Source organism: Pedobacter sp. GW822-FHT03F06 (genome assembly GCF_058801365.1).
The window spans coordinates 451,027-508,697 of the sequence record NZ_JBXANE010000002.1; the positions used below are offsets into that span (position 1 = coordinate 451,027).

Consider the following 57,671-nt stretch of genomic DNA (forward strand, 5'->3'; position numbering starts at 1 on the left):
TTATGGGGATGTAAGACCAGGCGAGTTTACAAGCCCGAAAAGACAGGATTTAAAAGCGGTTATCAGCAACAATTTAAATGCATCTTATCCTGTGGTAGAGTCACTTTCTGATTGGACCAGGTTTTATGCCATTGTTAATGGTGCTAATGTTTTTCTGGAAAATATTGCACACGTTAAAGCAACCGATAAACGCTACTCAGATAATAACATGACGGTAGATATTGCGCAGGCCAGGTTTTTAAGGGCTTTTGCTTATTTCTACATGGTGCGCATCTGGGGTGATGTTCCTTTTATTATCTCGTCAAATGAAGGTGCTTTCGAAAATAAAGCCAGAGAAAAACAAGCTAAGGTTTTAGCCTGGGTAGAATCGGAAATATTAAGGGCCGCGGCCGATCTGCCATATATTTATAGTGGAAACGATATTCAGCAGCCGGGCGATTATTATAACGAAGGCGGAGGAAGATGGGGAGGTGCTTTAGCGACTAAAGTTACGGCTTACGCAGTGCTTTCGCACGTTGCGGCCTGGAATGCAGATTATGCCAGTGTTGCCAAATACAGCAAATTTGTTGAAGATAATTATGGCAGAAGCGGAGGTGGTTATACCTCAACAACTGATTTAAGCAATTCAAACGGGTTTTTCTACAATAAAAATAACCGACAAATGTTTGGCTTTAATTCAGATTATGGTCACATTGACGGTTCATCAACCGGGCATATTGAAGAATTAACCCTTGCAGAGCCCATTATTACCAAGTCTGTTCCTGATATCTATCTGCCAAAAGATTCGATCTTAAAATATTTCAATTTAGCGAAAGATGAAAGATTCTCAATCGATACGTTGGGGCAATCGAAATTCGACAGGTATTTCACCAATTTAAATGGTAAATATCCAATATTCAGTAAAATAAAGGTTATTCAGGGCGGCGGTACTGATCCAAACTTCCGGTATTTTACCAGTGCATTAATCTTTACCCGCTTAGAAGATATTGTCCTGTTAAGGGCCGAAGCACTATCTGTTTTAGGCGATCAACAGGGGGCTATAAACGAATTGTCTCAGGTAATGAGCAGGAGGGTTACGCAAGGTACAACCCTTGCTTTTAATCTGGCTACCGATGATATCATCAAAATCATTTTCGAAGAAAGACACCGCGAATTATTGGGAGAAGGGCATAGGTGGTACGATTTAATCAGATACAATAAAATTAAGCAGAACGATGCCAAATTTATGACCCTCATCAATTCGGGTGGGATCTACTGGCCGATATCGCGCAGGTTGATCGCTCAAAATAGTTTATTAACTCAGAATCCTTACTGGCGCTAAATAATATTGATATGAAAAATTTTATAAAATATATGGGTGTGCTAACAATGCTCTTGTTATTCACCGTCATTTATTCGGCTTGTAAAAAAAATGGGGGCTACTACGATGTAGAAGATAGTGCAGTACCATATAACGGAAACATATACGAATATTTAAAAAGTAAGCCAGGGGTATACGACTCGTTAATTGTAGCGGTTGATAGAATGGGCTTGAAGAAAACCCTTACCGATAGTAATGTAACGCTTTTTGCGGTTACCAACCCAAGTTTTCAGCTGGCATTAAGAAATTTAAATACCTTAAGAAAACAGTCAGATAAAGACCCGCTGTTTTTATCAAACATTGATGGAATACAGTTAGATACGATGGTTTCTTACTATATCATCAGGGGTGTAAAACCATCTGATTCTTTAAAGTTGCAGGATGGACTTAATTTAACCAGTGTTAAAGTAGGTTATCCCATGCATGCCAAATCGGTGCGGGGTTCTGCCTCGGGAGAGGTGGGTGCCGGTCCGGAAGTGATTCAGTTTAGCAATACCAAAAAGAGCAAATTCATCAGAAACTGGTCTACAAGTACAACTGCTTCAAACAACATCAAAACCAAAAATGGCATTGTGCATGTAATCAGTCCCGATCATATTTTCGGTTTCGATGGCTTTGTTACCCGCTTAACTTTTATTCCCCCTCCGCCAAACTTAATGGTTACCGTGGGTGGAACCTTCTCTGCTAACCGCGAAAACGGCGGTGGGCCAACCAGTGGAGAAAACTCTAAAAAAGTGATCGATGGGGATGATCATACCAAGTTTTTATGCGATCTGCAAGGGTTTTTAACCATGCAGTTTAAACTTAAAACGCCAGAGGTATCTTCTGTTTATACTTTAATATCGGCAAATGATGCGGTAGAAAGAGATCCGAAAGCCTGGACTTACGAAGGCTCGCAGGATGGTGTTAACTGGACCGAGTTGCACCGGGTAACTAATTTCTTTTTTGAAGAAAGGTATCAGCAAAAAGTTTTTAGATGTACCAATACTACGGCATACCTCTATTACCGCATAAATATTACCGAGCTCAGAAGCGGGGGTACTTTCCAGCTTGCAGAATGGACTATAAACAAATCGAAATAGCGTGATGGGACATAGAAAAAATAAACTAACGAAACTTATGAAGTCAATCGTAAAAATAGAAATGGTTGTGGTTTTGTTTGCATTAATCGCTTTTAGCGGATGCAAAAAACTGTACGACCTGCCTGAAGAAAAAGATTACCTGAGTAACAATGTAAACTTTAGCAATAAAGTATTAGAGCCGATTATTGGCAGAACTAACCTAATGGGCGGTTTTAACGGTGATAATTCTACGCAACCCATCACCTTCGAAATTGTGAATGCGCGTTTTGGGGATGGTAAACCGGTTACCGATATTTTCCAGAAAGTGCCTACTTACGTATTTACTGCTCCTTATACAGGCTTAGAAAAAAGCCTGGCAGAAATAGAGGCTAAAAGAAAGATAGAAGTACACGCTTTGTTTGAGGTACGTTCGTCGGGAGAGTTTATCCTTTGGGGCTCATCTACCAATCAGTTAATCAAACCAAGACCAGTTGATAGTACAAACTTCTCTCAGGATACCCGCTTTTTTGATGTAAAGATTAAAAACACCGGTGGAGAACGTTTAATCAGAGATTTACAGATCAGACCTTTCAGAGAAAGACCTTACGAGCCTTCTAATGATTTTAATGCCTACACAGGTTTGCCTGCTCCCGATCCTAAATTTCCTCTGGATAAAAAGTTGAGAGATTATATCCGCCCATATTTAAATAATGTGGTTGGTGCCACAACCAACAAAAATCTGGTCAGTAATAACGATCAGAAAGATGTAGTGGTATACATCCGTCGGTTTACAGGCGGGAATGGTCACTCGCTCCGCATTAAAGCCTTAAATAAGGATTCGGTTGAAATTAATCCGGCTGCCTTTAACGAAACCGTTTGGGACAAAATGATCCATGGTTTTAACATGCAGAAAACGGATAAATACGTTCAGTACGATGTAGCTTATCCAATTCCATTGGTAGAAATCCCAACATTTTACGCACCGGGAGGTTCGAGAGCGAAAGCACAGTTGAGTTACTCCAGGGGGGCTTTTGGTGGTGGCCGTATCATTGCCAATTTCGGGGTCGATTTTGCCATTTACCAGGCTGGAGATTGGGAAATTGTATTTCACTTCAAAACAGATAATCCAAAGTTTATCAGCGAATAAGCAATATTTAAAGCTAATATGATGAAAAGAAATATACTTTTTTATACATTACTTGTGGTGTGTATAATGCTTGGCACCAGTGCTTTTTCGCAGGAGAAATTTAACCTTGTGAATGGTACCGTTGTTGATAAAGAAACAAAACAAGGCGTTCCGGGTGTATCTATTATTTTAGAAAGCACCAATAAAGGACTAACGCAAACCAACGGCAGCGGAAAATTTTCGGTTAACGTGCCCGAGGGTTCTACTTTAATATTCAAGTTTATTGGTTACAACACACAGCGTGTAAAAATTACCAATCAGAATAATATTACCGTAACTATTTCTGAAGACCGAAAAGAGCTGGATCAGATTGTTATTGTAGCCTACCAGAAAAGGTCTAAACAAACCACTACAGGATCTTCGGTTTTAATTCAGGCCAAAGAGGTTCAGGATATACCGGTTTCTAACGTAGAGCAACTTTTGCAAGGTAAAGTACCGGGATTAAACATCCAGAACAATACCGGTGCACCGGGTTTCAGGGGTTCGGTACAGGTTCGTGGATTATCCAGTTTAAGTATCTCAGGTAGTGGTAACGAATCATTTTTGCAGCCAACTTCACCGCTGTATATTATTGATGGTGTTCCGTTAGATGCAGATAAAGCTGCAGAGTTTGGTTTCCAGAGCCAGGGACCAGGTGTGAGTCCGCTTTCATTAATCCCTCAGGAGGATATCGAAGACATCCAGATTTTAAAGGATGCGCAGGCAACTTCTATGTATGGCTCGAGGGGGGCATACGGAGTAATTATCATCACCACCAAAAGGGGTAACTCTAAAGTGCCAAGGATTAGATATGTATCCAATTTCTTTGTTAAAACCCCGCCAAAACTTCGCGAAACTTTGGGTGGTAATTCGGAAAGATCTTTAAAAATCCAGCAGATTATTTTAAATGCTTCAAATGTTGATGATATCAGGAGAATTTCGAATACTTCGTTCCTGGCTGATAGTTTAAATGCCTACTGGAACAATTCTACCGATTGGCAGGATGTATTTTTTCAAAATACCTACAACCAGAGTCATAACCTGGCTTTAGATGGCGGTGATCCTCGATTTAACTATAAGGCCAACTTAGGTTATTATACGGAAAAAGGGGTAATCAAAAACACAGGTTATAACCGTTACAACCTCAATATGAATATGGAGTTTAAACCAAACGATAAATTTAGATTTTTTGGTTTTATTAACGGCTCGGTAGGAAAGCAGAATAAAGGAAACGGTGTAGGTTTATTACAATCGGGGGTAGCTTCAAACGGTCAGGTATCTACCTTATTGCCGCCACCATCTTTCTATCAGGCATCGGGAGGGGTTTTATCGGCATTGCAAACATTAAACGATAACAATTCCAGAAACTTAAGAACTAACGTAGAAGCACGTTATGAGTTTATTCCTGGTTTAGCTGTATCTTCTACTTTAAGTTACGATTATACTTCCGATACCGAATCTACCTTTACGCCAGCAGCGGCAAACGGGCAGTTTGCAAAAGTATACGATTATGTAGGCAGAAATTTCCAGTTGTACAATAGAAATGGGATTACCTACGCCAAAACCTTTGGCGAAAAACACAGCCTTTTTGTAAACACCTTTAACGAGATTTACAAACAGGGTGCCCAGGCTGGTATTACCCGACAGGAAAGAACACCTAACGATCAGTTACAGGGGCCATTAGGCTACGATGCCTACTACTCGCGTGGTGGAGGGGTATTGTCTAACTATAAAAATGCAACCATTGCATCATTTGCAGGTTCGGTATCATACGATTATGATAAAAAATATGTAGCCGAATTTTCTTACCGTTTGGATGGTACCTCATCCAGCGGATTGGAAAATCCATATTCTAAAAACCCTTCCATTGGTTTAAGATGGAACTTTAACAAAGAGAACTGGCTGGCCGATATGAAATGGCTATCGTACGGTAGTTTGAGGTTAACCTGGGGACAGAATATTGTGCCAACGGGTAATCTCCAAAGTATTTATGGTATATATAACCTGAACAATAACTTTAACAACAACCCAACCATCGGAATCGATTATGATATTATTCCAAACCCTAACTTAAAACCAACCACTACAAGCCAGTATAATTTGGGCTTCGATCTGGGCTTATTTAACGATAAAATCTCAGTAAACTTCGATACTTATTTTAAAAAGGTAGATAACTTGCTGTTTGATAGGTTTTTATCTAATACCACCGGATTTAATAAGCTGGCGAGTAACGATTTAGGTATTGCCAATTATGGATCGGAGATCATGATTACCGTAAGACCGGTAGCGAGCAAAGATTTTGATGTTTCGGTTTCGGTAAATGGTGCACTTAACCGTGATGTGCTGTTAAAACTTCCAGCAGAGTATAATGGCCAGTTTATCAAATTTGATGGTTCTGGTTACCTGCAGCACAACGTTTACCGCGTAGGTAGAAACACACTGTCTAATTACCTCAGGATCAATCAGGGCGTTTATCAAACCGATGCCGATGTGCCAACTGACCCTGTAACGGGTAAAAGATATCAATCTAACGGGCAGTTTTTCTTAGGTGGCGATCCGATTATGAAAGATGTAAACGGAGATTATATTTTAGATGGTCGTGATTATGAAGTTACCGGTAATTCGCAGCCTTTAATGACGGGGGGGCTTTCTACCAACATCAGGTATAAAAAATGGGGCTTAAATGTTTATGCTACTTACACCGCCGACAGAACCATTTTAAATAATGCCCTGGCCGATAGGATAGCCATTATGCGCGATCCCTATTCACTAAAATCGGTAGTGCCTTTAAACGATCTTAATATCTGGACCAAACCTGGTGACATTGCAAAATACCCTTATCCGTATGATTATAAAAGGTTTGATCAGATTCAGCCGCTAAGGGCAGATCAAACACTTTGGCAGGAAAGCGGAACCTATTTAAAAATAAGTAATGTTACCCTTTCTTACATGTTCGATAAAAAGTTTATCGCACGTTTCGGAATGAGCAGTTTAAGAGTATATGCCTCTACAGATAACCTGATTACTTTTTCTAAGTACACCGGGCCAAATCCTGAAAACGTAACCACACTGGGTCGCGATATTTCTACAGGATATCCGGTTCCGCGTACTTATAATATTGGTGTACAGTTAGAACTTAATACAGGCAATTAATAGATATTATTATGAAAAAGTTTATCATTTATTCTTTGATTTTAGCAGCGTCGTTTTCATTGCCTGCTTGTAAAAAGTTTCTGGATATCCAACCTTTAGACAAGTTATCAGGAAATAACTTCTTTCAATCTAAAGAAGATGTTGAAGCCAATATTTACGATTTATCGCGTATTGTTTTCGGTAAGTTTAACGAAACCCATTTTATAGGCGCTACAGGCGAGTACCGCTCTGGCGAAGTATTATACGAAAGCCAGTCTGATTTAGCGCCGGCCCGCGAGTTTGTTGAGATTTTAGGTAAAAACAACCTGTTGGGTTTATTATCAGGTGGCCGTCCTTGGGACTTTTACAACTTCAACAGAATTACCGATTGGACCGATTATTACCGTGCTATTCAAGGTGCCAACATTTTAATGGCGAAGCTGGACGAAGGTGTACCCGGACTTACCGATGTGCAGAAAAACCAGTATAAAGCCGAAGCTGCATTTATCCGTGCGTTAAGCTATTTTATCATGGTCAGGTTATATGGCGATGTAGTGTATTATACCGATGCTTTCCACTCTACAGCTTTGCCACGCGAAAACTTTGTTTCCGTATTAAACAAATGTATAGCTGATCTTAAGACCTATAAAAATCAGATCCCGTGGACTTATACCGATCCATCTTTAAAAGGAGTTAGGGCCAGCCGTGGAAGCATTATTGCCTTAATTATGGAAATGAACATGTGGAATGCCGGTTTTGATGCAAACAATTCGAAGAAATACTATCAGGAAACTGCCGATTTAGGGCGCGAAATGATTGCCAGCGGTGCATACAGGTTATTACCGATTACAGAATGGGCTACCGTAATTAAAGGAAGATCAGACGAGAGTTTATTCGAGTTTTACCGCAGTATAAATTACGGCGATCAAAATACCAATACCGCACCTGTGGCCGATATGTTTTTGCATTATCCATACAAAAGGCCAGAATATACCCACCGTGTAAGTTTTGCTTATTTCAGGGGTGAGTACATGCAGAAACTTTTTCAGGATGGTAGCGATAAGCGAATTACCAGCTGGTTTAACGAAGATATTTTTGCCGATAACGGAAAATTTATGATGATAAAATTTGCGCAGAATTCTTTCTCTACCGGCGAAGAGGATGCCAACCCTGATAATACGTTTATGATTTTTAGGTATGGCGGAGAAATTTTACTCGCTGCAGAAGCACTTGCCGATTTAGGAGAAGATACCGAGGCCATTAAGCTGGTCAATATGGTAAGAGATAGGGCACAGGCGTCAAAATATGCCGGTGGCGGAGGCTCTACCCTGAAGGATTTTATTTTTTACGAAAGATCTAGGGAATTAATAGGCGAAGGACACCACTATTTCGATTTGGTGCGTACCAAGCGGATTTTAAGCAGCCAGTGGTCGTACAATGTACTTACCTCAGATAAATTTAGCCGTGGCGCATGGACCTGGCCAATAAGCGGGAATGCCTTAAATAACAATCCGTTTATGCGGTTAAACGATTATTGGGTTAATGGTGGTAATTAATTTTAAATAGAAATTATACAAGATATGAAAAAGCTAATTATTGCATGTGTGGCACTTTTACTTGTTTTAAATGCCTGTAAGCGTGATGAGTATTATATAGACGGAGGTAAGGCGAAGGCAGAGTTTGATGGGAATATGATGCAATACCTACAGGCCAAAAAAGTTCCATTTGATACCGTTGCCCAAATTGTAAAACTGGCCGGTATGGAGCAACAGTTCAGTTCTGAGAATTTCACCTTTTTTGCTTTTGATGATGATGTGGTGCGGAAAACGATCGGCAATATTCACACCAACGAAAGAGATAGAAACCCAAAGTTCGAATCCTTAAATCAATTACTTTATGAATCAGGGAGAGATACCGTAAAAACCCTCGATCAGATCAGTCCGGCCATTTGGCGGAAATACCTGCAACGTTATATGTTTAAAGGTGTAAACATGTTAAAAGATTATCCCCAGATCGATCTTAACCTCAGAAGCATTTATCCTGGTGCTCTACATTACGATTACAACAATGATGTAGCCAATATTGGGGTAGTTTTTTATGATGCCAACGGAATTAAATACATCGGTTACAGGCAGCTTGTGCTCTCTTATATTCCCGATGTATCAAAACCGAACGATAACTGGTACCCAAGTTATGTCGCATCATCCGATATTAAACCAACCAACGGAATGGTGCACTCGTTACGATACCAGGGCGCATACCTGGGGTTCAATTTATATGAGTTTTTTAATGATGTATATAACACTGGTTTAACACCAAGTAATAAATAATTAGCCTGTTATAATTTTAAAAGAATAGAATCATGAAAAAAATAAAATACATGCTAATCGTATTTTTTCTATGCTCCTTAGTGATACAGGGATGTAAGAAAGAAGAAGAATTAGGCGAAGACCCATATGCAGATGGTAAGGCACCACTGGGCATAATCATTAGCCAAACTTTATTGCCTGTTCCATCAGAAGGGATTGTAGGTACTACCGTTACCATACAGGTCAAAGGCTTAATGCCCTTTAAAGATAAGTTAACCTTTATGTTTAACGGCGAAAAAGCAGAAGTGCTTAGTGTTACCGAATCTACTATTGTAGTTAAGGTGCCCGAAGCCGGAAGTACAGGAATCACCTCGATTGCTATTGGCGATCAGCTGATTTTAGGCCCGCAGTTTAGTGTAACAGGCCTGATCAAAAACGATATCACTTTTAAGGCAACGGCAGGAACAAACGGCTATGTAAACCAGTTTTACGAAATGCTTGATGGAAGGGCGCTTGTACTTGGCAGCTTTAATAATTACAATAATAATGGATTCATCACACCGAATAATAGAATTGTAAGAACTTCTTTAGATGGCGATTACGACCGTACTTTTAGAACAGGTAGGGGCGCTAATGGCACACTATCGAGGGTAATTGAAATTGGCGGGCGTTTTATCATCGCCGGTGGATTTAGCGGCTATAACCAGCGTACAGAAAACATTAGTAACATTACCAGTTTATATCCTAATGGTGCTATCGATACCATTAAAATCCAAACCAAGCGCAAACCAACCTTAACCGATACGGTTACCCAAAAATGGTTTCCTAAATTTAATGGCGGTACCAACGAATACATTAACCGCATTTACCCACATCAGGGCAAAATTTTAGCAACAGGTAATTTTAGGTATTACGTAAAAAGAACTTACGATAAAGACAATTATGATTTTTCAAGAGATACCGTAATTCTGGATAGTACCGAAATCCGCCAGATTTTAAGGTTCAATTTAGATGGTTCTTTAGATAAAACCTATCGTTTTAATACTGCAACCAATAAAGGTAATGTAAGTGCAAATGGCCCTATTGATACCTATATGCATACCGATGCAGCCAATCTCGAAAAATTAATGGTATTTGGAAACTTCAACACTTTCGATGATCAGCCTGCTGTACGCATTTTAAGGTTAAATGCCAATGGCACTAAAGATCCGAGCTTTAACCCGGGCAGCGGTGTAGATAACGGAATAACATCACTTACCTATAATACCACTACCAGGAAATACCTGATTACAGGAGCATTTACAAAATACAATGGGAAACCTGTAAACGGCATGGCACTAATTAACGAAGATGGCAGCCTGGATGAGTCTTTCACTGCTAAATTCTTTGAAGGCGGTTACCCTTATTTTGCCCGCCAGATTTCGAATGGATTGATTGTAGTAAGCGGTGGTTTTAAAAAGTACAACAACGTTACCAGAAATGGTTTTATGGTGCTTACCCCGGCAGGACTGCTAGCGCCTGGCTATAATGCAACCGGACCATTTTCGGGCGGCCTTTCTGATGTGATTGAAACAAAATCTGCAGACGGCAAAAAAGCACTTTTATTAATCGGAGGTTTCAACCGCTTTGATAACCAGCCTTTCTACAACATCGTTAGGGTAACTATTGAATAATAACCAGAAGCCAATTAAATATAAATTAAGATGAGCATGACGAAAAAATATAAATTACTGCTTGGTTTAATGGCCATCGTAGTTACAACAGCCATATTTTCCTGCAATAAAGATTTCGATAGAAAACTTACAGATAAAGACGGTACCGATACCACAAAAGTAAGATACGGAAGCCGTAAAATTTTATACCTGGTAGTTGATGGTGCAAGAGGGCAATCGGTAGCAGCAGCCAATATTCCAAATATTACGGCGCTTTTACCACATTCAGTTTACAGTTGGGTGGGCTTAAATGAACCAGAAGCTACACAGAATGCCAGTAATTGGGCAAGCATGTTAACCGGTGTGAAAAAAGCGAAACACCTGGTAAATGATGATAACCTAACCAATAACAATCTGCAGAATTACCCTGTAATTTTTAAAAGGATTAAAGAGAGCAGGCCACAGACCAAAATTGTGGCACATACCTCTTCTACAGTTTTTAAATCGCTAACAACAGGTGCAGATATCAGCACTTTGGCCACCAGCGATGACCAGGTTAAAGCTTCGGTAATTAACGATTTAAATACCGATACCGCCTCAGTAATTTTAGGCCACTTTACTGATGTAGATAAAGCCGGTGCACAATATGGTTACGATAATTCATTCCCGAACTATAAATCGGCAATAGAAAAATTCGATACCGGAGTGGGAGAGATGATGGCTGCATTAAAGAAACGCCCTAATTATATTAACGAGGATTGGCTGGTTATTATCGCTTCGAGCGATGGTGGTGCATTTACCCTCCCGCCTAATACCGACGATCAAACCATTTTTAGTAAACCGGCAAACAATGCTTTTGTTATTTACTATAGTGCTGCTTATAACAAACGGATCCTGGTAAAGCCATTTACAGGTAACAGGTACCTGGGCAAAACTGTTAAAATGACCGGTACCCAAATTAGGGCTGAAGTGGCTGGCGAAGATGCAGGTGTTTACAATATAGACGATACCACCAAGATGACCATCGAGCTTAAAGTTAAAAAGAACAGAGAGCAGATCTCATACCCTAGTATTTTAGGTAAAAGAAACGAATGGTCTGGTGGTCACCCTAGCGTGGGTTGGGTTATTTATTTAGAAGACCGTTACTGGTATTTCGAATGGAGAGGTACAAAAGATGGCGATTACCGTCAATGCAGGGGCGCCGATATTGTTCAGGGCAGATGGGAAAACCTGTCGGTTAAATTAGAACAGCGCGGTAACCAAAGGTTTATCAGAACTTATACCAACGGGACATTTAACAACGAGTTAGAAATTACCGGATCTGGTTCCTTAGCCAATTCGAATGCATTGAAACTGGGTTATTTAAATGGTCAGGGGCACGGAGAGCCAGATTATTATGTAACCGATATCCGTTTCTTTAAACTAGCTGTTCCAGATGGGGTAATTGGACAATACTCTTGCGAAACATCCATCGATCAGAGCCACCCTTCTTACAACTTCTTGGTAGGGTACTGGCCAGCAACCGACGGCAATGGCGATAAGATGATTGATCTTTCCTCACAGGCCCGCGATTTTAAATTGCAGGGACCATATGTTTGGGAAAATTTCAACGATTTAATCTGTCCGCCTTCAACCAGTTCCTTAGCGCTCCTGGTTCCGCAAACAACTGATATACCGGCGCAAATGGTGAACTGGTTAAAAATTGCCAATAACCAGCAATGGGCGCTTGATGGCAGGGTTTGGTTAGACCAATAAACAGGAATATTGATAATTTAAATATCGAAAATGAAAAAAATTATATATACAGTATTAATGGGCTTAACGATCATGATTGTTGCCTATTCTTGTAAAGAATCTCAAATAGACGATTTGGATCTACCACCTGCGGCAAGCAGAAGTATTACTGGCGAAGGCATTGTTGTGGGCAATGTATCAATAGATAATCAGTTTGTTAAAGTTCCGTTCAAAATTTCACTCTCGGGAGCAGCCGAAGAAGCTTTTCAGGTAGGATTAACCCTAAATAACGATACCGTAACGCAATTGATTAATAATGGGGGTTTAACCAATGCTGTACTCATGCCCTCAGCTGCTGTAGAGTATCCTAACGTAATTAATGTTGCTTATGGAACAGACAATGCAGAAGGAATAGCCATCGTTCGCCGGTCGGTATTGGAACGTTATTTTGGTAAAAAGGTGGTTTTTGCCTTAAAACTTTCAGCGCCTGGTAAAGGCAATAAAATTGCCAATGGCAAATCAAATATCCTGGTGATCATCAATACCGAAGAATTGTTAAAATCTACCGACATCCATTTTTTAAGTTTTCAGGGCGGAGGGATTTATAACGTAACTCAGGGACCTAACTATCAGGTAGGACCTGGAGGTGTTATTATTCCCCTCATTATCAGTCTGGATAATGCACCTTCAACAGCTTTTAATGTAAAAATTAGAGACAAAGTAGATACTATTGCCACGCTGGTATCAAGCGGGGTATTGCCGGCAAATGCGATTCACCTGGCGGCTAAAGATTTTACCATCGATACCTTGGTGAGATTTAATACAGGCGCAACAAGTGCTGTAGTGAGGTTATCTATTCCATGGCCTGTGTTCGATGCTAATATTGTGGCCAATAAGAAATTCGCCTTTGCCTTAAGCCTGAGCGATAATACCAATCATGTTATCCATCCTACAAAAGGAAAAGTAATTGTGGTGGTTGATCCAAGTGTAAACCTGGATAACAATTCGCCGATTATTGGAAATGGTACAGGTTTGATTGCCAAATATTATACCAATACACAATTGGCGCCAGACGACGGCCGTGAGCCTTTTGCCACGCGGGTAGATGGCACAATCGAATTCTCGGGCGATGGCTGGCCGGATAATGTAAAAAATACTGCTGGTACTTCTTTGAGCAGGGATAATTTCGCTACCAAATGGGTGGGCGAGTTCCTGGCACCAGTAAGAGGCGACTATATTTTTTATCAAACGCGTTGGGATGATGGATCTAGACTTTTTATCAACGGAAAAGCCATTATCGACGATTATACCACACAATGGGACAAACCAGAACGAAAAGCAACCATCCGTTTAGAACGTGGTATCAGATATAAAATTGAAGCACATCACCGCGAAAATGTTGGCGGACAACAGGCATATCTCGAATATGAAGTTCCATCGGCAGGTATAACAGGTAAACGTGCAGTACCAAGAACACAATTATTTCCAACTCCTTAAACTTGAATAGATATGAAAAGTAATATGAAAAGATTATTGGGTATATGCTCATTTTTACTGCTAATTGTGGTGTTAATGGTGAAATGTAAAAAAGACAAAGTCGTAGAGGTTGTTCCGGAAGTGGAAGAGCCAAAGCCTACAGCGGGTTTTACCTTTGTAAAACCCGATACATTAAAATTTTTAGAGTACCAGTTTACCGGAAACTCTACAAATTACAAAAGTTTATTGTGGCAGTTTGGCGATGATAGCACCTCGGTTGAGGTAAACCCGAAACATACTTACCGTTTCCCAGGCAAATACAAAGTAACCTTAACGACAAGAAATGGCCAGGGTTATACTGCAGCAAAAGAAGTAATGCTTAGTGTGGTCGATCCGACCATAAATTACTCCATTTGTGGCGAAAATTACATAAAAACCATTGGCGGTAAATATTCAGTTAACCTTGAAGCTGGTGCGGGTGCCGATTCCGGTGAAGGCTCCAAAAAATTGGTCGATCAGGATATTAATACGAAATTTCTACAAGCTGGTTTCGATGGTACGCAAAAATGTACCTTTGAGCTAAATACTCCAAAGGTAGTGGGCGCGTATACCTTAACATCGGGTAATGATGCGCCAGATCGCGATCCAAGATTTTGGATTTTGCAGGGCTCGTTAGATGGGATCCAATATACCGATTTGCATACGGTAACCGTTTGTCCTTGGGAGAACAATGATAGCAGCAGAAAACAGACTAAACTTTTTCACTTCGATAACTACATTGCCTACAAATTTTACCGCCTTTACATTAAATCGAACAGAGGAAGCCGTGTGTTTCAACTGGCCGAGTGGACAATCAACAAAAAACAGCCTTAGTTTAATATTAGTTTATGCACAATTTGAAAAATACATGGAGCTTAAAAACTTCATGTATTTTTTTGAGGATTGATTTTAAATGTCACTTAGACAATTAAAAAACCAGGTTCCTTTGCAAAAAGTAAATTATATTTTATACATTAGTAAAACGTTTAACTAGCGTTAAATCTAACCATAATATAAATTCAGATTTCAATACACACACAAATTATGAACAAAACGAACACTTTAAAGTTTTTAGGCATACTGGGCTGCATGTTTGTAGGCGGTTTGCTGAAAGCACAAGAGCGAAAGGCGCCAGCTTATCCTTTAATTACGCACAATACCTATTTTAGCATTTGGTCTAACACGGATAAGCTAAACGAATCTGCTACCCAACATTGGACGGGTGCCGATCATTCTCTTTTAGGAATGATTAATGTTGACGGAGGGATCTATCGGTTTTTAGGTAAAGAAACCACTACCTACAAAACGCTTGTGCCTGCTTCAGATGAAAAAGATTACGACGTAAAATATACAGAAACCGAACCTCAGGGCGATTGGAAAGCCGCAAATTACACCGCCAGTAATTGGCAAACAGGTAATGCACCAATAGGGGATGATGCCAAAAATGTGAAAACATTGTGGAAATCGCACGATATATGGGTAAGAAGAACCTTTAACATAGCTAATCCGGCGTCAATAAACGAACTGTTTTTAAAGATAAACCACGATGATAATATTGAGGTTTGCCTAAATGGGAAGAAAATTTATACCAAAGAAGGCTGGACCAATAATTTCCAATACATTGCGTTAAGCAACAGCGATAAAAGCGCATTAAAAGCCGGATCGAATGTAATTGCCATCCACCTGATTAATACTGCTGGTGGCCGTTTTCTAGATTTTGGCCTGGTAGACCGCTTAAAAGATAATGCCGAAAAAGTACAGCTAGCCAGGCAAAAAAGTGTTGATATTAATGCCACACAAACCATTTATAACTTTACCTGCGGCAAGATTGATTTAAAATTAACTTTTACCTCTCCCTTGTTAATGAACGATTTAGGTTTATTTGCACGTCCGGTTTCTTACGTTTCTTATCAGGTAAAAGCAAATGACGGTAAAACCCACCAGGTAAAAGTATACCTAAGTGTATCGTCAAACATTGCAGTTTATCGCCCTACGCAAGAAGTTACGGCAAGTAAATACAGCACGGCTAAATTATCGGTATTAAAAACGGGTACGGTAGAACAACCTGTTCTTCAAAAAGCGAGTGATGATATGCGGATCGATTGGGGTTACTTTTATGTGGCTGCACCAAAAACCAGCAATGCCATCCAGTTTGTAACGGCCGAAAAAGATGCTGCCGATGCTTTTAGAAAAGGCAATTCTGCTTCAACCGCCAAACAGGGTAAAATGCTCGCATTGAATACCATTATCCCTTTTGGACCGGTAGGTAAAGCTGCGGTAGAAAAATATGTTGAACTGGGTTATGATGAAATTTATGCTGTTCAATACTTCAATAAAAATTTAAGGCCATGGTGGAACACCTCAGGTAAAGAAACCATCGAGGCACAACTAACCGCTGCGGCTGATGAGTATAAAAACGTGATTCAGAAGTGCGAAGCTTTTAACAAAACTTTGTATGCCGATGCCTTAAAATCGGGTGGTAAAGAATATGCCGATTTATGTGTTTTAGGTTATCGACAGAGCATTGCTGCACATACTTTGGTAAAGAGCCCGCAAGGCGAAATTTTATGGTTATCTAAAGAAAACAACAGTGGTGGTTTTATCAATACGGTTGATGTAACTTACCCTTCAGCACCATTGTACCTGATTTATAATCCTGAACTGTTACAGGGCATGTTGAACGGTATTTTCTATTTCAGCGAAAGCGGAAAATATCCCCACCCTTGGGCAGCTCACGATCTGGGAACTTATCCATTAGCAAACGGACAGACTTATGGTGAGCCAATGCCGGTAGAAGAATCGGGTAACATGATTATTTTAACTGCAGCAATTGCCAAAGCACAGGGAAATGCCAATTATGCCAAAGCACATTGGAAAACCTTAACCACCTGGGTCGATTATTTAACTAAAGAAGGGTTAGATCCAAAAACGCAGTTATGTACCGATGATTTTGCCGGTCACCTGGCCCGTAATGCCAACTTATCGGTAAAAGCGATTGTAGGTATAGCCTGTTATGCCCAGATGGCACAAACATTGGGTTATGATGATATAGCCAAAAAATATCGTGCAATTGCTGAAAGCATGGTGCCAAAATGGATTGAAATGGCCGATGCCGGCGATCACTATGCTTTAACTTTTGATAATAAAAATACCTGGAGCCAGAAGTATAACCTGGTTTGGGATAAGGTGCTTAAGTTAAACCTGTTTCCGCAAAAGATATACGACACCGAAACTAAGTATTACCTGACTAAACAAAATAAATATGGTATTCCGTTGGATAGCAGAAAGGCCTACACTAAAAACGACTGGATTTTGTGGACCGCTACTTTTGCGCCAACACAAAGCGAATTTGAGGCTTTGGTGCACCCGGTTTACAAACATGCCATCGAAACAGAATCGAGAGTGCCTTTGAACGATTTTTACGATTCGAACACCGGTATCCGCGATAACTTTAAAGCCCGTAGTGTAGTGGGCGGTTTTTATATGAAAATGCTTGCCGATAAATTAGCCGGTAAATAAAATCTTAGCCCTCAAAATTAACAATTAAAGGCGCTGCAGTTATTGCAGCGCCTTTTTTATTCCCCTTGGTCTGTGTCCTCACAGACCAAATAGACAAGGTTAATATACTCAAACGGGGCAATATTAGTATTATTTATCCTATCGGTTGGTGTCTCACCGACCGATCTATGAGCAAAGAAAGATATTTAGCGTTTAATAGAATTAGGAAATGATTGGCCTGTGGTTCTAGGCAGGCTTCGGTCCCGCTCACGCTTTATCCCGATGAAACCTGTGAAACAAGCAAGCACACCATAAAAAGCAAAAAGACAGTGCTTAAAATCGGGATGTTCGCTCCATCAGATAGCTATCGGATCTGGTTTAGGCACAATGGTTTCTGCACCCAGCAACCCCGAAAATGAAATGCTGCTTTGGCCCAATAGCCCCGGTTGCAGCGTTACCCTGCAGCAACGAGGAACGAGGAAGCGAAGCGTATAAGCGTAAAACGGGGAGAAACTTATTGTTCTGTACAGGCCTTGCGCTTCAAAAGGAAATTGGTGTTTTAAAATTAGAAAGTGAATGGCTTGTGTTTCTTGGCGGTTTGTAGCCTCACCATTATCCTATCGGTTGGTGTCTCACCGACCGAAATAAATCATAGCGTTTGTTGTAAGATTGCTTCATCGGTTGAAAAGGCTTTCCCGAAATAATGATTTATTTTATCAAAACTCAAATTCCAGCTGGTTGCTTTCTGGCTTTTCGATTTCAACATCATCATAAAACCGCGATAAGGTAATACCCAACAACCTTACCTGGGTTAGGCCGATAGCGGCCTCCTCCAAAAGTTTAATCGCTTCAGCATAAATTACCTCGGCTTTGTTTATCGGTATAGCAAAAGAACGGCTGCGCGTAATGAGTTTAAAATCGGCAAACTTGATTTTTAGGGTTACCGTTTTTCCGCTGAGTTGATATTTTTCCAAACGTTTGGCCACGGTTTCACTGATCTGTTTTAGCAGATCGTGCATCACCGAATCTTCATTGGTATCTTCCGAAAGGGTATCTTCTGCACCAACTGATTTGGTTTCGCGATTCGACTGAACGGGACGTTCATCAATACCGCGAACAATTTTATAATAAAACCTTCCCGATTTCCCGAATTGGGCAACAAGCTGTGCTTCAGTTAATTTTTTTAAATCTGCACCTGTATTAATCTGCATGGCTTTCATTTTGGCACCGGTAACTTTGCCTACCCCAAAGAATTTTTCAACCGGGAGTTTTTCCATAAAAGCTTCAATCTTCGATGGGCCAATAAAAGTTAAACCATCCGGTTTGTTCATATCTGATGCTACTTTGGCTACAAATTTATTGATCGATACGCCTGCCGAAGCCGTTAAATTTAACTCGTTTTTAATGGCATTTTTAATGGATTGTGCAATGTCAATAGCCGATCCAATTCCGAGCTTGTCTTCCGTTACATCAAGGTAGGCTTCATCCAGCGAAAGGGGTTCTATAATATCGGTGTACCGGCTAAAAATTTCCCTAAGCGCTTTCGAAACAGCGGTATAGGCATCAAAACGAGGATATACGAAAATTGCTGTCGGGCAAAGCTGGTAAGCTTTACTGCTCGACATCGCCGAGCGGATTCCATATTGCCGTGCTTCGTAACTGGCTGTAGAAACCACACCGCGACTGTCGGGCTTACCGCCAACAACTAAGGGCTTCCCCCGGTATTCAGGAAAATCGCGCTGCTCTACAGATGCATAAAAAGCATCCATATCGATATGAATTATTTTTCTTAAAGCCAGTGGAGTTGAATCAGACATGCAATGATCTAAATTTCGTGATTTTTATCAGGATTATTGATCAAGTTTTTTTTTCTTTACAAAATATGGAGAGAGCAATTCGTTTTTATAAAAATGCAAAGCACGAATGGTATGCCGATATACCCGAATGGGGCGGTGATATAGCCGATTTGCAAATGGTAGAAGGTGCTGATGAACTATTAAACTGGATTGCTGCCGAAAATGAATGCAAATTATTGATGGCCGATGCACCTATTGAAAATGCCGAAATTTTAGATCTTGTTTATGTTCGGGAAGAGAATTTAGGGGGTGGTGGCGACTATCTGTTAGAAAAATTTAGAGGAGAATTTAAGAACCATAAACTTTGGCTTTGCCATGTAACGGAGTTTGTTTTTAAGCAATTGCCTGAACGGATTTATTTTAAGGAGATTAGTTAACCGAAAGTTGACCATTAAGATTCTATTATATAGACCTCCCTTACGTTCGTCATCCTGAACTTGTTTCAGGATCTATTTAACTGAAATTATTTTAATATTGATTTATCATTATTAATTAGCCAAGCGGGATCATCGTGCAAAAGACCCTGAAATAAATTCAGGGTGACGGTTCTGGGTAGTATCAATCTAATCCAACAATACCTCTACTTTATTCAGTAACGAATCCATCTCAAACGGTTTTTCCATAAAATCATTGGCCCCGGCATCGAGCGCAGATTGTCTGATGTCTCTACTGGCTGAGATCATTAAAATAGGAATTTCCTTAAATTGAGGATCGTTTTTAAGCTGTTTGCAGATATCCCTGCCATCGTGTCCACTCATCCAGATATCAAGCATAATCAGATCTGGCTTATTTTTTACCGCGTCTATTACTGCCCCACCATCGTATGTAAATTCAACATCATAACCCATCACCTCCAAAATCATCGTCACAGCATCAACAATTCCTTCATCATCATCGGCAATGAGTATTTTCTTATTTCCCATTTTGTAATTTTATTTCATATGGTTTTGTTTTGCAATTGGTATAATGAGATGATTAATCGCGTACAATTATTAAAGCGGTAAAGATGCTTTTTGTTTTAAAAAAAATGAATATTTATTTAAACAATTTTACCATTGGCCAATCAAAGGTTTTTGAGGCTGAATTTCATAAGCGGTTATCTGATGATATGAATTGAACACGAAATGTATAATTTTAAAGCTTATAAAATATTTCGGATATTTAAAGTTTATATTTACAGCGTTAATTCAAATTAATTGGGTTCAATGGCCAAAAATGGATAGTATTAATATTAAGAAGTTAGCAGAAGCTTTAAATTTATCTACTTCTACAATTTCGAGGGCTTTTAGGGATAATAGCGACATTAATGGGGCTACCAAAGCGCGTATATTAGCCAAAGCAAAAGAATTAAACTATCAGCCCAACCATTACGCCAGTAATTTAAGGGAGCAAAAAAGTAAAACCATTGCCGTTATTGTACCCGAACTGGCCAATAATTATTTCTCACAGGCCATTCACGGTATTGAACGCGTAGCAAGAGAAAATGGCTACCATATTTTGATTTACGTAACGGATGATGATTATAAAAAAGAAGTAACTTTTATCCGCCATTTGCACAATGGCAGGGCCGACGGCATTGTAATGTCGGTTTCTGGAGAAGCCAACGATCATAATTACCTCAATAAATTTGGCAGTAAGCGGCTGCCATTGGTGTTTTTCGATCGGATTTACGAAGATATTGATACCCCTAGGGTAATTACAAACGATTATAACAGCAGCTTTCTGGCAACTGAGCATTTGATAGAGCAGGGCTGCAGTAGAATTGCCTACCTGGTGGTAAATAAAAGTTTATCGATAGGTAAAACACGTATGCAGGGCTATCTTGATGCATTAGCCAAACACCAGATTCCTTTCGAAGAAAACCTGATTGTGGATTGCAGCAACAGTTACGAAGAAAACAGCATTATCATTAAACAGGCTTTAATACAGTTAAAACCCGATGGTGTGTTTACCTCGGTTGAACGTTTGGCTTTTGCCACCTACTATGCCTGTTACGATCTCAATATCAATATTCCTAAAGATTTAAAAGTGATCAGTTTCTCCAGCCTGGAAATTGCTCCTTTATTAAATCCCTCACTTACTACCATCACTCAACCTGCTACCGAAATAGGAGAGGAAGCGGCTAAATTATTGTTTACTATTTTAGATGGTCATGCCGATAAAAACCTGCCAAATGAGGTGGTCTTAGAGTCTAAAATTATCAAGCGGAATTCGACTGTAAACGGGTAAAAAATGGTCCAAAAAATGGCTTCGTTTTTAGCCTGAAATTTTCAAAAAAAATCTTCACTTAGTGTAAAATACGCAGAATTCTGGCCGATTTTCGGGAACGTTCCCGAAAGATGACTAAATTTTGATCTAATTTTTTCGGGAACGTTCCCGAAAAAAGCTTAAAAAATGACTTAGTGTAATAATTACACTTTAAATTGAAATTTAACATTTATAATTTATTGATTATCAAATAATTGAAAATTTAATAATTCTTTAATGAAGATTTTTAATGGTGGCGAAAAGCTAATTTTTACATTGATTTTCTTGTTGATATTTTGGCCCGAAATATATTTTTTAAATAAATTTTGAAATATCATTAACAGCTGTAAATTAGGCCTATGTGTAAATCACTATAATATTTAACCAAATTTTTATACTTAAACGAGCTTCAAATATGAGAGTATTTTACCTGTTAAAACAGGGGCTTTTGGTGCTGTTAGTTTTTTCAGCATTAATGGTAAAAGCACAAACCGGATCGGTATCTGGTAAAGTGCTTGATGAAACCGGACTGCCATTACCTGGCGCTTCTGTAGTTGTAAAAGGAACAACAAGAAGTACATCAACCGATGCCAATGGTAATTATAAACTAGCAGGTTTATCGAATGGTTCGATAACGTTATCTGCAAGTTTTATCGGTTACCAAACCCTTGATAAAGCCGTAAGCATTTCAGCAAATGCTACTGTTAATTTTCAATTGGCACCCGATGCACAAAAACTGAATGAAGTTGTGGTAATCGGTTATGGTACTGCAGAAAAGAAAAACCTAACTGGATCAATCACTACAGTAAATTCGAAAGATTTTCAAAAAGGAGCGATAACAACGCCCGAACAATTAATTCAGGGTAAGATAGCAGGGGTAAACATTATCTCCAATAGCGGTCAACCCGGAGTAGGTAGCCAAATCCGTATCCGTGGCGGGGCATCACTAAATGCCAGTAACGATCCATTGGTTGTAATTGATGGAGTGCCATTTAGCGGTAATACCATCGATAATGCGCCAAGCCCGTTATCGCTGATCAATCCGAATGATATAGAAACTTTTACCGTACTGAAAGATGCTAACGCAACGGCAATTTATGGTTCAAGAGCATCGAACGGGGTAATTTTAATTACCACTAAAAAAGGTGGTTCTGGTGCGCCTGTAATAAACTTTAGTACTAATAACGCTATTGCAACAGTTGCCAGAAAAGTAGATGTACTTTCTGCCGATCAGGTTCGCGCATATGTTAATGCAAACGGCAACGCTACACAAAAAGCTTTGCTGGGAACGGCAAATACAGACTGGCAGGATGCTATTTATCAGAATGCTTTTACTTCTGATAATAACCTGAGTATTGCAGGTTCATTTAAAGGTGTGCCTTACCGTGTTTCTGCAGGTTATTTAGATCAGGATGGTTTATTGATTACCGATAAATTAAAACGTGGAACAGGTTCAATTACCTTGTCGCCAAGATTGTTTAAAGATCATTTAAAGATCGATTTAAATTTAAAGGGATCGCTAACCGACTCACATTTTGCAAATGCTGGGGCAATTAATTCAGCTATTCAGTTCGACCCTACCCAGCCAATTAATGCTAACAATAAATACGGTAACTATTTCGAATGGACACAAGGTACGGGAAGTGCAATGGTTCCAAACCCGAATGCACCACGTAACCCGGTTGCATTAATTAGGTTACAGGATAATAACGGTAATGCCGCACGCAGTGTGGGTAATGCTAAATTCGATTACTCTTTCCACTTTTTACCCGAGTTACATGCAAACTTAAACCTTGGTTACGATGTATCTAAAGGTTATGGAAACATCACTGTGCCAACTTATGCGGCTCAGGCTGCAGCAACAAATGGCTCATTTTCGAGGGCTTTAAAAACAGAATCAGATAAGTTTTCTGAATTCTATTTAAACTATGCACATACGGTAGAAAGCATTAAAAGTAGATTTGATGTAACTGCCGGTTATGGTTATTACGATATCGCGACCACTGGTTATAACTTTACCAATTATACCGGTTTAGGTGCGCCAATCGTTACACCGGTTTTCCCATTTTCGGTAGAACGTAATAAAATGCTTTCTTATTACGGAAGATTTAACTATACACTTGCTGAAAAATATATCCTGTCGGCCACGATGCGTGCCGATGCTTCTTCAAAATTTGCGGAAAACAACCGTTGGGGATATTTCCCTTCAGTAGGTTTTACCTGGAGAATTATCGGAGAAAATTTCCTAAAGGATAGCAAAGTGCTTTCTGACCTGAAATTGAGATTAAGTTATGGCGAAACAGGTAATAAGGATGGTGGCGATATTGGTAACTACAATTACATCGCTAAATACTACGCCAACAGCAATACAGGTCAATATCAGATTGGTAATACTTTTTATAATTATTATGCCCCAGCGGGATACGATCCTGATTTGAGATGGGAAACCACCACCACTTATAATGCTGGTTTAGATTATGGGTTTTTAGGCGGCAGGTTATATGGTAGTATTGATGTGTATTATAAAAAAACCTCTGATTTATTAAGTAAGATTACCATTCCGGTAGGAACAAACTTTAGCAATGAATTAGTTACCAACGTAGGTAATATGGATGTTAAAGGTGCAGAAGTAAGCTTAAATTTTACAGCCATTAAAACTGAAAATACCACTTGGGACTTTGGTGTAAACGCTTCTTATAACAAAAGAAAGGTAACCAACTTAACCTTAAACCCGAACTCTGGATTTAAAATTGATGCCGGCGATATCTCAGGAGGAACCGGAATCCACTTAAAATACAATGCGGTTAATCAGATTCCTCAATCGTATTTTGTATACAAACAGGTTTATGATGCAAGCGGCAAACCACTTGAAGGTGTTTACCAGGATTTAAATGGTGATGGTGCCATTACTACTGATGATCAGTATTTCTATAAATCGCCAGATCCTCAATTTACTTTTGGTTTCAATACCTCGTTTACCTACAAAAAATGGAGTGTTAATACAGTTTTGAGAGCCAGTTTAGGTAATTACGTTTATGATAATGTGAGCTCGAACTTTGGCATAAAATCAAACCTGTTAAGTTCAGTAGGTATCCTTAATAATGCCGGTAGCGATATATTGAATACTGGTTTTACCAATACACAGTACCTGAGCGATTACTACATCAAGAATGCATCTTTTCTGAAAATGGATAATTTAGGTTTGGCCTATAATATTGGCAAACTATCTAAAGATGGAACGGCAACGATGAGAATTTCGGCAAACTGCCAAAATGTTTTCGTTGTAACGAAATACAAAGGTCTTGATCCAGAATTGGCTACAGGTATCGATTATAACCTGTATCCACGACCAAGAACATACACGCTAGGTTTAAACGTTGGTTTTTAATAGAAGAAAATAAAATGAAAAGCTCATTTAAAATAATATTGGCATCAGCGGTTTTAGTGCTATCATTAAACGCATGCAAAAAAGAAGCATTAAATCTAACACCAACCAATGATGTAACGGCGGATATTGCTTACGCTACGCCTGCAGGTTACAAACAACAGCTGGTTAGGTTATATGCAAATTATGGATTAACAAGTCCATCGGGCTCAGATAACAGTGATGTTGGGGGCTTAAACTCAGGTTTCGCAGATTTTTTAAGGTTGTTTTGGACCTCACAAGAATTGGTGACAGATGAGGCGGTATGTAATTGGGGCGATACAGGTATACCTGAATTAGACAATGCTACCTGGTCTACCGATAACCAGTTTTTAAGAGGTTTATACTCACGTAGTATCTCGCAGATTACCCTGGTTAACGATTATTTACGTCAAAGCACTGCCGATAAACTGGCTTCACGTAATATTACCGGCGCTGATGCAACTAATGTTGCGCGTTACCGTGCAGAGGCCCGTTTCTTACGTGCCTATCAGTATTGGGTATTGTTAGATGCATTTGGAAATCCGCCATTTGTAACTGAAGCTGACGAAATCGGAAAGGTTAACCCTAAACAGATTCAGCGTGCAGCATTGTTTACTTATGTAGAATCAGAGTTGAAAGCGATAGAAAGCGACCTTGCCGAACCTCGTGCCAATGAGTATGGCCGTGCAGATAAAGGCGCAGATTGGGCATTATTGGCCAGGTTATATTTAAATGCTCAGGTTTATACAGGTACTGCAAAATATACAGAAGCAATTACCTATTCGAGCAAAGTTATAGCAGCCAGTTATAGTTTAAATCCGAGTTATGCCAATCTATTTAAAGCCGATAACAATATTGGAAACACCGAAAATATATTGACCATTAACTATGATGGTGTTAACGGAACCAATTTTGGAGGTACCACTTTCTTGATCAACGCGGCAGTTTATGCATCGGCTGATGCTGCAGGTATGGTAGCGGGAGAGTATGGTATACCAAATGGTGGTTGGGCCGGTAACCGTACCCGTCAGAATTTACCAGCCTTATTTCCAAACACTACTGGATCAATTGATAAACGCGGTGTTTTTGTTGGGCCGAAAGCAACAATAGATGCCATTTCTGATCCTAATGATGGTTTAAAGGTGACCAAGTTTAGAAATGTAACATCAGGCGGTACAACTCCTGCATCATTAAACGGAACGTTCAGTTCTTTAGATTTTGCCCTTTTCCGCTTGGCAGAACAATATCTTATTTATGGAGAAGCTTTGGCAAGAGGCGGTTCGGGTGGTAATGTAACAGATGCTTTAACTTACGTAAATAGATTACGTCAAAGAGCTTATGGCAATACAAGCGGTAATGTTAGCGCAGCAGCTTTAACAACAGACTTTTATTTAGATGAGAGAGGTCGCGAGTTGTATTGGGAAGGTCACCGTCGTACCGATTTAATCCGTTATGGCAAATTTGCCGGAGCTACTTATTTATGGCCATTTAAAGGAGGCGTAAAGGCCGGCACGAGTTTACCTGCTTACCGAAATCTATATCCGATTCCAAATGCTGATTTAATCGCAAATCCGAATCTGGTTCAAAACACTGGTTATTAATCTTAATAGCATATGAAATCAATATTATTTAAATCCTTAGCGGTATGCTGTTTAGCCCTATCGCTTTGGTCTTGCAAAAAAGACGAAACGCAAACGGTTTCGAATGTAAGCCCTGCAGGTACACTTACCGCCTCAGCAACCAGCTTAAGCTTAGTACAGGCAAACGGAACAAAGCCTGCATTAACCTTGACATTTCCTGCACCCACTGTTACGGGTTACACAGTGCCGGTAACGTCAACCATTCAGTTTGATATTAAAGGAAAAAACTTTGCCTCACCTAAAGAGTATGTAATCAGTACAACTTCATATTCGCCGACGGTAAACGACTTTAATACTATGATGTTAGCCCTTGGTGCAACCATCGGTACACCAGCACAGGTAGAAGTGAGGTTGAAATCTGGCGCTGCAGCAAATGCCATGACCTATTCAAATGTAATTACTTTAAGCGCTACCCCTTATTTAGCATCAGCATGGATTTATGTGCCTGGTAATTATCAAGGCTGGAATCCTTCAACAGCTGATAGTTTGGTATCTTTAACCAGTAACGGCGTTTATACGGGAATCATCAAGTTTGACGGTAGTCCATTCAAAATTACTCCAGCAAAAAAATGGGATGTGGCTTATGGTGATGCAGGTGGCGGTACTATTAGTACTTCTGGTGGCGATATCAGTTCAATATCGGCAGAGTTTAAACTACTGACTGTTGATTTGAATAAGAAAACTTATACCATTGCAAAGGCAGATTATTGGTCTGTTATTGGTAATGCAATTCCTGGCAGCAACTGGGCGGTAGATACCGACTTAAAATTTATTAACGATGGAAAAGGTACCTGGCAAACTAAAATCGCTTTAACCGCCGGTGCTTTTAAATTCAGATTAAACCACGATTGGACAACCAGTATTGGCAACAATGGTGCTGATATCATGGTAGCAGAGGCCGGAACCTACACCCTAACCTTAACGGTTAATGCTGATGGTAAAACCGGATCGTACACCATGGTTAAAAATTAATCATTAACTAAACTATTCCTGTAGAGATCGTTTGATCTCTGCAGGATTTTTAAAATCATTAAAAAGTTTTAGCATGATAAAATCGCTTACCTCAGCTACCTTTTCTTACGTTATTCCTTCTCCTTTTAATGCTCAAACTAAAATCCACGCCAATGTGCCGGGATTAAAAAAAATATTCATTTTCCTGGTTGTACTGTTTAGCAGTATCAATCTCTTCGCTCAAAAGCTGGAGCGTGTAGAGCCCATGTTCTGGTACGCGGGGATGCATAATCCTAAATTACAGTTACTGGTACATGGCGAAAACATTGCCCATACCACAGTGGCCTTAACTTATCCAGGCGTTAAGCTGGTCAAAGTAAATAAGGTAGAAAACCCAAATTATCTATTTCTCGATTTAACAATTGCCGCTACCGTAAAATCGGGTAGTTTTCCAATCAATTTTTCTGTAAACGGCAAAAAAATATTCAGTTACACTTACGAATTAAAAAACCGCGATAAAAGCGTGGGTAGGATTCAAGGGGTAACCAACAAAGATTTTATTTACCTGCTCATGCCCGATCGTTTTTCGAACGGCGATAAAAGTAACGATGTGGTTCAGGGTTTAACCGAAACTGCATTAAACCGCGATAGTATGTACTACCGTCATGGTGGCGATATTCAGGGCGTAATTAATCACCTCGATTACCTGAATGATTTGGGTGTAACTACAGTTTGGATGACGCCAGAGGTAGAAAACGATATGCCACAGGCTTCTTACCATGGCTATGCGGTAACCGATCATTATAAAATAGATCCACGTTATGGAACAAATGCACTTTACAAAAAGTATGTAGAGATTGCCCATGCCAAAGGATTAAAAGTGATTAAAGATATTGTACACAACCACATTGGTACACAACATTGGTTTTATAAAGATTTACCGATGAAAAGCTGGTTAAACCAATGGCCAAAATACACGCAAACGAGTTACCGAGATCAGACCGTGATGGATGTACACGCCTCTGCGGCAGATCGCAAACAAATGTTAGATGGTTGGTTCGTACCTTCAATGCCCGATTTAAACCAGACTAATCCATATGTACAAAACTACCTGACCCAAAACCACATCTGGTGGATTGAATATGCGGGCATTGATGGTTTACGTTTGGATACTTACGGATATAACGACCCTGTTTATATGGCCGATTGGGCTGTAAAAGTCCAGGCGGAATTCCCGCATTTATCTGTTTTTGGCGAAACACTGGTAACTGCTGTGGCCAATCAGGCCTTTTTTACGGGTGGCAATACGGTTAACCGCGGTTTCGATACCCATTTGCAAGGAATTACAGATGCCACTTTAAAAGATGCGATTTACGAAGGAATAAATGGCAAAAACGGTTGGGTAGACGGAATTAACCGTTTATATGCCACCTTAGCGCACGATTTTCTCTATAAAAACCCAAATACCAACTGCATTTTTTTAGATAATCACGATATGAGCCGTTTCTATTCGATGGTTGGCGAAGATTTCGATAAATACAAAATGGGAATGAGCATTCTCTTAACCATGCGGGGTATTCCTGAAATGTATTATGGAACAGAAATTTTAATGAAAAATTTTTCCAATCCCGATGGACTGATCCGTTCTGATTTTCCAGGTGGATGGGAAGGTGATAAAAAAGACAAATTTATTGCCGATGGCCGTACGGGCAAAGAAAATGAAGCTTTCAATTTTGTTAAAACATTAGCCAATTTCCGTAAAAACAGCGCAGCATTACAAACCGGTAAATTGATGCAGTTTGTACCGCAAGATGATATTTATGTTTATTTCCGCTACAATGCAGAACCAAAAGGAACAGTAATGGTTATTGTAAATAATACAGAGAAAGAAAAAACATTAAATACCGATCGTTTTGCCGAAAGAACAACAGGAATTACTTCCGCTAAAAACGTAATTACCGGCGAAAACATCAGTTTTCAAAACATTAAAGTGCCCGCTAAAACAACGCTGGTACTGGAGCTAAATTAATTTATTGCCATTGACTTCAGTCGATGGCTAGTTATAAAAACATGCAAGAAAATACATCCAACATCTTCCATCCATCTTCCATCAAAGCTTGTCTATTCGATTTAGATGGCGTACTTGTAGATACAGCAGTTTACCATTACAAAGCTTGGAAACGTTTGGCCAATACCATGGGTTTCGATTTTACGGAAGAGCAGAACGAACAGTTAAAAGGCGTTAGCCGCGTAGAAAGTTTAAATAAGATTCTCGCCTGGGGTGGAGTAGATAAAACCGATGCCGAAAAAGAAGAACTCGCTAGTTTGAAAAACAGCTGGTATGTAGATATGATTACTAAAATGACACCTGCCGAGGTTTTGCCCGGAACGGTTGATTTCTTAACGGCGATTCACAAAGCCGGTTACAAATTGGCCTTGGGCTCGGCAAGTAAAAACTCTGGAATTATTTTAGAGAAAACAGACCTTGCCCATTTCTTCGATGAAATAGTTGATGGAAACATGGTCACCAAATCAAAACCAGATCCTGAAGTATTTTTAAAAGGAGCCGAACTCTTAGGCTTCGCACCTGATGAATGTGTGGTTTTTGAAGATGCTGTTGCTGGTGTAGAAGCGGCAAAAAGAGGCGGAATGAAAGCCATTGGTATCGGCGAAAAAAAAGTGCTTAGCCAGGCAGATGTGGTAGTAAGCGGATTAGACAAATTAACAGTTAAAGACCTAGAAGAATTGTAAAGGAGTAGCAAGTATTAAGTAGTAAGTATCCAGTAGTAAATTTATCTTGATACCCGATTCTAATTACTTGATACTAGTTACTCGCTACTTGATACTAAATATGAAAAATTACATTAAAGCAGATGAGTGGAATATTATCGAAGAAGGCTTTGATCCACATTTAAATAAAATTTCGGAAAGTATTTTCAGCTTGGGTAATGGCCGTATGGGCCAGCGGGCCAATTTTGAAGAAACTTATACGGGAGAAACGCTACTTGGAAATTACGTTGCCGGTGTTTATTATCCAGATAAAACCCGAGTGGGGTGGTGGAAAAACGGTTATCCGGAATATTTTGCAAAAGTATTAAACGCCGCAAACTGGGTAGGTATCGAAGTAAAACTAGATGATGAAATCCTTGATCTGGCAACCGCTGAGGTGAGTGATTTTAAACGTGTGCTAAACATGCATGCGGGATATCTGGAGCGTACTTTCACGGCAAAGTTAAAAAGCGGTAAAACCGTAAAAGTTAAATCAACCCGCTTTTGCAGCATAGCTGATGATGAAGTTGGCGCCATCCGATATAGCATTACGCCATTAAATTTTGATGGTAAATTAACATTAATGCCTTTTATTGATGGTGATGTTAAAAATCAGGATAGCAACTACGACGAAAAATTCTGGGATAAAATTGCAGATGAAATTTCGGGAACAGAAGCTTATATCAAACTAAGAACAAAGAAAACAGCATTTGAAGTTTGTACAGGGAGTAATATCGAACTGTATAAAAATGCGGAGAAATTAGACATTAATCCAGAGGCTGTCAGCAAAGAGAAATTTGTTGGACAAACTTTTTCTCTTGAGGTAAAAGCAAATGAAGAGATCACTTTGGTTAAAATCGCGGCAAATTTATCTTCAGAAAATTACCCGAAAGAATCACTTTTAAAAGAAACAAAATCGGTAATTTCCAAAGCATCTGCTAAAGGATTCGATACCTTGTTAACAGAACAAACCGAAGCCTGGGTAAGCAAGTGGGAAGAAAGCGACATTATTATCGAAGGTGATGTTTCGGCTCAACAGGCTATTCGTTTCAATATTTTTCAGCTTTTTCAAACCTATACCGGTAAGGATGACCGATTGAACATTGGTCCGAAAGGTTTTACGGGCGAAAAATATGGAGGCTCAACCTATTGGGATACTGAGGCTTATTGTGTTCCGTTTTATCTGGCAACTGCTCCGCAGGAAGTAAGTAAAAATCTGTTGGTGTATCGCCATAAACAATTGGGCAAAGCGATAGAAAACGCAGCAAAATTAGGCTTTAAAGACGGTGCAGCATTGTATCCAATGGTAACGATGAACGGCGAGGAATGCCACAACGAATGGGAAATCACCTTCGAAGAAATCCACCGTAATGGCGCTATTGCTTTTGCTATTTTCAATTATATCCGCTATACTGGCGATGAAAGCTATCTTTCTGATTTTGGTTTAGAAGTGTTGATCGGAATTGCCCGTTTCTGGAAACAACGCGTTAACTGGAGCAACGATAAACAGCAATATGTAATGCTTGGCGTAACCGGTCCAAACGAATATGAAAACAATGTAAACAACAACTGGTACACCAATATTTTGGCTACCTGGTGCATGAAATATGCAACCGAAGCTGCAGAAATCGTGAAAACACAACAGCCTGAAAAATACAACAGTCTGTTAAAAAGCTTAAATTTCGATCAAAAGGAATTTACCGACTGGGCAGATATTATCGAAAAGATGTATTATCCGCATGATGAAAAACTGGGTATTTTCTTACAACAGGATGGATATTTAGATAAAGAACAAACGTTGGTGAAAGATCTTCCTGCCAGCGAACGTCCAATTAATCAAAAATGGAGCTGGGACAGGATTTTACGCTCGTGTTTCATTAAACAGGCCGATGTTTTACAGGGATTGTATTTCTTTGAAGAAGATTACGATCTGGATACCTTGAAACGTAACTTCGATTTTTATGAGCCACGTACCGTACACGAAAGTTCATTGTCGCCTTGCGTACACAGTATTTTAGCGGCAAAATTAAATGATGAAGCACGTGCCTATGAATTTTATCTGCGTACTGCCCGTTTAGATCTTGATGATTATAACAACGATACCGAAGATGGTTTGCACATCACTTCGATGGCGGGCACATGGATGAGTGTGGTAGAAGGTTTTGCGGGCATGCGTGTGCGTGATGGCAAATTGCAGTTTAATCCTTTCTTGCCGGGCAAATGGAAATCTTTTTCATTTACCATCGGCTTTAGAGGAGCCACCTTAAAGATTAATATTACCGAGAACGGTATCAGTATCAAAAACAATGCAGCCATTGATTTGGAAATCGGTATCAGAAACCAGTTTTATAAATTGGCCGGAAATGCTGAAATTGAAGTAAATAACGCAGCGTTGGTATGAGAAAGGTAGAGGGTTTAAAGGTTGAAGGTAGCGGGTTTAAACCTCAATCCTCCATAATTAGAAGAAACTTTTTAGCCCTATTTTTGTCTCCCTTGGGAGTGTCTATTCCGATTTTACATCGGAAGGGCAGGGAGAGGACCTACATATTGTATGTTTTCTTTTTACTATTTTCATCATCATCCTTTGCACAAAAACAGCGTACAAAAATGAACGATAAGCAGATCGTTATTTATCAGTTATTGCCCCGCTTATTTGGGAATAAAAACAGCACAAATATTCCTTACGGTACCATCGAGCAAAATGGTTCAGGTAAGTTTAACGATATTACCGATAAAGCCTTAGACGGTATAAAAGAACTCAGCGTGAATTATGTTTGGTATACCGGTGTACTTGCCCATGCAAGTTTAACCGATTATGCTGCTTTCGGAATTAAACCCGATGATGCCGATGTGGTTAAGGGTAGAGCAGGCTCGCCTTATGCCATCCGCGATTATTATGATGTAGATCCCGATCTGGCTGTTGATGTTAAAAACAGGATGAAGGAGTTTGAAGCACTGGTGAAAAGAACACATGCAAAAAACTTAAAGGTGCTGATCGATTTTGTGCCCAATCACGTAGCCAGAAGTTACCACTCCTATGCAAAACCAAAAAATGTAATCGATTTTGGTGCTGAGGATGACGTAGCCAAAGCTTTTAGCGCCAGCAACGATTTTTATTATAATCCTGGTCAGCCCTTTGCAGTGCCAACTGGTGGAGCAAAGCACACACCAATTTCCGTTTTACAGGATGGTAAGTTTAATGAAAACCCTGCAAAAGCTACGGGTAACAATGTATTTTCTGCCAAACCTAAATATGACGACTGGTACGAAACCATTAAGCTGAATTACGGCATAGACTATCAGAACGGCGAAAAGCAATATTTCGATCCCATTCCGCCAGTTTGGCTAAAAATGCGCGATATTTTAACTTATTGGACAAATAAAGGGGTTGATGGTTTTAGATGTGATATGGCCGAAATGGTACCTATTGCTTTCTGGAACTGGGTAATTCCACAGGTTAAAAAAGTTAATCCTGATTTAATTTTTATCGGAGAAGCCTATAATCCAAAAGTTTACAAACAATATTTAGATGAAGGTAAATTCGATTACCTGTATGATAAAGTGGGTTTGTACGATGGACTTAAAAAACTGATCAGAAATGAACCAACTGCAGATGTAGCCGCGATTAAACACGTATGGCAGGTAGAGAGTGCTGGTTTTGGCAAACACATGTTGCGCTTTTTAGAAAACCATGATGAAGAACGCATTGCATCAGCAGGATTTGCAGGGAAAGCCGAACTCGCTTTACCTGCAATGGTTGTTTCGGCAACACTAGGTTCGGGGCCCGTAATGCTTTATTTCGGTCAGGAAGTTGGCGAACCCGGAAAAGGTCAGGAAGGATTTGGCGGCGACGACAACCGAACCACCATTTTCGATTATTGGGGTGTGCCAAACCACCAGAAATGGATGAATAACGGCGCTTTTGATGGTAAACAATTAAGTGAAAATGAGCAAAAATTACGGGTTTACTACCAGCAGTTGTTAAAAGTTACTTCAACAAGCGATGCGGTAATAAATGGTGAGATTTATGAGGTGCCCGTTACAGGGAATATGAATAAGCACATGTATGCTTTTATCCGTTACTCAGGCAAACAGCGTTTATTGGTAGTGGCCAATTTTGACCGGACAGAAACCTTAACCGCCAATATCGAAATCCCTGATCAGATTTTGAAAGTTAAACATTCATCTCCGGTTACAGATCTGTTAACAGACAGAAAATTAAATATTCCCGCAGGAACAAGTATACCTGTAACCCTTATGCCCGTTAGCGCACAGGTGATTGAATTTTAAGATAAAAAATGAATTAAAATTAACCGCAAAGAACGCGAAGATTCTCGCCAAGAACACAAAGTATAATCACATAGCTTTGCGCCCTTTCCACTTAGCGCCCTTTGCGGTTAAAAACTAAACCAAATACAATGAGCTTAAAAACAGTATTCGAGAACCCGAAATTAACACTTGTACAGATCATCAACATGAGCGTCGGTTTTTTTGGGATTCAGTTCGGTTGGGACTTACAGCGTGCAAACATGGGCCGTATTTACGAAAACCTGGGTGCCAATCCCGATCAGGTTCCGTTATTGTTTTTGGCCGCGCCTTTAACCGGCTTATTGGTGCAGCCGATTATTGGTTACCTGAGCGACCGTACCTGGCACCCAAAATGGGGCAGAAGAAGACCTTATTTTATGATTGGTGCTATTGTGAGTAGCATTGCCTTAATCTTTATGCCACATAGTAGTGTGCTGTGGATGGCCGCTGGTTTGCTTTGGATTCTGGATGTTTTTGGAAACATTGCAATGGAACCTTTCCGTGCTTTTGTTACCGATAAATTACCCGATAGTCAGGTGAACCGCGGTTTCATTATGCAGAGTATGATGATTGGTTTGGGTGGAAGTGTGGCTTCGGCTTTACCGTGGATTATGAACAACGTATTCCACTTAACCAATACGGCAGAACAGGGGAGTATTCCTGAAAACGTAAAATTCTCTTTTTATATCGGCGCTTTTTTCTTCTTTGCCGCTGTATTATGGACGGTGTTTACCACTAAAGAATACCCACCTCAGGATGTCGATTTTAAAGAAAAAGTAAAAGAAAGCAGTAAAGGTTTTGGCGGAGGTGCAAGGGAAATTTTTCATGCCTTAAGGAATATGCCAAAAAGAATGCAAATTGTTTCGTTGGTTCAGTTTTTTACCTGGCCAGGTTTGTTTCTAATGTGGTTTTATTATACCACGGCAGTAGCCGTGAATGTTTTTGGTGGAAAAGATGCTGCCGATCCGGTTTATGCGCATGGTGCAGATTTTGGAAGTTTAACCCTTGCTTATTACAGCGTTATTACTTTTCTTTTTGCTTTGGTGCTTCCAAAAATTGCCGATGCGCTGGGCCGTAAAACCACACACGCCCTTTGTTTAACCTGTGGAGCCATTGGTTTAATCAGCGTAGCCTGGGTGCACGATAAAAATATGCTGTATTTATGCATGACTGGTGTGGGTATTGCCTGGGCCAGTATACTTTCTATGCCCTATGCCATGCTGAGTGGTTCTTTGCCCAAAGATAAAATCGGGATCTACATGGGGATTTTTAACTTTTTTATTGTTTTGCCAGAGATTATGGCCTCACTAGGCTTTGGTTGGTTAATGCGCAATGTATTAAATAACGATAGGCTTTTAGCCGTTCAATTGGGTGGAGGTTTAATGATTCTCGCTGCTATAATCTGCTATGTATTTATCCGTGAACCTAAGAAAACGGATGAAGTTTTAACTGCTAAGCTTGGAGTAGAAGAAAATAGATCAGTATAGATATTCCATGGTCTGTGTTCCACAGACCATTTGATTGATGTCCGTGCTTTGTGTCCTCACAAACCATTAGCGGGGATTTCGGTCTGTGAAGGCACAGACCGAGGAGATAAACTGTGCCTGTAAATCATAATATCCCTAACCAAATGAAAAAAATAATGTACCGTCTTGGTTCGTGTCTGCACGAAATGAAAAAAGCAAAAAAGATTGTCTGCCTATCGCTATTAGTAATAACGCTTAATACCGCCTGTAAAAAAACATCAACAGATAGCGTTTTGGATCCTACGCCAACAAACCAAACAGCAGCTTTACCAACGGGGGCCAAAGATGGTGTGGTATTTATCAATAACGGAACATCGGCTATTGTAACACTTTATGCACCTGGGAAAAAAACAGTTTCGCTAATTGGCGAGTTTAACGATTGGTCTACCGCCACGCTAGCCATGAAAAATACACCAGATGGGAATTACTGGTGGGTTCAGGTAGATAATTTAAACCCCAATACAGAATATGCCTATCAGTTTTATGTAGATGAAAACTTAAAAGTTGCCGACCCTTATTGCGAGAAAATACTCGATCCGGATAATGACAAATACATTACTGCAGCAACGTATCCAAATTTAAAAGCTTATCCAACAGGTAAAACAACGGGCATCGTAAGTGTAATGCAGGCTAATCAGCCAACTTATACCTGGAAAAACACCAGTTTTTCGCGTCCGGCTAAAGATAACCTGGTCATTTACGAATTGCTCGTCCGCGATTTTACCACCGATCATAATTATGAATCAACATTGACCAAACTTGATTATTTAATTGGTTTGGGCATAAACGCAATTGAGTTGATGCCTGTAAACGAATTCGAAGGGAATTTAAGCTGGGGCTACAATCCATCGTTTTATTTTGCACCTGATAAATATTATGGAACTAAAACCGCGCTACAAAACTTTATTGATGAATGCCATGGACGTGGCATTGCTGTGATTATGGATATGGTGTTGAACCATTCTTTCGGTCAATCGCCCATGGTGCAATTATATTTCGATGGATCAAAACCAACAACAAATAGCCCATGGTTTAATGTTGATGCCAAACATCCATTTAATGTGGGTTATGATTTTAACCACGAAAGTTTGGCTACCAAAAAGTTCTCGAAAGATGTGATGAAATTTTGGATGCAGCAATATAAAATTGATGGTTTCCGTTTCGATCTGTCGAAAGGATTTACACAGAAAACCTCAACTGATGATGCACAGTTTAGGTTATATGATGCTGGCCGGATTGCCACCTGGAAAGATTATAATGCTTATATCAAGGCTATAGATCCTAATTTTTATGTGATTTTGGAGCACTTTGCCGAAGAATCAGAAGAAAAAGTGTTGGCTGATGATGGCATGATGCTTTGGAACAACCTGAACCACGACATGAACGAAGCCACTATGGGTTGGTTGGGTGGATCTAATTTTCAGTGGGGCTTTTATGCCAATCATGGTTTTGCCAGATCTGAGAATTTGGTTGGTTATGGCGAAAGTCACGATGAGGAAAGATTGAACTTTAAAAACATCAGCTATGGTAATGGTTCCGGTAATTATATGATTAAGGGAAATCTGGCTATAGCATTAAAAAGAGAAGAATTGGCAGCTGCATTTTTATTGAGTATCCCCGGGCCAAAAATGATCTGGCAGTTTGGAGAACTCGGGTACGATATCAGCATCGATTTTAATGGAAGAACGGGGGAAAAACCGATTAAATGGGATTATTATACCGATCCAAATCGTAAAGCCCTGTACGATGCTTATGCTAAATTGATCAGGCTGAAAAAGAACAATAGCATTTTTAATTCAACAAACTCAAGCTATAACCTTACTGGCGGAATAAAATACATCAAGTTAACCGAAGCTGCGAATACGGTTGTAGTGGTTGGGAATTTTGATGTAGTAAGCCAGACGGCCAATATCGATTTTGGTTCATCAGGAACTTGGGTGGATGCCGTTGGAAGCAGCATTAACCTCACATCAAATAGCTATAACAGAACTTTAGCGCCGGGAGAATATCACATTTTTAGCAAAACGGCTTTAAAATAATATTCAAACCTATCAGGTTTTCGAAACCTGATAGGTTTTTTTATTGATCAAAATCTACTTAGCCTCGGTTTGTATCGCCACAAACCGAAACTTAGTAATAATCTTGTTGTTTTTAGTTAATATTGTGATAACAACTAACAATTTAATGGAGAACAAATTAGCGCATCACTTATTATGGGAACGGTTACGGGTTGGCGATAAAGATGCGTTTTTTGACCTCTATTCGGCACTTTATTACCCGCTCGTAAATTTCGGGATCAGGGTTTGTGCCGATGCCGATACTTCAAGCGAAGCTACCGATCTTGTTTTTACCACCATTTGGGAGAAACACGAAAATCTAACCCGTGTTGATAATGTTGAAGCCTATCTGCGTACCTTCCTTAAACGAAAACTGCTCAGGATCTTAGAGAGAAAGCGCAAAATTAACGATGCGCTTTTTAATGCGGGGGCCGATGGCGATTGGATGGAAATGAGTTACGAAGAGTTTATTGTTAAGGTACAAAGCGACGAACTGGTGCAACATCAGCTCAAAAATGCTTTAGAAAAACTAACCTTCCGTCAAAAACAGCTTATCCATTTAAAATTTTTTGATGGATTAAGCTACGAGCAGATTGCCGAGCAAAGCAATCAGACCATTAAAACAGCCTATAACACCATTTACGATGCGCTTAAAATCCTAAGGAAAGAGTTTAATGCGTAAATCTCCGCATTTCGTCATCTCGACTGTAGTGGAGAGATCTATGGATGAGTGGCCAATTGAATCTGATCCAGATAGGCGAACATGTTCTTATTCTGAAAACGAACATTCCTGTCTCCGTAGGTACTGTAGTCCCGTTATGCACTCCAATCTTTTTATTGCAGATAAACGTTATAGTTAAATCCTTTTTAAGCAATAAAAAGGATTTTCGTTACTACCGGGTTTAGGAATAGAAGGCCTTGTGCTCTCAATACCGGTTCTGCCCCCTGCAACCCCAAATAGTAAAACAGACTGCGCCACCTAAACCTGATAGAAGCGGGCATTGAACGCAGTGAGATAAAGCGGATAGCAGGACTATCACTCCCCATTGCTTCTGCAATTGCTTTCCCCCAAAAAACTTGCAATTATTTAAGTAATAAAAACATCTGCCCTACCCTTTAGAACCTTTGAAAATACTATTCCTGCAAATTAAATTTCTTCGTTGTATTCTCATTCAGCGCATATATTCGGTCGTGTTAAAAAAAAGTTAAAATTTCCTTAGGAAAAAATAAAGCTTTTGGGCACTGATATATAAAAGGCAAATTAGAATGGTTGATAGAAGTAAGTTCAATGCAGAAGATTTTCTTGTCGATAGTACCTTTCAGCAGTATTGCGCTGGAACCGATAAGCTTTGCATTGGATATTGGGAGAAGTACATTAATGCCCACCCCGAGCAGGCTGCAGTAATTGCAGAAGCAAAAAAACTTTATGTGATATTGAGCGGGAATAAACGCCCATTAAATAAACAGACAGAAAGTTTGATGGAAACGATGTTTCCGGAAGAAAAAGTAGTTAAACTGAACCGTTATTTATGGCTTAAAATAGCAGCAGCATTAGTTTTAGTGCTTTGCTCAGTATTGGTTTATAACACATACTTTAAGTACAACAATACAAAAAATGCTGTAGCGGAGGTTTATACTTTTACTACAAAAAGTGGTGAACGTAAAAAAATTAAACTTCAGGATGGAACATCAGTGCTGTTAAACGCAAAAAGTTCTTTATCTGTAACCAAAGGTTTTAACGATCAATTCAGGGAGGTTACCCTAACAGGTGAGGCTTTTTTTGATGTGGCTCACGATAAAAGTAGGCCTTTTAAAGTGCATACAGCCGATTTTAACATCAATGTACTGGGTACTGCTTTTAATGTGAAAGCGTATCCTGATGAAACAACTTCAGAAGCAACATTAATCCGCGGCTTAATTACCATGGAAGCCGTAAATGGAAATGGCGGAACCATTACTTTAAAACCAAGTCAGAAAGTTACTTTTTACAAGACTGCTGCTCCGCAACAAAAAAGCAAGTTGCTTAAACCTACTGCCTTGCAGCCCGAAATTACCATTAACCATTACACAAAGATTAAAGACAGCACCATTGTAGAAACTGCCTGGACGCAGAACAGGATCGAAATTTACGATCAGGATTTTGATGAGATTAGGAATGTTTTAGAAAAGTGGTATAACGTAGAAATCAAATTTACAGATCCTTCAATAGAAAAATACCGCTTTACAGCAACCATAACAAACGAAAGTATTGAAGAAGTTTTACACGCTTTAAAAGCAACGGAAAATAATTTTAAATATGAGATAAAAGGAAAACAGGTAACCATCTCGAAATAGAAAGAAAAAAGGACGGTGTTGGAGCACCGCCCTTAGCAATTTCTCTTTTGATTAATTAATGGCAGTTTATGCGCAAACAGATTGCTGCCAAGAACTTTATGCAACCAAAAAAACAAAAATATGATTTATTATTACTTACTGCAAGGGCGCCCAAAATATAAAGCGCTTCTAAAATTCATTATGCTAATGAAACTAGCCTGTATTATGGTTTTCATTACCTGTCTTAATGTTTCGGCATCGGTTTTTTCTCAGGAAAAAATTTCTTTAGATGTTAAGAAAACAAAGCTGGCCAGGGTATTACAGATTATTGAGCAGCAAAGCAGTTACCATTTTGTTTACAGCTCTTCTTACGTTCCGGTAAATAAGGATGTAAGCATTACTGTAACCAATACTTTGGTTACTGATGTATTGGCAGCCATTTTAAACAGAACCAACCTGAAATATTCTGTTTCTGATGGTGGCTTGATTGTAATTAGCAAAAATAAAGAAGTTCCGATTTCGGGAACAGTTAAGGATGCACTTGGAGGTGCTTTACCTGGTGCAAGTGTTAGGGTTAAAGGAACTGGTATTGGTACTTCTACCGATGTGAACGGTAAATTTGCTTTAAATGCACCTGAAAATGCAATTCTGGTAATTTCTTATGCCGGTTTTCAAACCAAGGAAATTGCTATTGGTACGCAGACCAGTATCGATATCGTATTAGCTGAAGACACCAAACAGCTTACCGATGTGGTGGTTACGGCTTTGGGTATCAAAAAAGAAAGAAGGGCTTTAGGTTATTCGGTTACGCAGATTGGCGGCGAAACGCTAACACAGGCACGTGAAAATAATATTACCAACTCTTTAGTGGGTAAAGTAGCAGGTTTGGATATTGCCGGTACATCTGGAGGTGCTGGTGCTGCGACAAACGTTACCATCCGTGGCGTATCCAGCTTAGGTCCATCAAGTCAGCCTTTGTATGTTGTAAATGGTATTCCAATGGAAAGTGCACCAGTTGGTTTTGGCAGCACTATTGGTATCGGTAATAACGGTGGTCAGTATGATAATGCGCCCGACTTAGGAGATGCGATTAGTAACTTAAACCCAGATGATATTGAAAGCATTTCGGTATTAAAAGGTGCTGCAGCTTCTGCCCTTTATGGTAACAGAGCCAAAGCAGGTGTAATCCTAATCACCACAAAAAGCGGTAAAGGTAATAGCATCGAATTTAGCAGTAACTATGTTGCCGAGCAAGTGATGGATAGAACGAACTGGCAATACGTTTATGGCCAAGGGGCAAATGGCGTAAAGCCTGCTGATGCGACGGCAGCCGCGCAAGTGGGTGGCTCGAGCTGGGGCGCAAAACTAGATGGGTCTAATGTGGTTCAGTTTGACGGGGTAAGCAGACCTTATTCTGCCCAAGAAAATAATATAGAAGATTTTTATAGAACGGGGGGAACTTTCACCAATACATTGGCATTAAACAAATCGTTTACCGGTGGCGTAATGCGCTTATCGGCAAGCGATTTAACCAACAGATCGGTTGTACCTAATTCTGGTTTAAATAGACAAAATTTCACCTTATCAGGCACTTTCGATCCCATTAAAAATTTGGTGATTGATGCACGCTTCAACTACATTTTAGAACAGGCAAATAACCGCCCGATGGTTTCTGACGGTGCAGGTAATGCCAATTATAATGCAGCATTTTTACCAACCAGTGTAAACATCGAAACCTTAAAACCAGGAAAAAAAGCTGATGGAACTGAACTTTCATACAATGCAGGCAATACCTATGCCACCAATCCTTGGTTTGCCGCTTATGATTTTGTTCACAATACAAAAAGAGAGCGTTTACTAAGCTCTATCAGTGCGAAGTATACTTTTAATAACGGATTGTTTCTACAGGCGCGTGCCGGGAGAGATTCTTATAACGATAATTATGTTGGCATTACCCCATCTGGTACAGCATACGATGTTGATGGCGGTTATACTGAGCAGATCAGTAAATTCTCCGATATTAACGTAGATGCGTTAATTGGTAAATCATTTAAAATCGATGATTTTTCAATTACACCTAATTTTGGAGCAAGTTATCGCCGTACCAAAAGTGCCGGAACCACGAACACTGGCGGGTCTTTCCAGATTTTTGGTGTTTACAATTTAGCTAATACCGGAGGTAAGGCTGTTGGTATTTATCAAACCGACCAGGAAACACAATCGGTATATGGTACTTTGGAGTTAACTTATAAAGACATCCTGTATTTAACCGGAAGTGCACGTAACGACTGGTTTTCTACCCTGGCAACCCCAGGGAAAGATAATAAGCTCAATAGTATCTATCCGTCCGTAAGCGGTTCATTTGTTTTCTCAGAGTTATGGAAACCATCTTTTTTAAGCTTTGGTAAACTTAGGGCAGGTTATGCGATGGTAGGGCAGGCCACTTATCCTTTCCAAACTCAGCTCTATTATAATTTGCGGAGTGAAACCGTGAATGGAAACTCATTGGGTAATATTGTTAATGCTGCGATTCCAAACGCTAGTTTAAAAGCATCAAGCGCTACAGAATTAGAGATTGGTACTGAAATGAAGTTCTTTGGCGATCGGCTTAGTTTCGACTTTACCTGGTACAATAAGAAATCGAAAGATGAAATCCTGGCCGTTCCTGCCTCTACAACAACTGGTTACAACGCTGCAATTTTAAATATCGGTCGATTACAGAATAAAGGAGTAGAAGCTTTAATATCTGGTGTGGTTTTAAAGAACAAAGATTTTAGCTGGACCTCTACTTTAAATGGCTCTTATAACGATAATAAAGTGTTAACACTTGCGCCTGGTACAGCTTCGCAGCCTTTGGCAACTTCGAGAAGCAATGTAGGTTTTTTACAAAACCTTGAAGGATTGGCTATTGCACAGGTAATGGCTTACGACTACAAGTACGATGGTAATGGCAATATTGTAAAGGGTACCGACGGGATTCCAGAAAGAGGTGAATTAAAACCTTATGGTTCAGCATACAATAAATGGACTGCTGGTTGGAATAATGAGTTTAACTATAAAGGGATTAATCTTTCATTCTTGATTGACGGTAAATGGGGCGGTAAAATTTTCTCTGCTACCGATTATTATGGTTATGTGTTTGGGTTGCATCAAGCCACTTTAGAAAACCGCGACGCGCTAGGTGTAAATGCCGCAAACTATTACAGTACTTTCGCTAATAATGTTTCAAAACAGTTTGTTCAGGATGCAAGTTTTATCAAGTTCAGACAGGTTATTCTGGGGTATAATTTCCCTGGAAAATTGTTCAACAATAAGATTAAAGGCTTAAATGTAAGTTTCGTTGGTCGTAACTTATTTATCATCATGAAGAAAACCGACAATATCGATCCCGAATCGAGCTATAATGCAACCATTCCGGGTATGGAGTTGGGCGGTGTGCCGCCAGTGCGTACCTATGGTTTAAATTTAAGTGTTAAGTTATAATCCTTTAAACGAATTGAAAATGAAAACGATCATAAAATTATACGTACCACTTTTATTATCTGGATTAGCCCTGATAGCTGGTTGTACAAAAGACTTTGAAAAAATTAATACAGATCCAACCGCTATTGGTCAGGAACAATATAACCCAAACTTCCTTTTATCCACAGCTCAGTTAAATTATACAGGCAGCATCGATTTTGCCTATGAAACCTGGAGAGGAAATTTAATTTATTCTTCTACCATGATGCAGGGCATGTCGTCCGTCATCAGTTATTGGGCAGGAGATAAATATATGCTAAATGAAGGCTATACAGCAGCTTATTGGGAAAAAGCCTATCCGGATCAGGTTAAATATGTTGCCGATTTGGTAGAGTTTACCAAAGGAAAAGCACAATACAATAATGTTTACCAAATGGGCAGGATCTGGAAAGCCTTAATTTTCGAAAGATTAACTGATCTATATGGTGATGTGCCCTATTTTGATGCAGGAAGAGGCTATTATACTGCAAATTTATATCCTAAATATGACGCCCAACAAGCTATTTACACCGATTTATTAAAAGAGGTTGATGAAGCGAGCACTGCCCTAAATGCTAGTGGCGATAAAGTTACAGGCGACCTTATTTTTGCCGGCGACATTGCGAAATGGAAACGTTTCGGGAATAGTTTAATGCTGCGCATGGCCATGAGGTTAACCAAAGCCGATGCCACTTTAGCTCAGACTTACATTAATAAAGCCATTGGTAAAACCATGACCGGCGATGCCGATAATGCTTTCTTTAAACATGATAGCAATGGTGCTCGTGTAACACAAAACAGAAATGCACAGGTTTTATTGGGTGATGGTGGCCAGGAAAATTATTATACCAGGTGGAGCAGTACCTTCATTAATTATTTAAAGATCAATAACGATCCACGTTTAGGTAAGGTTGCAGTAACCAAATTGTATTTAACTGATGGTGCCAAAGTTCAAAACCCTGCTTTCGTAACCAATCCAGCAGTGCAAAAAGGAATGCCAAATGGTAAAGATTTAAGTGGTATTGCAGGAAGAGACGTTCGTCAGGATCCTTCTTATACTGATTTTACCGATTATTCATCTCCAAACCCGGGTATGTTAAAAAGAGATGGCAATACTTTTATTCTTACCTATGCCGAAACCGAATTACTTTGGGCAGAAGCGGCACAGCGCTATGGTATTGGAGGTTCGGCAGCTACACATTACAATGCTGGTGTAACCTCGGCAATGACTTATCTTTCTCAATATGATCCGTCAATGGCTGTAAGCGGAGCAGATGCTGCGGCTTATTTAACCGCACACCCTTATGTGGCGGCCAATGGTTTAGATATGATCGGCACTCAATATTGGGCACATACCATTACCATGCTCGATTTTTATGAGGCATGGTCCAACTGGAGAAGAACAGGTATTCCTGCGCTAATACCTATTGTATATCCAAACACCAATACGGGTGGATCAATTCCACGCCGGTTCCCTTATCCTCTTTTCGAAGGCGTTACCAATGCGGTAAATTATAAAGCTGCATCGGCCGCTGTTCCAGGAGGCGATAAGCTGGTAGGAAAAGTTTGGTGGGATAAATAATTAACATCATCCCGGTTTTTTACTAGCCGACATTGCTGATGCAGTGTCGGCTTTTTTCTTCCATTGTTTTTCAATGCATTTTCATCAAACGTTTGCGCGGAACTTACTTGAGCGTATAAAGAAGTTTAGTTTATCTTTAACTCATAAGCGCATCATTTTCAGTGTAAAAATGTAATGTGTTTAACGGATAAGCTAAACGCTAATTATAATAATTCATCATTTATACATGAAAAGCATACTATTTACTCTTGGTTTCGTTATTGTTGCTCAAGGCCTTTTATTCGGTCAAACAGACAGCACGCTTATTCAATCAGTGCCTAACATAAAGGAAATAAAGGCTGGCGATAAGAAAGTTATTTTTCCCGAAAGCCCGAAAGGTTATTCCCTGGTATTCAAGGGAAGTAATTGCGATCCAATTGTAAATCCATCTGGCAATATTACCACGCCACTGGTTGCAACAAATGTCAACTTGTATTTCGAACTGATCAGTCAGGTAAGCGATTCGATAAAGTACGATGTTTCTAAGCAGATCGTTGTTCCGGGCAAATTTCCTGATGGAGGTGTTAACCCACAACCTTTTGTAATCCCTGCTTTACGCGAATGGCACGGTGGTAAGGGCGAATTCTCTCTAACTGCAGCCAGCAGAATTGTTTTAAATACAGTGAGTGAAAAACAGTTGCGGCAAGCTGCCAGCATTTTACAACAAGAGCTGAAAGATCAGTTGGGTTTTAACCTTTTAATTGTGAAAGGTAAGGCTAAAAAAGGCGATATTTTTTTAACCTTAAGCGCAACTGATAAAAGTATTGGCGAAGAAGGATACTACTTTAATACTGCAGATTATATTACCATTAGTGCAGTAAAATACCAGGGATTATTCTGGGGAACCAGAACTTTGCTACAGTTACTGGAACAGAAAAATTCCATTCCAAAAGGGATTGCGAGAGACTATCCAGCGTTTAAAGTACGTGGATTTGTGCTCGATGTAGGCCGTAAGTTCTTTAGCCTGCAGTTTTTAAGAGATTATGTGAAATTCATGTCGTATTATAAATTGAACGATTTTCAGATCCACCTAAATGACAATGGCTTTAAAAAATATTTCAATGATAGTTGGCCCGATACCTATTCGGCTTTCCGTTTAGAAAATACAACCTACCCAGGCCTGACGGCAAAAGATGGTTCTTATACCAAAAAGGAATTTATGGCGCTGCAACAGTTAGCCGATAATTATGCTGTTCGTATTATTCCGGAAATTGATGCGCCGGCACATGCGCTGGCCTTCACAAAGGTGGTTCCCGAAATTGGCAGTAAAGCGTATGGTATGGATCACCTCGATCTCCATAATCCACTTAGTTATACGGTTATGGAAAATGTATTTAAAGAATATATTTCTGGTAGCACACCAGTGTTTACGGGTAAAGCGGTTCACATTGGTACAGACGAATATGCTAAAAAAGATGCGGAAGTTTTTCGGGCTTTTACCGATCGCATGATTAAATATGTAGAAGGTTTTGGAAAAGATGTTAGGCTTTGGGGTGCATTAACACATGCAAAAGGTACCACTCCTGTGAAAGTAGAAAACGTGGTAATGAATACCTGGTATAATGGTTATGCTAACCCTGTTGAAATGAAGAAACTGGGCTATAAGCAAATTAGCACGCCTGATGGATGGCTTTATATTGTGCCCGCAGCAGGATACTATTATGATTACCTCAATATTAAAAATCTTTACAACAAATGGACGCCTTCGATGATCGGAAACGTTCAGTTTCAGCCTGGCGATCCGACTATATTAGGCGGTTCTTTTGCGGTATGGAATGATATTGTAGGCAATGGAATTACAGAAAAAGATGTACACGACAGGGTGTTCCCGGCCATGCAGGTATTAGCACAAAAGATGTGGGGAGGAAGCAATACAGCTTTAAAGTTCGACGATTTTAACGTTTTGAGCAAGAAGATAGGAGAAGGCCCATCGTTAAACATCAGTGGAAAGTTATCTAAAAATGATGCGCCATTTACAACCCGGTTTAACTTTGATAAAAAAGACAATCAAATTAAAACTACTGGTGCAGCTTATACAGAAGGATATTTAAAGAATGCTTTATCGTTTTCAGGAAAAGATAGTTATGCCAGGTTGCCGTACACTGAAATAGGATATAATTATACTGTCTCTTTTTGGGTAAACCCTGCCAGTAACAACCTGGACGGTGCAGTGTTATTCAAATCGCCTAATGCAACTGTAAAATTAAAACAGATAGGTACCGGCAAACTTGGCTTTTCGAGGGAGGGTTATGATATCGATTTCGGATATGCTTTACCTGAAAATAGTTGGACTCACGTAGTGATAACCGGAACCAACAAAGGTACCAGTCTTTATATAAATGGTAAACTCGAAAAGCGATTGTATGATAACTGGATCACATTTACAGACAAAGACAAAACCAAAGTACGTAAATCGGAAACTTTGTTTTTCCCGCTTCAAACAGTTGGTGGATTTAAAGGAAAGTTAGATGAATTACAAGTTTGGAACAAGGTATTGTCAGATGAAGAGATTCTGGCCTTAAAATGATAAAAAAATAAACAATAACCCGTCTCGATTAAATCAGTTTTTACCAGCCGATACCGCATTTGCGGTATCGGCTTTTTTTATCCCGTATTTTGAATAATATTTTAAGCAAACGTTTGTGCTGTGTTGGTTTTAGACTTTGTTTTCTTATGCTTAAAGTAGATTTGAGCTGTCATATTAAACAGGCGTAGTTATTTGATTTGGTTATTTTTATGATTTAGTATCAGCTTATTAATCAAACGTTTGCGCGTTGATTCAGAAAAATATCTCCTCAATAAAGCACTATATTTAATTCACAGGCTATTGTAACCTCACCTGTAATTTAAGGGTTATTCACCTTTACTACCGCGTAAGATTGTAGTTGTATTTTCTGGCGCTATACACAAATGATTTTTAATTAATATTTTAAAATTTAACCTATTTAAACCAAAGAAAATGAAGAAAACAATTGCTTTGCTCGTAACATCTTTAGCTTTTACAGTTTGTCTGTTTAGTAGTTTTACGCCCGAAAAAGTAGCCCTTTCCCCTAAAAAGGTTATGCACCGGGGTGTAGTTACGGTTACAAAAAATTTCACGACCAGTAATGGTCTGGCTGCAGTGGCAACACTTCAGTATACTACCGGGCAGGTTTATTCGAGCATTACAGTAAGCATAGCAGGAGAGGGCAACGTTCCGCTAACCTCGGTATCCCATTCCTCAGGCCCAATTTACGCCGATGCTTTTGAAGGTTATAAGGCGGGATCGTATTATGAATATTTTGTAGATGTATTGGTTACCGGAAACCCGACTATTGGTTGGCAAATTTCAGATACAAGCGCCGAAGCGGTAGTGATTTAAATTGCCAGCCTAAATAAGGAGTCTACTGCATTATTGCAGCAGTTTTTTGCAGAACCGGCATTGCCAAAAGCAATGCTGGTTTTTTTATGGTAACATTTCTAATGCGCTTTTTGATTAACGCTACAATAGTTTGATATTTAGAAACCAAACCAAAACAATGAAATTCAGATTTATACTTGCTACATTTTTAAGCGTAAGCGCTTTTGCATATGCACAACAGGGACCAAGAAAAAGCCAATCTAAAGAAACCGTAACCACTACCCAGGTTACTGTTAAAGACGAACCTAAATCTTCAGCAAATGAAAGGACCATTAAGGTAGAAAGTTCTGTTGTTACCAATCACACTGTAAATATCGATGGCAAATCCGTTCCATATAAGGCTACAACAGGTACACTGCCCGTTTGGGATGAAGATGGAAAACCAATTGCAGGTTTGTTTTATACTTATTACGAGCGCAGTGACGTGCAAAATCGCGATAAACGCCCTTTAGTAATCTCTTTTAACGGCGGCCCGGGTTCGGCTTCAGTTTGGATGCACATCGCCTATACGGGGCCTGTAGTTTTGAATATTGATGACGAAGGTTATCCGGTGCAGCCTTATGGTTATAAAGAAAATCCATATTCTATTTTAGATGTTGCCGATATTATTTATATCGATCCGGTTAATACTGGCTATTCAAGGGCGGTGAGTAAAGATATTCCAACCAATAAGTTCTTTGGCGTACGTGCCGATATTAAATACCTGGCCGAGTGGATCAATACTTTTGTAACCCGAAATAACCGTTGGGCCTCTCCAAAATTTTTAATTGGCGAGAGCTATGGTACCACACGCGTTTCGGGTTTGGCTTTAGAGCTGCAGAACAGCCAATGGATGTATTTAAATGGCGTGGTTTTGGTTTCACCAACAGAACTTGGTATTGAACGTAGTGGCCCTGTTGATGCGGCATTGCGTTTACCCTATTTTGCAGCTACAGCCTGGTACCATAAGGCACTTGCTGCCGATTTACAGGGCAAAGATTTAACAGCCATGCTTCCAGAAATTGAAAGTTTTACCATTAATGAATTAATCCCTGCTATTTCGCAGGGTGGAATGTTAAGTGCCGATAAAAAGAAAGCCATTGCAACAAAAATGGCCCGTTACTCCGGACTTTCTGAAAAAGTGATATTAGATTACAACCTCAATGTACCTACCGATTTCTTTTGGAAAGAACTGCTGAGAGATAAAGGTTTTACTGTAGGTAGATTAGATTCCCGCTATCGCGGTATCGATAAAATGAGTGCTGGCGAAGGACCCGATTATAATGCAGAGCTAACCTCTTGGTTGCATTCATTTACACCTGCCATCAATATGTACATCCGCAACGAGCTGAATTATAAAACCGATTTGAAATACAATATGTTCGGTTCCGTTTACCCATGGGATAAAACTGGCGACCAGACTGGCGATAACCTTCGTCAGGCCATGGCACAGAATCCCTATCTGCATTTGTTGGTGCAATCAGGTTATTACGACGGGGCCTGCGATTATTTCAATGCGAAATACAGCATGTGGCAATTAGATGCTGCGGGTAAACTGCAAGACCGTATGAGCTGGGAAGGTTATCGTAGTGGACACATGATGTATTTACGTAAAGACGATCTGAAAACGGCAAATAACCATATCCGTGAGTTTATTAAAAAAGCCTTGCCAAAAGCAGGCGAGGCCGCGAAGTTTTAGTTCTTTTGGTCGTCATTTCAACTGAAGCGCAGCGAAATGGAGAAAACCCCTCGCCAAGGTTCGTGTCTTCACGAACCTCTTTTTAGGCAGCAGATCGGAAACTTGGCATAGTTGCAGGAATAGGTGTAATCTAAACCTGACAGCCGCGATAGCCCCAGATTTTTTCATCTGGGCTAAAGCAATTGGCAGGACTGTTTTAACCGAAGCACCACTGTAATTGCTTCCCAAATGATATTATTTTTCCAGTACCAACAGAATTCTAGCAAATGGTATAAATGCTTGTAAAAATTTGGAGCGCAGTTGCAGTACAATAATTAACGTTAGTCCTGCTTTGCATTGCAAGTCCGTCCCGATGAATCGGGATACCTCGCTTGCGTGCTTTCCATTACAATCAGGGCTAGGTAGGTTAGGGGGCGGTGGCATGGAAACCCGGCATAGCTGCAGAAGCCATAATAATATAAACCTGATCGTACGGATGGCACCCTTCGTGGCAGGAGGGAGAGCAGGACTGTTTTAACCAAAGTGCCAATGCAATTGCTTTCCAAATCATAATTTTAGATTCTATAGACTACAAATTCTTTGCACATAGCTCCTGATTTGCCAACTTTTGGAAACAATTTATCCCCTCAAAAAAGCAAACAAAAAACTGTTCACTGCAAACTAAAAATAATTACTTATTTTTGTGGTTCAATTATGCAGCAAATAAAAACATCATTCGATTTTGAAAAACCTATTGCCGATTTAGTTCAGCAGATAGAAAAGGTTAAGCAAGTTGCCGAAAAAACTAAGGTAGATATGTCTGCCACTTTAGACGAGCTTGATGGTAAATTAGATGAAACTACCAATAACTTATATAAGAATTTAACAGGTTGGAACAAGGTTCAGATGAGCCGTCATCCCGATCGCCCGCAAACACTCGATTACATCAATATGATCTGCGATGATTTTATTGAAATGCATGGCGATAGAACCGTTAAAGATGATAAAGCGATTATTGGAGGTTTTGCTTCTATAAATGGTCAAACGGTAATGGTTATCGGTCACCAGAAAGGTAAAAATACCAAAGAGCGTCAGTTCCGTAATTTCGGTATGGCCAACCCTGAAGGTTACCGTAAAGCCTTGCGTTTAATGCGTTTGGCTGAGAAATTTAATAAACCGGTTGTTTCTTTTATCGATACTATGGGTGCTTACCCTGGTTTAGAGGCAGAAGAACGTGGACAAGGTGAGGCTATTGCGAGAAACTTATTGGAAATGTCTATTCTCCGCGTGCCAATTATCTGTATTGTAGTCGGCGAAGGGGCCTCTGGAGGTGCTTTGGGTATTGGTATTGGCGATAAAGTTTACATGTTAGAGCATACCTGGTACTCGGTAATCTCTCCTGAATCCTGCTCATCTATTTTATGGAGAAGCTGGGATTTTAAAGAGAAAGCTGCTGAATGCTTAAAATTGACTTCTGATGATATGTTTGGCAACAAACTAATCGATGGCATTATTCCAGAGCCACTTGGAGGTGCACATCAGGATCCGGAGTTAATGGGCCGAACTTTAAAAGATTACATCGTTAAAGATTTAGCCGCTTTAGGTAAACTAAAAACTGATAAACTGATCGAACAAAGAATTGAAAAATTCTGTGCGATGGGTGTTGTAAACGAATAATCATTAACTAAAATAAATTTGAATCCTGTTTGGCCATGCTAAACGGGATTTTTTTGTGAATAAATCCGAAGGTTTATTACGGATCGTCCCTAGACTTCTCGTCATCTCGACTGAAGCGTAGCGAATGGAGAGATCTATCTTGATAGATTTCTCGACTGCGTTGCACTTCGCTCGAAATGACGATTTATTGTTGGTCAACAAAAAAAGCAGCTACAAATTAATGCAGCTGCTTTGTAAGCTATTTTTAGATCCGTTTACTGTTGTGGTCCCTGTTGTGGGAAAAACATCGATAAACGCCCTTCTAAACTGTTGAATGTTTTCTGTAGCTTATCGCTCAATTTATCCTGACCGGCAGCTTTACTCGTTTTAATCATTCTGTCTAGGTAGTATAATCCTGTTTGAATGTTCTGCGATCCGGTTAAACCTTTTGATTGAGATATATCGGCAAGGTAGTTTAATTCTTTATTGATGTAATCGCCTGATTTGTCTAAAATATCATTAGCTCTGGCAGTTTCTCCAAGTTTGTATAAGTTTTCAGCCATGTAGAATTTCACAACAACCGTACGGATGCCGAAGAATTTATCAGGCATTACTGCAAAATATTTATCTACTACTTTTTTGGCCTCAGCAGTTTTACCTTCTTTAATTAAGCTGCTGGTTAAGCTACTGAAGAGATTGGTGAAAATGAAAGTATCGTCTGATGACTGTGGATCTAAATATTTAGCGGTTTTCATATTACCCCACTTAAATTTAGTCATCACATTATTGTACAATACAGGCGTATTTAATTGCTCTGGTCTATCCTCAGATGCTGTCGTATCAGCTTTAAGCGGTAATAAACGCATCGCTAAACCTTCGCTGTATAAATACTTATCTAAGCCATTGTATTGTTCAGAAGGCACTGTAGAAGCGAAATAAATCGGGCGTTTCCAGTTGTTATGTGCCAGGATATCGAACATGGCCAAAGTTCCCTTAGTCACATAACCTTTGTTAAATTTCCAATCCATTGTGGTGGTGATTTTTGCAGCATCAGCAGCAGGCACTGTTCCTGTACTGATCACTTGCTGCGGATCTACCGTAATTTTAAGGTTTTTTGTTGGCAGGAAGTTAGATTTTGATCCATCCTGCATAGGTACTTTATCGCTCTCATCGTTTGATAGCAATAAATCAACTACGTTTTTAAGCTCAACACTACCTGCAATTTTGTAATCATCGTATGGCATTACATCTCTTTCTCCCTGTACATATTGCTCAGGTTTCATGGAAATTGGTAATGGAGCCGATTCGTTTTGTTTTTGTCTTAAACCATTAATGTACCAATCTGTATCGAATAAACTTAAGTTTACAATACGCACATCAGGGCGAACATTTTCTACCTCCTGGATATACCAAAGTGGGTAGGTATCATTATCGCCATAAGTAAATAAGATCGCATTTGGTGCACAGGATTGTAGATAATCCAGGGCTATATCATGAGGAACCAGTTTCGTAGAACGGTCATGGTCATCCCATCCTTGCTCAGCCATAATTACCGGTGCAGCCAATAAACCGATCACTGTTGCACCAATAGCACCGGCAGTTGGCGTTAGTTTTTTAAACAACCACTCTTTAATGGCGAGCGCCCCGAGCCCAATCCATATCGCAAAGGCATAGAAAGATCCTACGTAAGCATAATCCCTTTCGCGGGGCTCTAATGGTTTTTGATTTAAGTATAATACAATGGCAATACCGGTAAAAAAGAATAGTAATGCTACCACTCCCGCATCCTTTTGGTTACGTTTAAAGTGCCAAAGTGCGCCAATAACACCTAAAATTAACGGTAAAAAGAAGAAACGGTTATATGCCTTATTATCAACGGTTGATGGTGGCAGATTGCTTTGATTGCCTCTTAACATGGCGTCAATTGGTTTAATACCACTAATCCAGGTACCTTCATGTCCGCTACCCTGCCCTTGCTCGTCATTCTGGCGGCCTGCAAAATTCCACATGAAATAACGCATGTACATATAGCCAATCTGATAGCTAAACAAGAAACCAACGTTATCTACCAGATTAGGGTTTTTAGAGTCGTCTAAGCGCATCCATTCTTTGTAAAAAGCCGCATGTTTAGGATCATCGCTATACATACGTGGCAGTAAAGTGTTGTTGTTGTATTCGTAATCGGTTTTTTTACCCGCTACTTCATACTTTTCTTTTCCTTTTCTCCAAATGGTTTTTCCTTCGGTTACACCAACTCTTTCAGAGTTATAGTTAGGGCCATAACCCAATGGCCTATCGCCATACTGCTCACGGTTTAGGTAACTTAAGAAAGAGAAAGCATCTTTCGGAGCGCTGTTATTTAAATTCGGATCTGCCTTTGCCCTGATGATAATCATGGAGAATGATGCATAACCGAAGATGATTAATACGGTAGAGATTAAACCTAAGTTTAATAATTTCTTTTGGTGTTGGATAGAATAACGGATTCCCCAAACCAGGGCGCCGATTAATAAAATAGCGAAGAATAAAACACCTGTTCCAAAACCCAGACCTAATGTGTTAACAAAGAATAAATCGAAATAAGCACCAAACGAAACCAGGTATTGGATAATACCATATTGGATTACCGCTAAGATTAAAATACCAACAATAAGGGTTTTAATAATTCCCGATGTTGTTGCTTTATCCGTTCTTTTGAAATAATAAATAAAAGCAAGTGCTGGGATGGTTAACAGGTTTAACAAGTGGATACCGATTGATAAACCCATAATATAGGCAATAAACAATAACCAACGATCGGCACGTGGCTCATCGGCATGTGCTTCCCATTTAAGGATAGCCCAGAATACAATCGCGGTAAATAACGATGATTGTGCATAAACTTCTGATTCTACTGCCGAAAACCAAAAACTATCAGAAAAAGTATAAGCCAAAGCACCAACGGCACCTGCACCCATAATGCTGATCAATTTACCGGTTGTTAGCTCTTCACCAGCTTTTAATACTGTTTTTTTAGCCAATGCGGTGATGGTCCAAAATAAAAATAAGATAGTTGCCCCGCTTGATACAGCCGAGCCAACATTCATCCAGTAAGCGATTTTGGTTAAATCTCCTGCTGCAAAAATGGAGAAGAAACGTTGGATCATTAAGAACAAAGGTGCACCAGGCTGGTGAACAACCTGCATTCTAAATGCCGATGCGATAAATTCACCGCAATCCCAAAAACTGGCAGAAGGCTCTAAGGTTAAAACGTAAGTTAGTGTAGCAATTAAAAAGCAGATCCAGCCTACTATATTATTAACTTTTGAATAATTCATTGGTTTATTTAATGATATTAAAAATTGTTTTCACATAAAAATGCTGCCGAAATTAACTATTCTAGTCGATAAAACAGGTAAATTTTTGGATTGATTTAACAATTTTTAACGGCTTAAGACCTTTAACATAAAGGATTTTAATTTATTGAACAAGCAAAAACCCATAAGCAGAAAGGTGAAATCTGCCTATGGGTTAAGATTTAGAATGTTTTTTGCTTAACCCGCCGCAAATGGGGTAAATCTTAAAATCAGATCGTTGTATTGTTTTTCGAGGCTTTTGCTCAGGCCAGTCTGTTTAAAAACCTCGGTTAATTTTACCATTTGTCCTAAATAGCCAAGGTAGAAACGCACATCCTGCTCTGATGATAGCTGGTTTTTGCTTTCCGAAACATCAGCCAGGTGGGTGAGTTCTTTGCCTACGTAATCGGCCGTTTTTTTGATCATGGCATTTGCACGGTTTAAATCATTTAAACGATACAGGCTTTCGGTGAAATAATAAGTGCTCATTACCTGGCGCATACTGTAAAATTTAGCTGGAATTACCTCAAAATATTTATTAGCCACTTTTTTGCTTTCGGTAACTTTACCTTCGTTTATCAAGCCAGTTAATAAACCGTTAAACATATTCGAGAACATGGTTACATCATCAGCAGACTGCCTATCTAAATGGTTGGCATTTTTGATGTTGCCAAAGCCATACACATTCATCAGATTATTATACATCGGTTTTAGGTTTACGCGGTCATAATCTTGTGTAATTGCGGTATCGGGTTTTAACGGCAGTAACCTTTTGTTTAGCCCTTCCAAATAGAGGTATTTGTTAAGCCCAACGTATTGCTCATCTGGCATTGCCCCAGTAAAATAAATCGGCCGTTCCCAATTATTGTGTGCTAAAATATCAAACAAGGCCAATGTTCCTTTCGTAATATAATTTTGATTAAAAGTCCACTCCATACTGCTTGCAATTTTACCTGCATCTTCTTTGGGTACGGTTCCGGTATCCAAAACCTGTTGCGGACTTACTGCCAGTTTAAGGTTTTTGGTTGGTAGCACATTGTATTTAGAACCATCTGTCATGGTTACTTTATCTTCGTCATGATCGGATAGAAGCACGTCTAAAATTTCCTGTAACTCAATATGCTGGGCGATTTTATAATCCTGATAATACATAATATCGCGTGTACCCGCAACATATTGATTGCGCTTAATCGTTAAAGGAAGCGGCGCGGATTGATTTTGCTTTCTTTTCATTCCGTCTATGTACCAATCGGCGGTGAATAAACTCAGGTTTACCACACGCACATCCGGACGGATGTTTTCTACTTCCTGCGCGTACCAAACGGGATAGGTGTCATTATCGCCATAAGTAAACAAAATGGCATTGGGAGCACACGATTTTAGGTAATTGACAGACATATCTCTGGCTACATGGCTATCAGAACGGTCGTGATCGTCCCATCCCTGATTGGCCATAATAATCGGCGCACCGAATAAGGCAATAATCGAAGCAAAAATACTGGCCCGAGTAGGCCTTAATTTTTGGAAAATAAAATCCTTTAAACCAAATACGCCTAAACCTATCCAGATCGCAAAAGCGTAAAAAGAACCCACATAGGCATAATCCCTTTCACGCGGCTCGATGGGGACAGAGTTCAGATAAACTACTATGGCAATGCCAGTAAAAACAAATAATAAACCGATAACGCCTGCGTCTTTTTGGTTACGTTTAAAATGCCAGATTGCACCAATTAAACCGATAATCAGCGGCAAAAAGAAAAATCTATTGTATGCTTTATTTTCTACAATCGATGGTGGAAGATTTTTCTGATTGCCAAGCCTGATCGCATCCAAAGGTTTCACGCCACTGAGCCAATTGCCATCTTTTCCGCCAAACTGCCCGTCTTCATTGTCCTGCCTCCCCACAAAATTCCACATAAAATAGCGCATGTACATTTGTCCGGTCTGGAAAGAGAACATGTATTTTAGGTTATCCATCAAGGTAGGTTTATGCTCATCATCA

34 protein-coding genes (2 of these 34 only partly in view) are annotated in these 57,671 nt (G+C 39.7%); 30 read left to right on the forward strand and 4 right to left on the reverse strand.

Annotated features, from left to right (window positions below):
* From AC1RJ8_RS04565 to AC1RJ8_RS04615, 11 genes are all read left to right on the forward strand, one after another.
* A protein-coding gene (locus tag AC1RJ8_RS04565; protein ID WP_492952719.1) for a RagB/SusD family nutrient uptake outer membrane protein crosses the window boundary here: on the forward strand, positions 1-1,321 show its 3' portion. The gene continues 194 nt to the left of window position 1, outside the view; only the last 1,321 of its 1,515 coding nucleotides appear in the window; its start codon lies off the left edge, out of view; the stop codon is at positions 1,319-1,321.
* A gap of 11 nt (positions 1,322-1,332) precedes the next feature.
* Positions 1,333-2,442, forward strand: coding sequence for a fasciclin domain-containing protein (locus tag AC1RJ8_RS04570; RefSeq protein ID WP_492952720.1), 1,110 nt, complete (start codon positions 1,333-1,335; stop codon positions 2,440-2,442).
* A gap of 37 nt (positions 2,443-2,479) precedes the next feature.
* A complete protein-coding gene (locus AC1RJ8_RS04575; protein ID WP_492952721.1) occupies positions 2,480-3,568 on the forward strand; it encodes a DUF5007 domain-containing protein in 1,089 nt (362 codons plus the stop codon).
* Between the two features lie 21 nt (positions 3,569-3,589).
* Positions 3,590-6,739, forward strand: a complete 3,150-nt coding sequence (locus AC1RJ8_RS04580) for a SusC/RagA family TonB-linked outer membrane protein (protein WP_493008028.1) — start codon at positions 3,590-3,592, stop codon at positions 6,737-6,739.
* 11 nt (positions 6,740-6,750) lie between these two features.
* Complete coding sequence (locus AC1RJ8_RS04585; RefSeq protein WP_492952723.1) at positions 6,751-8,274, forward strand: RagB/SusD family nutrient uptake outer membrane protein; 1,524 nt, start codon at positions 6,751-6,753, stop codon at positions 8,272-8,274.
* A gap of 24 nt (positions 8,275-8,298) precedes the next feature.
* A complete protein-coding gene (locus AC1RJ8_RS04590; RefSeq protein ID WP_492952724.1) occupies positions 8,299-9,048 on the forward strand; it encodes a hypothetical protein in 750 nt (249 codons plus the stop codon).
* Between the two features lie 32 nt (positions 9,049-9,080).
* Entirely contained in the window at positions 9,081-10,700 is a 1,620-nt protein-coding gene (locus AC1RJ8_RS04595; protein ID WP_492952725.1) for a DUF5008 domain-containing protein, read from the forward strand.
* Between the two features lie 36 nt (positions 10,701-10,736).
* The gene (locus AC1RJ8_RS04600) at positions 10,737-12,434 is read left to right on the forward strand and encodes an alkaline phosphatase family protein (RefSeq protein ID WP_492952726.1); all 1,698 of its coding nucleotides are present in this window, start codon (positions 10,737-10,739) and stop codon (positions 12,432-12,434) included.
* Between the two features lie 30 nt (positions 12,435-12,464).
* Complete coding sequence (locus AC1RJ8_RS04605) at positions 12,465-13,910, forward strand: PA14 domain-containing protein (protein WP_492952727.1); 1,446 nt, start codon at positions 12,465-12,467, stop codon at positions 13,908-13,910.
* Positions 13,911-13,922: 12 nt separating this feature from the next.
* On the forward strand, positions 13,923-14,762 hold the full coding sequence (locus AC1RJ8_RS04610) for a PKD domain-containing protein (protein ID WP_492952728.1): 840 nt from the start codon (positions 13,923-13,925) through the stop codon (positions 14,760-14,762).
* A gap of 210 nt (positions 14,763-14,972) precedes the next feature.
* The gene (locus AC1RJ8_RS04615) at positions 14,973-17,447 is read left to right on the forward strand and encodes a glutaminase family protein (protein WP_492952729.1); all 2,475 of its coding nucleotides are present in this window, start codon (positions 14,973-14,975) and stop codon (positions 17,445-17,447) included.
* A gap of 695 nt (positions 17,448-18,142) precedes the next feature.
* On the opposite strand, the gene dinB is transcribed toward AC1RJ8_RS04615, so the two are convergent.
* Positions 18,143-19,243, reverse strand: a complete 1,101-nt coding sequence (gene dinB / locus AC1RJ8_RS04620; RefSeq protein ID WP_492952730.1) for a DNA polymerase IV — start codon at positions 19,241-19,243, stop codon at positions 18,143-18,145.
* Between the two features lie 65 nt (positions 19,244-19,308).
* On the opposite strand from dinB, the gene AC1RJ8_RS04625 reads away from it, so the two are divergent.
* Positions 19,309-19,659 carry a DUF6717 family protein gene (locus AC1RJ8_RS04625; protein ID WP_492952731.1) on the forward strand — a complete coding sequence of 117 codons (351 nt, stop codon included), beginning with the start codon at positions 19,309-19,311 and terminating at the stop codon, positions 19,657-19,659.
* A gap of 186 nt (positions 19,660-19,845) precedes the next feature.
* On the opposite strand, the gene AC1RJ8_RS04630 is transcribed toward AC1RJ8_RS04625, so the two are convergent.
* Positions 19,846-20,205, reverse strand: coding sequence for a response regulator (locus tag AC1RJ8_RS04630; RefSeq protein ID WP_029278891.1), 360 nt, complete (start codon positions 20,203-20,205; stop codon positions 19,846-19,848).
* Positions 20,206-20,497: 292 nt separating this feature from the next.
* Here AC1RJ8_RS04630 and AC1RJ8_RS04635 point away from each other — a divergent pair, with 292 nt between their 5' ends.
* From AC1RJ8_RS04635 to AC1RJ8_RS04720, 18 genes are all read left to right on the forward strand, one after another.
* Complete coding sequence (locus AC1RJ8_RS04635; RefSeq protein WP_492952732.1) at positions 20,498-21,511, forward strand: LacI family DNA-binding transcriptional regulator; 1,014 nt, start codon at positions 20,498-20,500, stop codon at positions 21,509-21,511.
* A gap of 433 nt (positions 21,512-21,944) precedes the next feature.
* On the forward strand, positions 21,945-24,917 hold the full coding sequence (locus tag AC1RJ8_RS04640; RefSeq protein ID WP_492952733.1) for a SusC/RagA family TonB-linked outer membrane protein: 2,973 nt from the start codon (positions 21,945-21,947) through the stop codon (positions 24,915-24,917).
* Positions 24,918-24,931: 14 nt separating this feature from the next.
* The gene (locus tag AC1RJ8_RS04645) at positions 24,932-26,536 is read left to right on the forward strand and encodes a RagB/SusD family nutrient uptake outer membrane protein (protein ID WP_492952734.1); all 1,605 of its coding nucleotides are present in this window, start codon (positions 24,932-24,934) and stop codon (positions 26,534-26,536) included.
* A 12-nt stretch (positions 26,537-26,548) separates the two neighbouring features.
* Positions 26,549-27,547 carry a SusE domain-containing protein gene (locus tag AC1RJ8_RS04650; protein ID WP_492952735.1) on the forward strand — a complete coding sequence of 333 codons (999 nt, stop codon included), beginning with the start codon at positions 26,549-26,551 and terminating at the stop codon, positions 27,545-27,547.
* 73 nt (positions 27,548-27,620) lie between these two features.
* A complete protein-coding gene (locus tag AC1RJ8_RS04655) occupies positions 27,621-29,555 on the forward strand; it encodes a glycoside hydrolase family 13 protein (RefSeq protein WP_492952736.1) in 1,935 nt (644 codons plus the stop codon).
* Positions 29,556-29,596: 41 nt separating this feature from the next.
* Positions 29,597-30,277: a beta-phosphoglucomutase gene (pgmB, locus tag AC1RJ8_RS04660; protein ID WP_492952737.1), complete on the forward strand. Its 681-nt coding sequence runs from the start codon at positions 29,597-29,599 to the stop codon at positions 30,275-30,277.
* Between the two features lie 100 nt (positions 30,278-30,377).
* Positions 30,378-32,696: a glycoside hydrolase family 65 protein gene (locus AC1RJ8_RS04665; RefSeq protein ID WP_492952738.1), complete on the forward strand. Its 2,319-nt coding sequence runs from the start codon at positions 30,378-30,380 to the stop codon at positions 32,694-32,696.
* Positions 32,697-32,902: 206 nt separating this feature from the next.
* Positions 32,903-34,585, forward strand: coding sequence for an alpha-amylase family protein (locus tag AC1RJ8_RS04670; RefSeq protein ID WP_492952739.1), 1,683 nt, complete (start codon positions 32,903-32,905; stop codon positions 34,583-34,585).
* Positions 34,586-34,713: 128 nt separating this feature from the next.
* Positions 34,714-36,090, forward strand: a complete 1,377-nt coding sequence (locus AC1RJ8_RS04675) for an MFS transporter (RefSeq protein WP_492952740.1) — start codon at positions 34,714-34,716, stop codon at positions 36,088-36,090.
* Between the two features lie 143 nt (positions 36,091-36,233).
* Complete coding sequence (locus tag AC1RJ8_RS04680; RefSeq protein ID WP_492952741.1) at positions 36,234-38,168, forward strand: alpha-amylase family glycosyl hydrolase; 1,935 nt, start codon at positions 36,234-36,236, stop codon at positions 38,166-38,168.
* A gap of 145 nt (positions 38,169-38,313) precedes the next feature.
* Complete coding sequence (locus tag AC1RJ8_RS04685) at positions 38,314-38,868, forward strand: RNA polymerase sigma factor (protein WP_492952742.1); 555 nt, start codon at positions 38,314-38,316, stop codon at positions 38,866-38,868.
* 584 nt (positions 38,869-39,452) lie between these two features.
* Positions 39,453-40,520 (forward strand): FecR family protein, encoded by a 1,068-nt coding sequence (locus AC1RJ8_RS04690; RefSeq protein WP_492952743.1) that lies wholly within the window; start codon positions 39,453-39,455, stop codon positions 40,518-40,520.
* A gap of 186 nt (positions 40,521-40,706) precedes the next feature.
* Positions 40,707-43,982, forward strand: a complete 3,276-nt coding sequence (locus tag AC1RJ8_RS04695) for a SusC/RagA family TonB-linked outer membrane protein (protein ID WP_492952744.1) — start codon at positions 40,707-40,709, stop codon at positions 43,980-43,982.
* A 19-nt stretch (positions 43,983-44,001) separates the two neighbouring features.
* A complete protein-coding gene (locus AC1RJ8_RS04700; RefSeq protein ID WP_492952745.1) occupies positions 44,002-45,582 on the forward strand; it encodes a SusD/RagB family nutrient-binding outer membrane lipoprotein in 1,581 nt (526 codons plus the stop codon).
* A 226-nt stretch (positions 45,583-45,808) separates the two neighbouring features.
* Positions 45,809-48,148, forward strand: a complete 2,340-nt coding sequence (locus AC1RJ8_RS04705) for a glycoside hydrolase family 20 protein (RefSeq protein ID WP_492952746.1) — start codon at positions 45,809-45,811, stop codon at positions 48,146-48,148.
* Positions 48,149-48,580: 432 nt separating this feature from the next.
* On the forward strand, positions 48,581-48,982 hold the full coding sequence (locus AC1RJ8_RS04710; protein WP_492952747.1) for a hypothetical protein: 402 nt from the start codon (positions 48,581-48,583) through the stop codon (positions 48,980-48,982).
* A 157-nt stretch (positions 48,983-49,139) separates the two neighbouring features.
* Complete coding sequence (locus tag AC1RJ8_RS04715) at positions 49,140-50,699, forward strand: S10 family peptidase (RefSeq protein ID WP_492952748.1); 1,560 nt, start codon at positions 49,140-49,142, stop codon at positions 50,697-50,699.
* A gap of 693 nt (positions 50,700-51,392) precedes the next feature.
* Positions 51,393-52,355, forward strand: coding sequence for an acetyl-CoA carboxylase carboxyltransferase subunit alpha (locus AC1RJ8_RS04720; protein ID WP_492952749.1), 963 nt, complete (start codon positions 51,393-51,395; stop codon positions 52,353-52,355).
* Positions 52,356-52,609: 254 nt separating this feature from the next.
* On the opposite strand, the gene AC1RJ8_RS04725 is transcribed toward AC1RJ8_RS04720, so the two are convergent.
* Positions 52,610-55,651 (reverse strand): glycosyltransferase family 117 protein, encoded by a 3,042-nt coding sequence (locus AC1RJ8_RS04725; protein ID WP_492952750.1) that lies wholly within the window; start codon positions 55,649-55,651, stop codon positions 52,610-52,612.
* 216 nt (positions 55,652-55,867) lie between these two features.
* On the reverse strand, positions 55,868-57,671 hold the 3' portion of the coding sequence (locus AC1RJ8_RS04730; RefSeq protein WP_492952751.1) for a protein O-mannosyl-transferase family. 1,223 nt of this gene lie beyond the right edge of the window; only the last 1,804 of its 3,027 coding nucleotides appear in the window; its start codon lies beyond the right edge, outside the window; its stop codon occupies positions 55,868-55,870.

Excerpts from the sequence above, each read along its gene's own strand:
- AC1RJ8_RS04570 (WP_492952720.1), top strand. The coding sequence starts at position 1,333 with ATGAAAAATTTTATAAAATATATGGGTGTGCTAACAATGCTCTTGTTA.
- AC1RJ8_RS04575 (WP_492952721.1), top strand. The coding sequence starts at position 2,480 with ATGAAGTCAATCGTAAAAATAGAAATGGTTGTGGTTTTGTTTGCATTA.
- AC1RJ8_RS04580 (WP_493008028.1), top strand. The coding sequence starts at position 3,590 with ATGAAAAGAAATATACTTTTTTATACATTACTTGTGGTGTGTATAATG.
- AC1RJ8_RS04585 (WP_492952723.1), top strand. The coding sequence starts at position 6,751 with ATGAAAAAGTTTATCATTTATTCTTTGATTTTAGCAGCGTCGTTTTCA.
- AC1RJ8_RS04590 (WP_492952724.1), top strand. The coding sequence starts at position 8,299 with ATGAAAAAGCTAATTATTGCATGTGTGGCACTTTTACTTGTTTTAAAT.
- AC1RJ8_RS04595 (WP_492952725.1), top strand. The coding sequence starts at position 9,081 with ATGAAAAAAATAAAATACATGCTAATCGTATTTTTTCTATGCTCCTTA.
- AC1RJ8_RS04600 (WP_492952726.1), top strand. The coding sequence starts at position 10,737 with ATGACGAAAAAATATAAATTACTGCTTGGTTTAATGGCCATCGTAGTT.
- AC1RJ8_RS04605 (WP_492952727.1), top strand. The coding sequence starts at position 12,465 with ATGAAAAAAATTATATATACAGTATTAATGGGCTTAACGATCATGATT.
- AC1RJ8_RS04610 (WP_492952728.1), top strand. The coding sequence starts at position 13,923 with ATGAAAAGTAATATGAAAAGATTATTGGGTATATGCTCATTTTTACTG.
- AC1RJ8_RS04615 (WP_492952729.1), top strand. The coding sequence starts at position 14,973 with ATGAACAAAACGAACACTTTAAAGTTTTTAGGCATACTGGGCTGCATG.
- dinB (WP_492952730.1), bottom strand. The coding sequence starts at position 19,243 with ATGTCTGATTCAACTCCACTGGCTTTAAGAAAAATAATTCATATCGAT.
- AC1RJ8_RS04625 (WP_492952731.1), top strand. The coding sequence starts at position 19,309 with ATGGAGAGAGCAATTCGTTTTTATAAAAATGCAAAGCACGAATGGTAT.
- AC1RJ8_RS04630 (WP_029278891.1), bottom strand. The coding sequence starts at position 20,205 with ATGGGAAATAAGAAAATACTCATTGCCGATGATGATGAAGGAATTGTT.
- AC1RJ8_RS04635 (WP_492952732.1), top strand. The coding sequence starts at position 20,498 with ATGGATAGTATTAATATTAAGAAGTTAGCAGAAGCTTTAAATTTATCT.
- AC1RJ8_RS04640 (WP_492952733.1), top strand. The coding sequence starts at position 21,945 with ATGAGAGTATTTTACCTGTTAAAACAGGGGCTTTTGGTGCTGTTAGTT.
- AC1RJ8_RS04645 (WP_492952734.1), top strand. The coding sequence starts at position 24,932 with ATGAAAAGCTCATTTAAAATAATATTGGCATCAGCGGTTTTAGTGCTA.
- AC1RJ8_RS04650 (WP_492952735.1), top strand. The coding sequence starts at position 26,549 with ATGAAATCAATATTATTTAAATCCTTAGCGGTATGCTGTTTAGCCCTA.
- AC1RJ8_RS04655 (WP_492952736.1), top strand. The coding sequence starts at position 27,621 with ATGATAAAATCGCTTACCTCAGCTACCTTTTCTTACGTTATTCCTTCT.
- pgmB (WP_492952737.1), top strand. The coding sequence starts at position 29,597 with ATGCAAGAAAATACATCCAACATCTTCCATCCATCTTCCATCAAAGCT.
- AC1RJ8_RS04665 (WP_492952738.1), top strand. The coding sequence starts at position 30,378 with ATGAAAAATTACATTAAAGCAGATGAGTGGAATATTATCGAAGAAGGC.
- AC1RJ8_RS04670 (WP_492952739.1), top strand. The coding sequence starts at position 32,903 with ATGAACGATAAGCAGATCGTTATTTATCAGTTATTGCCCCGCTTATTT.
- AC1RJ8_RS04675 (WP_492952740.1), top strand. The coding sequence starts at position 34,714 with ATGAGCTTAAAAACAGTATTCGAGAACCCGAAATTAACACTTGTACAG.
- AC1RJ8_RS04680 (WP_492952741.1), top strand. The coding sequence starts at position 36,234 with ATGAAAAAAATAATGTACCGTCTTGGTTCGTGTCTGCACGAAATGAAA.
- AC1RJ8_RS04685 (WP_492952742.1), top strand. The coding sequence starts at position 38,314 with ATGGAGAACAAATTAGCGCATCACTTATTATGGGAACGGTTACGGGTT.
- AC1RJ8_RS04690 (WP_492952743.1), top strand. The coding sequence starts at position 39,453 with ATGGTTGATAGAAGTAAGTTCAATGCAGAAGATTTTCTTGTCGATAGT.
- AC1RJ8_RS04695 (WP_492952744.1), top strand. The coding sequence starts at position 40,707 with ATGAAACTAGCCTGTATTATGGTTTTCATTACCTGTCTTAATGTTTCG.
- AC1RJ8_RS04700 (WP_492952745.1), top strand. The coding sequence starts at position 44,002 with ATGAAAACGATCATAAAATTATACGTACCACTTTTATTATCTGGATTA.
- AC1RJ8_RS04705 (WP_492952746.1), top strand. The coding sequence starts at position 45,809 with ATGAAAAGCATACTATTTACTCTTGGTTTCGTTATTGTTGCTCAAGGC.
- AC1RJ8_RS04710 (WP_492952747.1), top strand. The coding sequence starts at position 48,581 with ATGAAGAAAACAATTGCTTTGCTCGTAACATCTTTAGCTTTTACAGTT.
- AC1RJ8_RS04715 (WP_492952748.1), top strand. The coding sequence starts at position 49,140 with ATGAAATTCAGATTTATACTTGCTACATTTTTAAGCGTAAGCGCTTTT.
- AC1RJ8_RS04720 (WP_492952749.1), top strand. The coding sequence starts at position 51,393 with ATGCAGCAAATAAAAACATCATTCGATTTTGAAAAACCTATTGCCGAT.
- AC1RJ8_RS04725 (WP_492952750.1), bottom strand. The coding sequence starts at position 55,651 with ATGAATTATTCAAAAGTTAATAATATAGTAGGCTGGATCTGCTTTTTA.